The 55,753-nt window shown below is 65.3% G+C and carries 54 protein-coding genes, 1 tRNA gene and 1 pseudogene (1 of these 56 cut by a window edge); 39 read left to right on the top strand and 17 right to left on the bottom strand.

All coding sequences use genetic code 11. The features are described from left to right. The 6 genes from dnaA to gyrB all read left to right on the top strand — a co-directional run bounded on the left by dnaA (position 1) and on the right by gyrB (position 7,457). The gene (gene dnaA, locus V5734_RS00855; protein WP_347311650.1) at positions 1 to 1,368 is read left to right on the top strand and encodes a chromosomal replication initiator protein DnaA; all 1,368 of its coding nucleotides are present in this window, start codon (positions 1 to 3) and stop codon (positions 1,366 to 1,368) included. Positions 1,369 to 1,482: 114 nt separating this feature from the next. Continuing rightward, the gene (dnaN, locus tag V5734_RS00860) at positions 1,483 to 2,601 is read left to right on the top strand and encodes a DNA polymerase III subunit beta (RefSeq protein WP_347311651.1); all 1,119 of its coding nucleotides are present in this window, start codon (positions 1,483 to 1,485) and stop codon (positions 2,599 to 2,601) included. 61 nt (positions 2,602 to 2,662) lie between these two features. Next, positions 2,663 to 3,775 (top strand): DNA replication/repair protein RecF, encoded by a 1,113-nt coding sequence (gene recF, locus V5734_RS00865; RefSeq protein ID WP_347311652.1) that lies wholly within the window; start codon positions 2,663 to 2,665, stop codon positions 3,773 to 3,775. After that, the gene (locus V5734_RS00870) at positions 3,775 to 4,209 is read left to right on the top strand and encodes a VOC family protein (RefSeq protein ID WP_347311653.1); all 435 of its coding nucleotides are present in this window, start codon (positions 3,775 to 3,777) and stop codon (positions 4,207 to 4,209) included. The genes recF and V5734_RS00870 overlap by 1 nt, the downstream gene beginning before the upstream one ends. Positions 4,210 to 4,264: 55 nt before the next feature. Then, positions 4,265 to 4,891, top strand: coding sequence for a LysE family translocator (locus V5734_RS00875; RefSeq protein ID WP_347311654.1), 627 nt, complete (start codon positions 4,265 to 4,267; stop codon positions 4,889 to 4,891). A 127-nt stretch (positions 4,892 to 5,018) separates the two neighbouring features. After that, the gene (gyrB, locus tag V5734_RS00880; protein WP_347311655.1) at positions 5,019 to 7,457 is read left to right on the top strand and encodes a DNA topoisomerase (ATP-hydrolyzing) subunit B; all 2,439 of its coding nucleotides are present in this window, start codon (positions 5,019 to 5,021) and stop codon (positions 7,455 to 7,457) included. A gap of 168 nt (positions 7,458 to 7,625) precedes the next feature. On the opposite strand, the gene V5734_RS00885 is transcribed toward gyrB, so the two are convergent. From V5734_RS00885 to V5734_RS00895, 3 genes are all read right to left on the bottom strand, one after another. Further along, positions 7,626 to 8,807, bottom strand: coding sequence for a GreA/GreB family elongation factor (locus V5734_RS00885; RefSeq protein WP_347311656.1), 1,182 nt, complete (start codon positions 8,805 to 8,807; stop codon positions 7,626 to 7,628). 272 nt (positions 8,808 to 9,079) lie between these two features. After that, a complete protein-coding gene (locus V5734_RS00890; RefSeq protein WP_347311657.1) occupies positions 9,080 to 10,231 on the bottom strand; it encodes a HipA domain-containing protein in 1,152 nt (383 codons plus the stop codon). After that, positions 10,231 to 10,515 carry a helix-turn-helix domain-containing protein gene (locus V5734_RS00895; RefSeq protein ID WP_347311658.1) on the bottom strand — a complete coding sequence of 95 codons (285 nt, stop codon included), beginning with the start codon at positions 10,513 to 10,515 and terminating at the stop codon, positions 10,231 to 10,233. The genes V5734_RS00890 and V5734_RS00895 overlap by 1 nt, the downstream gene beginning before the upstream one ends. A 366-nt stretch (positions 10,516 to 10,881) precedes the next feature. Between V5734_RS00895 and V5734_RS00900 the strand changes: the two genes are divergently transcribed. Next, complete coding sequence (locus V5734_RS00900; RefSeq protein WP_432759653.1) at positions 10,882 to 11,217, top strand: hypothetical protein; 336 nt, start codon at positions 10,882 to 10,884, stop codon at positions 11,215 to 11,217. A 56-nt stretch (positions 11,218 to 11,273) separates the two neighbouring features. Here V5734_RS00900 and V5734_RS00905 read toward each other — a convergent pair whose 3' ends face one another. Together V5734_RS00905 and V5734_RS00910 are read right to left on the bottom strand one after the other, a co-directional pair. Next, positions 11,274 to 11,408 carry a hypothetical protein gene (locus V5734_RS00905; RefSeq protein ID WP_347311659.1) on the bottom strand — a complete coding sequence of 45 codons (135 nt, stop codon included), beginning with the start codon at positions 11,406 to 11,408 and terminating at the stop codon, positions 11,274 to 11,276. A gap of 402 nt (positions 11,409 to 11,810) precedes the next feature. Further along, positions 11,811 to 12,443 (bottom strand): TetR/AcrR family transcriptional regulator, encoded by a 633-nt coding sequence (locus V5734_RS00910; RefSeq protein WP_347311660.1) that lies wholly within the window; start codon positions 12,441 to 12,443, stop codon positions 11,811 to 11,813. 201 nt (positions 12,444 to 12,644) lie between these two features. Between V5734_RS00910 and V5734_RS00915 the strand changes: the two genes are divergently transcribed. The 7 genes from V5734_RS00915 to V5734_RS00945 all read left to right on the top strand — a co-directional run bounded on the left by V5734_RS00915 (position 12,645) and on the right by V5734_RS00945 (position 17,605). Further along, complete coding sequence (locus V5734_RS00915) at positions 12,645 to 13,190, top strand: YgjV family protein (protein WP_347311661.1); 546 nt, start codon at positions 12,645 to 12,647, stop codon at positions 13,188 to 13,190. Between the two features lie 65 nt (positions 13,191 to 13,255). After that, positions 13,256 to 13,627: a DsrE family protein gene (locus tag V5734_RS00920; RefSeq protein ID WP_347311662.1), complete on the top strand. Its 372-nt coding sequence runs from the start codon at positions 13,256 to 13,258 to the stop codon at positions 13,625 to 13,627. Positions 13,628 to 13,655: 28 nt separating this feature from the next. Next, positions 13,656 to 14,021, top strand: a complete 366-nt coding sequence (locus V5734_RS00925; protein WP_347311663.1) for a rhodanese-like domain-containing protein — start codon at positions 13,656 to 13,658, stop codon at positions 14,019 to 14,021. Between the two features lie 205 nt (positions 14,022 to 14,226). Next, a complete protein-coding gene (locus tag V5734_RS00930; RefSeq protein ID WP_347311664.1) occupies positions 14,227 to 14,808 on the top strand; it encodes an OsmC family protein in 582 nt (193 codons plus the stop codon). 63 nt (positions 14,809 to 14,871) lie between these two features. Then, on the top strand, positions 14,872 to 15,030 hold the full coding sequence (locus V5734_RS00935; RefSeq protein ID WP_347311665.1) for a hypothetical protein: 159 nt from the start codon (positions 14,872 to 14,874) through the stop codon (positions 15,028 to 15,030). 164 nt (positions 15,031 to 15,194) lie between these two features. Next, positions 15,195 to 16,436 (top strand): flavin-containing monooxygenase, encoded by a 1,242-nt coding sequence (locus V5734_RS00940; RefSeq protein WP_347311666.1) that lies wholly within the window; start codon positions 15,195 to 15,197, stop codon positions 16,434 to 16,436. Between the two features lie 11 nt (positions 16,437 to 16,447). Beyond that, a complete protein-coding gene (locus V5734_RS00945) occupies positions 16,448 to 17,605 on the top strand; it encodes an NAD(P)/FAD-dependent oxidoreductase (RefSeq protein WP_347311667.1) in 1,158 nt (385 codons plus the stop codon). A 153-nt stretch (positions 17,606 to 17,758) separates the two neighbouring features. On the opposite strand, the gene V5734_RS00950 is transcribed toward V5734_RS00945, so the two are convergent. Further along, on the bottom strand, positions 17,759 to 17,908 hold the full coding sequence (locus tag V5734_RS00950) for a hypothetical protein (protein WP_347311668.1): 150 nt from the start codon (positions 17,906 to 17,908) through the stop codon (positions 17,759 to 17,761). Between the two features lie 294 nt (positions 17,909 to 18,202). Here V5734_RS00950 and V5734_RS00955 point away from each other — a divergent pair, with 294 nt between their 5' ends. The 11 genes and pseudogenes from V5734_RS00955 (at position 18,203) to V5734_RS01005 (ending at position 29,959) form a co-directional block, all read left to right on the top strand. Further along, on the top strand, positions 18,203 to 18,559 hold the full coding sequence (locus V5734_RS00955; protein WP_347311669.1) for a group I truncated hemoglobin: 357 nt from the start codon (positions 18,203 to 18,205) through the stop codon (positions 18,557 to 18,559). 4 nt (positions 18,560 to 18,563) lie between these two features. Next, positions 18,564 to 19,613 (top strand): adenylate/guanylate cyclase domain-containing protein, encoded by a 1,050-nt coding sequence (locus tag V5734_RS00960; protein ID WP_347311670.1) that lies wholly within the window; start codon positions 18,564 to 18,566, stop codon positions 19,611 to 19,613. Positions 19,614 to 19,615: 2 nt separating this feature from the next. Next, positions 19,616 to 21,535, top strand: coding sequence for a hybrid sensor histidine kinase/response regulator (locus tag V5734_RS00965; protein WP_347311671.1), 1,920 nt, complete (start codon positions 19,616 to 19,618; stop codon positions 21,533 to 21,535). Continuing rightward, entirely contained in the window at positions 21,532 to 22,230 is a 699-nt protein-coding gene (locus V5734_RS00970) for a response regulator (RefSeq protein WP_347311672.1), read from the top strand. Before V5734_RS00965 ends, V5734_RS00970 begins: the two co-directional genes overlap by 4 nt. A 92-nt stretch (positions 22,231 to 22,322) precedes the next feature. Next, positions 22,323 to 22,757, top strand: a complete 435-nt coding sequence (locus V5734_RS00975) for a globin domain-containing protein (RefSeq protein ID WP_347311673.1) — start codon at positions 22,323 to 22,325, stop codon at positions 22,755 to 22,757. 24 nt (positions 22,758 to 22,781) lie between these two features. Then, on the top strand, positions 22,782 to 22,958 hold the full coding sequence (locus tag V5734_RS00980; RefSeq protein WP_347311674.1) for a hypothetical protein: 177 nt from the start codon (positions 22,782 to 22,784) through the stop codon (positions 22,956 to 22,958). Between the two features lie 12 nt (positions 22,959 to 22,970). Next, positions 22,971 to 24,008: pseudogene (cysK, locus tag V5734_RS00985) on the top strand (cysteine synthase A); the annotation flags it as partial. Between the two features lie 48 nt (positions 24,009 to 24,056). Further along, positions 24,057 to 24,470, top strand: coding sequence for a glutaredoxin domain-containing protein (locus V5734_RS00990; RefSeq protein WP_347313691.1), 414 nt, complete (start codon positions 24,057 to 24,059; stop codon positions 24,468 to 24,470). A 27-nt stretch (positions 24,471 to 24,497) separates the two neighbouring features. Next, on the top strand, positions 24,498 to 25,736 hold the full coding sequence (locus tag V5734_RS00995) for an MFS transporter (protein ID WP_347311675.1): 1,239 nt from the start codon (positions 24,498 to 24,500) through the stop codon (positions 25,734 to 25,736). A 91-nt stretch (positions 25,737 to 25,827) separates the two neighbouring features. Continuing rightward, the gene (locus tag V5734_RS01000) at positions 25,828 to 26,934 is read left to right on the top strand and encodes an efflux RND transporter periplasmic adaptor subunit (RefSeq protein ID WP_347311676.1); all 1,107 of its coding nucleotides are present in this window, start codon (positions 25,828 to 25,830) and stop codon (positions 26,932 to 26,934) included. Between the two features lie 4 nt (positions 26,935 to 26,938). After that, the gene (locus V5734_RS01005) at positions 26,939 to 29,959 is read left to right on the top strand and encodes an efflux RND transporter permease subunit (protein ID WP_347311677.1); all 3,021 of its coding nucleotides are present in this window, start codon (positions 26,939 to 26,941) and stop codon (positions 29,957 to 29,959) included. 382 nt (positions 29,960 to 30,341) lie between these two features. Here V5734_RS01005 and V5734_RS01010 read toward each other — a convergent pair. The 4 genes from V5734_RS01010 to V5734_RS01025 form a co-directional block, all read right to left on the bottom strand. Continuing rightward, positions 30,342 to 30,417, bottom strand: a tRNA-Thr gene (locus V5734_RS01010). 141 nt (positions 30,418 to 30,558) lie between these two features. After that, complete coding sequence (locus tag V5734_RS01015; protein ID WP_347311678.1) at positions 30,559 to 32,040, bottom strand: heme biosynthesis protein HemY; 1,482 nt, start codon at positions 32,038 to 32,040, stop codon at positions 30,559 to 30,561. 7 nt (positions 32,041 to 32,047) lie between these two features. After that, complete coding sequence (locus V5734_RS01020) at positions 32,048 to 33,352, bottom strand: COG4223 family protein (protein ID WP_347311679.1); 1,305 nt, start codon at positions 33,350 to 33,352, stop codon at positions 32,048 to 32,050. 79 nt (positions 33,353 to 33,431) lie between these two features. Then, a complete protein-coding gene (locus V5734_RS01025) occupies positions 33,432 to 34,154 on the bottom strand; it encodes a uroporphyrinogen-III synthase (RefSeq protein ID WP_347311680.1) in 723 nt (240 codons plus the stop codon). Positions 34,155 to 34,226: 72 nt separating this feature from the next. On the opposite strand from V5734_RS01025, the gene tsaD reads away from it, so the two are divergent. The 5 genes from tsaD to V5734_RS01050 are packed head-to-tail and all read left to right on the top strand — an operon-like array spanning position 34,227 to position 37,415. Beyond that, positions 34,227 to 35,321: a tRNA (adenosine(37)-N6)-threonylcarbamoyltransferase complex transferase subunit TsaD gene (tsaD, locus tag V5734_RS01030; protein WP_347311681.1), complete on the top strand. Its 1,095-nt coding sequence runs from the start codon at positions 34,227 to 34,229 to the stop codon at positions 35,319 to 35,321. Continuing rightward, a complete protein-coding gene (locus V5734_RS01035) occupies positions 35,318 to 36,283 on the top strand; it encodes an NAD(P)H-dependent glycerol-3-phosphate dehydrogenase (protein ID WP_347311682.1) in 966 nt (321 codons plus the stop codon). Before tsaD ends, V5734_RS01035 begins: the two co-directional genes overlap by 4 nt. Positions 36,284 to 36,285: 2 nt before the next feature. Then, positions 36,286 to 36,555 carry a YciI family protein gene (locus V5734_RS01040; RefSeq protein ID WP_347311683.1) on the top strand — a complete coding sequence of 90 codons (270 nt, stop codon included), beginning with the start codon at positions 36,286 to 36,288 and terminating at the stop codon, positions 36,553 to 36,555. Beyond that, positions 36,555 to 36,968 carry an EVE domain-containing protein gene (locus V5734_RS01045; protein WP_347311684.1) on the top strand — a complete coding sequence of 138 codons (414 nt, stop codon included), beginning with the start codon at positions 36,555 to 36,557 and terminating at the stop codon, positions 36,966 to 36,968. Before V5734_RS01040 ends, V5734_RS01045 begins: the two co-directional genes overlap by 1 nt. Before the next feature lie 54 nt (positions 36,969 to 37,022). Continuing rightward, positions 37,023 to 37,415 carry a DUF1761 domain-containing protein gene (locus V5734_RS01050; protein ID WP_347311685.1) on the top strand — a complete coding sequence of 131 codons (393 nt, stop codon included), beginning with the start codon at positions 37,023 to 37,025 and terminating at the stop codon, positions 37,413 to 37,415. Positions 37,416 to 37,669: 254 nt separating this feature from the next. On the opposite strand, the gene V5734_RS01055 is transcribed toward V5734_RS01050, so the two are convergent. The 3 genes from V5734_RS01055 to V5734_RS01065 form a co-directional block, all read right to left on the bottom strand. Next, positions 37,670 to 38,011, bottom strand: coding sequence for a DUF2853 family protein (locus tag V5734_RS01055; protein ID WP_347311686.1), 342 nt, complete (start codon positions 38,009 to 38,011; stop codon positions 37,670 to 37,672). 216 nt (positions 38,012 to 38,227) lie between these two features. Further along, positions 38,228 to 39,622, bottom strand: coding sequence for an adenosylhomocysteinase (gene ahcY / locus V5734_RS01060; RefSeq protein WP_347311687.1), 1,395 nt, complete (start codon positions 39,620 to 39,622; stop codon positions 38,228 to 38,230). A 63-nt stretch (positions 39,623 to 39,685) separates the two neighbouring features. Then, positions 39,686 to 40,762 carry an acyltransferase family protein gene (locus tag V5734_RS01065; RefSeq protein WP_347311688.1) on the bottom strand — a complete coding sequence of 359 codons (1,077 nt, stop codon included), beginning with the start codon at positions 40,760 to 40,762 and terminating at the stop codon, positions 39,686 to 39,688. A 275-nt stretch (positions 40,763 to 41,037) separates the two neighbouring features. Here V5734_RS01065 and V5734_RS01070 point away from each other — a divergent pair, with 275 nt between their 5' ends. Then, complete coding sequence (locus V5734_RS01070) at positions 41,038 to 41,637, top strand: HD family hydrolase (RefSeq protein WP_347311689.1); 600 nt, start codon at positions 41,038 to 41,040, stop codon at positions 41,635 to 41,637. Here V5734_RS01070 and V5734_RS01075 read toward each other — a convergent pair. Further along, complete coding sequence (locus tag V5734_RS01075; protein ID WP_347311690.1) at positions 41,634 to 41,771, bottom strand: hypothetical protein; 138 nt, start codon at positions 41,769 to 41,771, stop codon at positions 41,634 to 41,636. The two genes, V5734_RS01070 and V5734_RS01075, sit on opposite strands and share 4 nt — an antisense overlap. Positions 41,772 to 41,869: 98 nt before the next feature. On the opposite strand from V5734_RS01075, the gene V5734_RS01080 reads away from it, so the two are divergent. Next, entirely contained in the window at positions 41,870 to 42,751 is an 882-nt protein-coding gene (locus V5734_RS01080; RefSeq protein ID WP_347311691.1) for a LysR family transcriptional regulator, read from the top strand. Here the strand turns inward: V5734_RS01080 and V5734_RS01085 are convergent. From V5734_RS01085 to V5734_RS01095, 3 genes are all read right to left on the bottom strand, one after another. Beyond that, positions 42,748 to 43,062, bottom strand: a complete 315-nt coding sequence (locus V5734_RS01085; protein ID WP_347311692.1) for an H-NS histone family protein — start codon at positions 43,060 to 43,062, stop codon at positions 42,748 to 42,750. The genes V5734_RS01080 and V5734_RS01085 overlap by 4 nt on opposite strands. A gap of 109 nt (positions 43,063 to 43,171) precedes the next feature. After that, the gene (locus V5734_RS01090; protein WP_347311693.1) at positions 43,172 to 43,726 is read right to left on the bottom strand and encodes an ActR/PrrA/RegA family redox response regulator transcription factor; all 555 of its coding nucleotides are present in this window, start codon (positions 43,724 to 43,726) and stop codon (positions 43,172 to 43,174) included. A gap of 60 nt (positions 43,727 to 43,786) precedes the next feature. Continuing rightward, complete coding sequence (locus V5734_RS01095; RefSeq protein WP_347311694.1) at positions 43,787 to 44,419, bottom strand: SCO family protein; 633 nt, start codon at positions 44,417 to 44,419, stop codon at positions 43,787 to 43,789. 92 nt (positions 44,420 to 44,511) lie between these two features. Here V5734_RS01095 and regB point away from each other — a divergent pair, with 92 nt between their 5' ends. The 7 genes from regB to addA form a co-directional block, all read left to right on the top strand. Continuing rightward, complete coding sequence (regB, locus tag V5734_RS01100) at positions 44,512 to 45,921, top strand: sensor histidine kinase RegB (RefSeq protein ID WP_347311695.1); 1,410 nt, start codon at positions 44,512 to 44,514, stop codon at positions 45,919 to 45,921. Positions 45,922 to 46,029: 108 nt separating this feature from the next. Next, the gene (locus tag V5734_RS01105) at positions 46,030 to 47,640 is read left to right on the top strand and encodes a PAS-domain containing protein (protein ID WP_347311696.1); all 1,611 of its coding nucleotides are present in this window, start codon (positions 46,030 to 46,032) and stop codon (positions 47,638 to 47,640) included. A gap of 54 nt (positions 47,641 to 47,694) precedes the next feature. After that, positions 47,695 to 48,213 carry a tRNA (adenosine(37)-N6)-threonylcarbamoyltransferase complex ATPase subunit type 1 TsaE gene (gene tsaE, locus V5734_RS01110; protein WP_347311697.1) on the top strand — a complete coding sequence of 173 codons (519 nt, stop codon included), beginning with the start codon at positions 47,695 to 47,697 and terminating at the stop codon, positions 48,211 to 48,213. Further along, positions 48,206 to 49,225, top strand: coding sequence for an aminoglycoside phosphotransferase family protein (locus tag V5734_RS01115; protein ID WP_347311698.1), 1,020 nt, complete (start codon positions 48,206 to 48,208; stop codon positions 49,223 to 49,225). The genes tsaE and V5734_RS01115 overlap by 8 nt, the downstream gene beginning before the upstream one ends. Continuing rightward, positions 49,201 to 49,899, top strand: coding sequence for a nucleotidyltransferase family protein (locus tag V5734_RS01120; RefSeq protein WP_347311699.1), 699 nt, complete (start codon positions 49,201 to 49,203; stop codon positions 49,897 to 49,899). Before V5734_RS01115 ends, V5734_RS01120 begins: the two co-directional genes overlap by 25 nt. Then, entirely contained in the window at positions 49,892 to 52,837 is a 2,946-nt protein-coding gene (gene addB / locus V5734_RS01125; RefSeq protein WP_347311700.1) for a double-strand break repair protein AddB, read from the top strand. Before V5734_RS01120 ends, addB begins: the two co-directional genes overlap by 8 nt. Then, positions 52,834 to 55,753: the 5' portion of a double-strand break repair helicase AddA gene (gene addA / locus V5734_RS01130; protein WP_347311701.1), read on the top strand. 446 nt of this gene lie beyond the right edge of the window; 2,920 of the gene's 3,366 nt are visible here — the first part of the coding sequence; it begins with the start codon at positions 52,834 to 52,836; the stop codon falls past the right edge of the window. The genes addB and addA overlap by 4 nt, the downstream gene beginning before the upstream one ends.

Below are 55,753 nucleotides of genomic sequence, written 5' to 3' on the forward strand. Positions count from 1 at the left end.
ATGACAGAAGACTCCTGGGGGCGGGTACGAAATGAACTTCTCAAGACACTTGGCAAGAATAACTTCACAACCTGGATCGAGCCTCTGACGCTTGACCGTCTTCAGGACGGGATCGCGCGGTTCGAGGCACCGACGAGGTTCATGCGCGACTGGGTGTCGCGCAACTTCGCCGAGCAGATTCGCCAACATCTGGCCAAGGCTGGGCATGAGGTTGAGCGGGTCGAATTCCACGTCGCCGCGCCGCGTCCGAACCCGATCGAGAAAGTCGCGGGCCCGCGCACGAAATCCGCCGCTCGGCCTGCGCCGCGCAGGGGCGACGAGGCAGAGCTTCCCGGGGCGCCCCTCGACGCGCGCTTCACCTTTGACACGTTCGTTGTCGGCAAGCCGAACGAGCTTGCCCACGCCGCCGCGCGCCGCGTCGCCGAAGGCGGGCCGGTCACGTTCAACCCACTCTTCCTCTATGGCGGCGTCGGCCTCGGCAAGACCCACCTCATGCACGCGATTGCGCATGAGCTTCAGACCCGCAGCCCGGATCTTCGGGTGCTTTATCTCTCGGCCGAGCAGTTCATGTACCGGTTCGTGCAGGCGCTCCGCGAGAAGGAGATCATGGGATTCAAGGAGATGTTCCGCTCCGTCGACGTCCTCATGGTCGATGACGTCCAGTTCATCGCCGGCAAGGATTCGACGCAGGAAGAATTCTTCCACACGTTCAACGCGCTCGTCGATCAGAACAAGCAGATCGTGATCTCCGCCGACCGCGCGCCGGGCGAGATCAAGGATCTGGAGGATCGGATCAAGAGCCGCCTGCAATGCGGGCTGGTCGTCGATCTGCATCCGACCGACTACGAACTGCGCCTTGGCATCCTTCAGCAGAAGGCCGAGCACTACCGCGGCCAATATCCCGGCCTGAAGCTGGCGAATGGCGTTCTGGAATTCCTCGCCCACCGGATCACCACCAACGTCCGCGTCCTCGAAGGCGCGCTGACACGGCTCTTCGCGTTCGCCTCGCTCGTCGGCCGCGAGATCACGCTCGATCTGGCGCAGGATTGCCTCGCCGACATTCTCCGCGCCTCGGACCGCAAGGTCACGATCGAGGAGATCCAGCGCAAGGTGTCGGAGCACTACAACATCCGCCTGTCGGACATGATCGGGCCGAAGCGGGTCCGCACCATCGCCCGGCCACGTCAGGTGGCGATGTATCTGGCGAAGTCGATGACCACACGGTCGCTGCCCGAGATCGGTCGCCGTTTCGGTGGCCGCGATCACACGACGATCATGCACGGCATCCGCAAGGTCGAGGAACTGAAGGCGACCGACAGCCAGTTGGCCGAGGATATCGACCTTCTTCGTCGGCTTCTGGAGGCCTAAACCCGCGCGAGCGGCCTTGACCCTCTGTCCAATCCATTGGACATTCCCGAAAATTCTTGAGCCTGAGGGGAAAGTTGCTAACTTTCCCCTCCCGGCGATCTCAAGGGGACGGATATGAAGATCAGCATCGAGCGCGCGACGCTTCTTAAGGCGGTGGGTCAGGCCCAGTCGGTCGTGGAGCGGCGCAACACGATCCCGATCCTCGCCAACGTGCTGATCGAGGCGGACGGCAACACCGTCAGCTTCCGCGCCACCGACCTCGATATCGAGGTGGTGGACAAAGCCCCCGCCCAGGTCGAGCGTGCCGGCGCCACGACCGTTTCGGCGGTGATGCTGCACGAGATCGTGCGCAAACTGCCCGACGGGGCACTGGTCCAGCTGTCGGACGACAGCGCCGCCGGCCGGTTGACCGTGCAGGCCGGGCGGTCGATGTTTTCGCTCGCGACGCTGCCGAAAGAAGATTTCCCGGTCATGGCGTCGTCGGAATACACCGCGAACTTCTCGGCCCCCGCCCCGGTCCTGCGCCGGCTTTTCGACAAGTCCAAGTTCGCGATCTCGACGGAGGAGACGCGGTACTACCTGAACGGCGTCTACATGCATGTCGCCCAGTCGGAGGATGGTCCGGTCCTGCGCTGCGTGGCGACCGACGGCCACCGGCTGGCGCGGATTGACGCGCCGTTGCCGGACGGGGCCTCGAGCATGCCGGGCGTGATCGTTCCCCGCAAGACCGTGGGCGAGTTGCGCAAACTTCTCGACGATGACGAGATGCAGATCGCGGTCTCGGTTTCGGAGACCAAGGTTCGCTTCGCGACCCCGGCGATCACGCTGACGTCCAAGGTCATCGACGGCACCTTCCCGGACTACACCCGGGTGATCCCGGTCGGAAACAGCAAGCGGCTCGAGGTCGATGCCTCTGAATTCGCCAAGGCTGTGGACCGGGTGGCGACGGTGTCGTCAGAGCGGTCGCGGGCGGTGAAGCTGCAGCTTGACGAGGACCGTCTGGTCCTGTCGGTCAACGCCCCGGATGCGGGCGCGGCCGAGGAAGAACTGGCCGTGGCTTATGGCGACGAGCGGCTGGAGATCGGGTTCAACGCCAAGTACCTCCTGGAGATCGCCAGCCAGGTCGATCGCGAGAACGCCGTTTTCCTCTTCAATTCCTCGGGCGATCCGACCTTGATGCGCGAGGGTAACGACACCTCCGCCGTCTATGTCGTGATGCCGATGCGGGTCTGATCCGGCTTCGCCGGCGCCTCCGGCGAAGGTATTTTTCGGCAAGATGAAGGGCTAACGGGTCTTGCCAGCGCTTGCCGTCACATCGCTTCTCTTGTCGCATTTCCGTTCTCACCGGCGGACGGAAATGGCGTTCGACGGACGGCCCGTAGCGATCTTCGGCCCGAATGGGGCGGGCAAGACCAACATTCTCGAAGCCGTTTCGCTGTTTTCGCCCGGGCGCGGGTTACGACGCGCAGGCCCCGACGAGATCGGGCGCCAGCCTGAGGCACTTGGCTGGAAACTGAAGGCCGGGATCCTCAGTCTGCACCAAATGCATGAGGTGGAGACCTTTGCCGAGCCGGGCGCGCCGCGCAGCGTGACCATCGACGGGAAACCGGCGCCGCAGGCGGCCCTGGGACGCATCGCGCGGATGCTCTGGCTGGTGCCGGCGATGGACCGGCTCTGGATCGAGGCGGCCGAAGGGCGGCGGCGGTTTCTCGACCGGATGACGCTGAGCTTCGAGCCCGGCCATGCCGAGGCGGTCCTGACCTACGAGAAGGCGATGCGGGAGCGTAACCGGCTGTTGCGCGACGAGGTTCGCGATCCGGGCTGGTATGGCGCGCTGGAGGCGCAGATGGCCGGGGCCGGTGCGGTGATTCAGGCCAACCGGATGGCGGCGGTCGCACGGGTCGTGGCGGCGCAGGCCGGGGCCGAGACGGCGTTCCCGGTAGCGGATCTGACGATCCTCGGGCCGGAGGGAGAGATGGCGCCGGAGGGCGCGGAGGCGCTGGCATCGGCCTTCGCGGCGGGCCGGGGTCGCGACATGGCGGCAGGGCGGACGCTGGCGGGGCCGCACCGCGCCGATCTGGGCGCGGCCTATGCGGCGAAGGGGGTTCCGGCCGCGCAGGCCTCGACGGGCGAGCAGAAGGCGCTGCTGATCTCGCTCATTCTCGCCAACGGCCGGGCGCTGGCCGAGGATTTCGGCGCGCCGCCAATCCTCCTCCTCGACGAGGTTGCCGCCCATCTTGACGCCGGCCGGCGCGCGGCGCTTTATGACGAGATCTGCGCGCTCGGGGCGCAGGCCTTCATGACCGGGACCGGCGCGGAGTTGTTCGACACGCTCGGCTCCCGGACCCAGGCCTTCGAAGTAACTGAAAAGGAAGGACTTTCCGTCGTGAGCGAAAGGACCGGATGATGACTCCGCAACGCGTGACCCTGATCACCCTTGGCGTGGCGGATATCGGTCGGGCGCGGGCCTTTTACGAAGCCCTTGGCTGGGTGCCGACACAGACGATGGAGGAGGTCGTCTTCTATCAGATGAATGGCGCCGTGCTGGGGCTTTTCGGCAAAGATGCGCTGGCTGCGGACCAGGGTCGGGCGGGGGCCGTTCTTGGAACCGGGGCGATGACGCTTGCGCAGAATTTCACCACGGAGGCGGAGGTCGACGCGGCGTGGGAGGTGGCGGTCGCGGCCGGCGCCGAGCCGCTGAAGAAGCCGGAGAAGGTCTTCTGGGGCGGTTATTCGGGATATTACGCCGATCCGGACGGGCATGTCTGGGAGGTCGCGATGAACCCGTTCTGGCCGCTCGGGCAGGACGGGAGCCTGACCTTGCCAGTAGCGGACGCGTAGGGACGGCGTCGGACATGCGTATGTTTTGCGTAGCTACAGATGTAGATACACGGCCGTGACCGTCACCCCGCTTTCATTGGCGCTTTATGCCGGTGCGCTCGGACTGCTGTGGCTGACGCCCGGCCCGGTCTGGGTCGCGCTCACGGCGCGTGCGCTTTCCGGCGGGTTCGCGAGCGCCTGGCCGCTGGCGCTCGGGGTGACGCTGGGCGATCTGATCTGGCCGCTGGTCGCGATTTTCGGGCTGAGCTGGATCGTCGACCAGTGGGGCGCGTTCATGACCGTGATGCGCTATATGGCCGCGGCGATCTTCATCCTGATGGGGTGGCTGCTGATCCGCCATGCCGGGCAGCCGGTCGCGACCGACGGACGGCTGACGCGGCCAGGCCGCTGGGCGGGCCTTTCGGCCGGGATCGCGGCGATCCTCGGCAATCCGAAGGCGATCCTGTTCTACATGGGGGTTCTGCCGGGCTTCTTCGACCTCAGGCAGGTGACCGCGCCCGATATCGCGTTGATCGCCGCCGCCTCGATGACGGTGCCGCTGGTCGGCAACCTTTTCCTTGCCGCTCTGGTGGCCCAGGCGCGCGGGCTGCTGAAATCGCCACGGGCGCTCTGGCGCATCAATGTCGGGGCCGGGGGGCTGCTGATCGCTGTCGGGGCCCTGATCGCGATGGTCGAGATCTGAGGCCGCCGCGACGGCGGCGACCGGCCGCGGCGCGGACCATCCACCAGCCACCAAATCTTGTGTCTTCGGCGTGACAATCCCCGCCCGAGGGACTATAAAATGCGCGTAAGAACAAGGACAGGCTTGCATGACCGACGACGCGCAGCAACCGGCCGAATACGGCGCGGATTCCATCAAGGTTCTCAAAGGCTTGGAGGCCGTCCGCAAGCGGCCGGGCATGTATATCGGCGACACCGATGACGGCTCGGGCCTGCACCACATGGTCTACGAGGTCGTCGACAACGGCATCGACGAGGCGCTGGCGGGCCATGCCGACTTCGTGCGGGTGCGGATTCACGCCGACAACTCGGTCTCGGTCCGCGATAACGGGCGCGGAATCCCGACCGATATCCATCCCGAGGAGGGTGTTTCCGCCGCCGAGGTCATCATGACCCAGCTTCATGCCGGCGGGAAGTTCGACCAGAACAGCTACAAGGTGTCCGGCGGTCTGCACGGGGTCGGGGTTTCGGTCGTCAACGCGCTGTCGGACTGGCTGGAACTGCGCGTCTGGCGGGGTGGCAAGGAGCATTTCGCCCGGTTCGAGCATGGCGACACGGTCGAGCACCTGCGCGTCGTCGGCGACGCCGCGCCCGGCGAAAAGGGCACCGAGGTGCGGTTCCTCGCCTCGTCGAAGACCAATCACCCGGATGGCACTTTCTCCAACCTCGAATACGTCTTCAAGACGCTCGAGGCGCGGTTGCGGGAACTGGCCTTCCTGAATTCCGGGGTGAAGATCATCCTGGAGGACAATCGCGGCGCGGAGCTGCAGCGCACCGAGCTGTTCTACGACGGCGGCGTGCGCGAATTCGTCAAGTATCTTGACCGCCACAAGACCTCGGCCCTGCCCGATCCGATCTTCATCACCGGCGAGCGCGGCGGCATCGGCGTGGAAGTGGCGATGTGGTGGAACGACAGCTACCACGAGACGGTCCTGCCCTTCACCAACAACATCCCGCAGCGCGACGGCGGCACCCATCTGGCGGGCTTCCGCGGCGCGCTGACGCGGACGATCAATGCCTATGCGCAATCCTCCGGCATCGCGAAGAAGGAAAAGGTCGACTTCACCGGCGACGACGCCCGCGAGGGTCTGACCTGTGTCCTCTCGGTCAAGGTTCCCGATCCGAAATTCTCGTCGCAGACCAAGGACAAGCTGGTCAGTTCCGAAGTGCGCCCGGCGGTCGAGAGCCTCGTCAACGAGAAGCTCGGCGAGTGGTTCGAGGAGAACCCGGCCCATGCCAAGGTCATCGTCGGCAAGATCATCGAGGCAGCCCTGGCGCGCGAGGCGGCGCGCAAGGCGCGCGAGCTGACACGGCGCAAGACGGCGATGGATGTCGCCTCGCTGCCCGGCAAGCTGGCGGACTGCCAGGAGAAGGATCCGGCGCTGTCGGAACTGTTCCTCGTCGAGGGGGACAGCGCCGGCGGGTCGGCCAAGCAGGGCCGCGAGCGGAAGAACCAGGCGGTGCTGCCCTTGCGCGGCAAGATCCTGAACGTGGAGCGCGCGCGCTTCGACCGGATGCTGTCCTCGGACCAGATCGGCACGCTGATCACCGCGCTCGGCACCGGGATCGGGCGCGACGAGTTCAACCTCGACAAGCTGCGCTACCACAAGATCATCATCATGACCGATGCCGACGTGGACGGCGCGCATATCCGGACACTGCTTCTGACCTTCTTCTTCCGGCAGATGCCGGACCTGATCGAGGCCGGGCATCTCTTCATCGCCGAGCCGCCGCTCTACAAGGTCGCGCGCGGCAAGTCGGAGGTCTACCTCAAGGATCAGGCCGCGCTGGAGGATTACCTGATCCAGCAGGGCATCGAGGGGGCGATCCTGCGGCTTGGCAGCGGCGAGGAGATCACCGGCGCCGATCTTGCCCGCGTCGTCGAGGAGGCGCGCGTCGTGCGCCGCAGCCTGATGGCCTTCCCGACGCATTACCCGACCCGGATCCTCGAACAGTCGGCGATTGCCGGCGCTCTCGTCCCCGGCCGGGTCGATGCGGATGCGCAGGGCGTGGCAAACGAGGTCGCGAAGCGTCTTGACGAGGTGGCGGTCGAATACGAGCGCGGCTGGCAGGGTCGTCCGACACAGGATCACGGGCTGCGCTTCTCACGCTCGCTGCGCGGGGTCGAGGAGGTTCGGACGCTCGACGGCGTGGTCCTGCGTTCGGGCGAGGCGCGGCGGCTCGCGACCCATACCGGGAACCTGCAGGAGGTCTACGGATCGCTCGCCAAACTGGTCCGCAAGGACCGGGAGCAGCCGATCCACGGGCCGCTGGAGTTGCTGGAGGCGATCCTTCAGGAGGGCGAGAAGGGGCTGACTCTCCAGCGCTACAAGGGTCTGGGCGAGATGAACCCCGAACAGCTCTGGGAAACGACGCTCGACCCGTCGGCGCGGGTACTCAATCAGGTGAAGGTGGACGATGTGGCGGAAGCCGACGACATCTTCACCAAGCTGATGGGCGACGTCGTGGAGCCGCGCCGCGAGTTCATCCAGCAGAACGCGCTGAACGTCGAGAACCTCGACTTCTGAGGTGATGTAGGATCGCGCAAAACCTTGCGTTCTACCCAAAGGTTTGCGCGAATTGCGCGTAGTGTTGCGCGAGTTCTGAATCCGGGGGCGGAAAAACAGGCCGGAAATTCCGTGCATTTGGATGGGCCGGCTCGCCTCTTTTTCCGGAGTATGGATTACCGAGAAGTATCATCGGCGATCCTTACGGCGCAGTGAGACCTCGGTTGAGGTCAAGTATAGACAGCCGCTTGCCAAGACGTACGCACAGCGCAAAAAAAGTAGTTCAGACCGCACGAAGATGACGAGGCGTCCGTCACCTGATCTCCAAGACCCGGACTTCCTTGATGTGCGACCGACCTGGTACTCGACCTCGTTGCCGATTTGGGCGTCCAGCAAGGCCTGACCGAGCGGCGTATGTATCCCGACCTCGCCCTCGTCAGGTGAATTCCCGCCCTCGACCAACATGAAGGCGAGCCTCTTGGTGTCGGTAACATTCTCGACCTTGACCTTCGAGCCCAGCGATACCGTCGGCTCGGCCGCGATGCGGTTCGCTGCGGTGAAGAGATCGCTGCCGGCCGGCGGTTCGAAAGGCAGGCTCGCCTGCTCCGGTTTTGGTCGGGCCGGCGGCGCGGCTGGGTGAGTCGACTGCGCCGACGATGTCTCGATCTCGGCCGCGGTGTCTTCCGCGAGATGGGTCAGGAGCGCCATTGCGTCGAGGCGCTCCGAATATTTCACGCCCTTCGCCTTGGCATAGCCAAGGGCGGCTTCGATCGCCTCCTTGAGGGTCTCGATCTCCTTCCTCGGGTTACGAAACCAGTCGGTCGACCATATCCGGTGCAGGCGCCAGCCAAGTCCTTCGAACACCTCCTGACGGAGCCGGTCGCGGTCGCGGCTCGACTTCGAGCTGTGGTAGACATCGACGCCGATATTCATGCTGTTGGCCGATCCCCGCCAATTGCCGTGCACGTGGCCAAACAAGTGTAGAGCCCCCTTCCGAGCGTGGTTCCAGGTCATCATCGGATAGTGGCAGAGCGTGACGGGAGTCTCGCTTGCCGGATCCTCCACCTCCGCCAGGAGTGGCACAATGTCCCCCGGCAGTGACCGCGTGAGCGGGCCATCATGACTGCCGATGACAAGATGCCGTCCCCCGGGCAACTGACCGAACAATTTGAGAAGCCAATCGCCGTCCTTCGCTTTCGGCCCAAAGGCGAAGTCTCCCACGATCCAGAGATCGTCGGTCGGTCCAACCTTGTCCCATTGCCGTTCGAGCAACGCGGCTTCCATGTGGTTCGCGTCCCGGAAGGGACGGCCTGTGTTGCGGATGAAGCTATCGTGACCGAAATGCGGATCGGCGACATACCAGTGCGTCATTCACTGTCTCCGGAAGGGTTCAAATACGCGCGGTTGTGGTCCGGGTCGAAGGAGATTCATGTCAAGAAGACGGGGCATGTCGGGGATTGGCCGCCGGTCTGTCAGGCCGTTCCGCCTTCGGCATGGTTCCGGATTGTCTGAAAGCGTTTCCGTGCGCCGGACAGGATCGGATCGAGCACCTTCCCCGGGAAACGTGCGGGCAGGTCGTTGGCAACGCGGTCGAATACGTTCTCCTCGATGTCCAGGATCCGTTTGAACGCCTGAGCCGGGAGCTATTCGCCACCAGCCCGCGCGCCGACCTCGAAGAAGTGCCGGGGGTGGATCTGATCGATCCGGTAGTATCGGCTCTTTCCCGAGACGGCCATCGCGAGCTGCATCTGCTGGTGTCGGATCTGGCCTGTGGAGAATGCCGGCTCGGCGCTCATGATGTCGTAGAGCGGCGTCATCCTGAAGCCGCCGGTATCGAGGAAGATCGAGAAGTTCTTGGCATGTCCGTCGGTCGCGCCGATCATCCAGAAGAAAATCTGAGCTGCGAAGAACGTTGCCCTGTCCGGCATAGGCGTTACCGACCCCTGAAGGAGGTCAAGTGAGGCTGCTATGCCTGGCCCTCCGTCCTGCTCGTTTTTGAGATGGGACGGCACCCCCAGGGCCTGGCAGAAATCCTCCTGGGGGCGTCTCAGCATGCGGCCGTCGCGGGCAAGGGTCCGGTCGAAGCGTTCGATGACAAGGGCATCGGTTTCGCCAAAGCGCTCGATCCAGGCATGATTGACGTCGAAGCCGAAAGCGGCTGCGAGCCTCAGGCAGAGGAACTCGTTTTCGAGGCTCGTCGTCATGTCGATGCTGTGCTGGACGGTCCCCATCCGCTTCTTGAGGATATGGGTGGTGGGCGTCAGGCCATGCGGGATGTGCCAGGCGTCATCGCGCCGCAGGAGTGCGGTCTTTTCCTGGGCACCAGCAATGGAGATGCGGAACGCCTGGTCGGGGTCGAGACCGAGGGGATGTGCCTCGAGATCATTGAGCAACGCCTCGATGGCGCCGTCGTCTATGGGGGCACTGTCGAGCCGGAATGGATCACGCGGATCTTCGCCATCCGGAACGAATTGCATGGCGCCCACACAATCTCGTCCGATGGCGGCCAGGAGCGAATGTGGGTCTGTCCCGTCGGCCGCCATCCTGGCGGCAACGGTTTTTCGGAGCTTGTCGTTGTCCGGCAGGAGATTGTCGAAGACCGCGACGACATGGCTTCCATACTGCCGTTCCGGTCTCAGCGGCAAGGAAAGGGAGACTGGGAATGCGTGATCCCAACTCAACCAATCATCATGATAGGTGAAGGCGATCGCCTCGTCGGGTTCGCGCAGCAGCGTGCCGACGCGGCGTCCGTTCAGGTAGATGGCCAAGGCGACACTCTTTGAACGCCGGCCCATCAGAAGATGTCCTCGATCCCGGGAGGGTTGCCGTGCAGGCTTTGGCCGCGCGGCAGGATGATGCAGTCGAGATCAAGGGCTGCAAGGAGTGCGAAGAGGGTCGGGGCGGTGGGGTTCGTCGCTCCCGTCTCGATCGAGGAAATATGATGGGCCCGGAGACCCGACCGGCGCGCCAGATCGGCCTGGGTGAGCTTTTTGGCCTTGCGGGCGTTGCGCAGGGCGTGACCAAGCTCCTTGACGGAGCGCACCGCGGCCGGGCGGATCGAGGGATGGCTTGGGGTCATTTCTTACATTTTTCTGTACCTGCCCTGGATATACGGCGTAGTGTATAAATATCTTATGTACAGTAGCCTGTATAAAAATTGAAAATACACAGTAATGTATAAAGTGGGCGGATCAGGTGACACCGGTAAGAGTCGGCGGACCGCCGTCAGCCATAGGGTTGCCCGTGCCGACCAAGATTGACGACCGTCCGGCGCCGGGCTACACGTCACCACATGAACAACCCGATGATCATCGCTCAGCGCTGGTGGCTGGCCTGCTAACTCAGGCGATCGGAGTTTTCATTCATCCCGAGGCCGCCGCATGGGCGGCCTGATTTTTCCCGGACCCGATCATGCGGCGCCTCCTCGCTCCCAGAGGACACACCCATGACCAGACCAATCATCCTCACCGGGGATCGCACGACCGGTCCAGTGCACATCGGCCACTATGCAGGCCCGCTTCGAAACCGTTTGCGGTTTCAAGACGATCATGAGCAATTCCTCTTGCTGGCGGACATGCAGGCCCTCACCGACAACGCGCGTGATCCGGCAAAGGTCCGCAGAAATGTGATGGAGGTCGCGCTCGATTACCTGGCCGTAGGCATCGACCCTGAACGTACGACGATCTGCCTGCAATCGCGTCTTCCGGCGTTTGCCGAGTTCTCCATGCTTTATCTGAACTTTCCGTCGGCATCTCGGGGACGAGCCTTGCGTGGTGGGTGATTCAGGATGACCGCGGCGCCGGTTGAAGACTTCGGGAAAGGGTCCGGGACAGTGTTCTAACCGCCGTCACCGTCATAGCGGCCGTACTGGCCCGGTCCCTTGCCTTCCGTGCCGGTGATCGCGGCGTAGATGAAGTAGAGGGTCGTCAGGACCGTGATTAGCCACGGCGCGAAGGTCAGCACGGGGATCATGATCGCGGCGAAGAGCGCGATCTCGACGAAGTCGCCGGATCTCGGATCTGGACGATTTCGTCGAGAACCGACAATTTCGGAAATCCCCCCGAGAAGATTTGTTCGATCTGGTTTTTCCGAAAATGAAAGTCTGGTGTGGTTTTTTTTAATTGGTATCAGTGTGTTGGCACTTCTTAAAGAGCGCAAGATATCGGGTCAATGGCGACATGTTATGCGCAAAATGCGCGCAATGTTTTGAGCTTTGACTGTCCGAAAAGCGAAAGGAAACCGTAGGCAGCCGCGTACGATTACGCGCCCCTACAGGTGATCGGCGCAGTCTAGCGAGCGCGTGACGGAGCCCCGCTTATACACCGGAATGCGGGGCACGCTTCCGGGACCGCGCGCAATTGCGGCTGAACGGAGTTACGCCGGCGACGGCGCCGCGGTTTTCGGGAACAGAAGCTCCAGATAGTCCCTGAACTGCTCCGACTGGCGCGCGGTCATGCCCGGGTTGCTGTAAGCCCGCTGCAGGATCAGCCCGCCCTCGATCACCGAAACGAACAGTTCCGCAAGGCGCTTGGCCGTCACCGGCCGCACGGGCGGGTAGCGGTCGATCACCTCCTGGAACTTGCGGATATACATCGCCGTCCAGGTCTGGAGCGTTTCGGCCACGAAGTCCTTCACGTCATTCTCGAAGTGACCGTCCTCGTAGGTGTAGAGCGCGTACATGCAGCCCTTCGGCGGGTTCTCGGGATCGGCAAGGTAGATTTCGAAGTCGGTCAGGAACTGCACGAGCTGATCCATCGGATCGTCATGCATGGCTTCCGCCCGCGCGAGAATGGTGCGGAACATCCTGATGTCGTTCTCGCCGTACCAGCGCATCAGCTGGTTCGCCAGATCGGCCTTGGACTTGAAGTGGTGGAAGAAGGCGCCCTTCGACACACCGGTTTCGGCGAGGATGTCGTCGACGGACGTGCCGGCAAAGCCCTTCCGCATGACGAGGGCCTTGGCCGCTGTCAGGATCTTCTCTTTCGCCTGCGCGCCTTTTGGGGTCATACCTTTTGCTTTCCGGTTCAATAGGTCTGTTTATCATAGGTGAGGCAGACCACGAGAGCCACCCTGAATCTGCATGTTTCATTCGTGTTTCAGAACAATCCATTCTCTGAAACCATCGAAACCCGGCGGAATCTATCTCAATAACAGACCAAATGGTACGCATTTAACAGACCAAACAGTCTGTAAATGACGGAGCCGACCATGACCTCTCTGTTTGAACATGCCGCCGACATGCCGCTGGCCCCCCTGTTCGCAGCCGCCGGTCTTGCGGCGCAACTGGTCTCGCCGCTGTTCCGCAAGCGCGAGGCGATGCTGAGCGTGCAGCTCGGCGCCTCCTGCTGTTACGCGGCGACCTACGCGCTTCTGGCGCAACAGACGGCGACCGCCATCTGCCTCACCGGAGCGATACAAACGAGTGTCGCGCTTCTGGCCGGCGACCGCCCCTGGCTGCGCAAGATGGGCTATGTGTTCTTGCCGGCCGTGCTGGCGATCGGCGCGCTGACCTATGCGGGCCTGCCCACGATCCTCGCCGTCACGGCCTGCTGCCTGACCATGATCGGCCGGCTGCAATCCGAAACGCTGGCGATGCGGCGCGTCCAACTTGGCGCCACGCCCTTCAACGCGACCCACGACATTCTCATCGGCGCCTGGCCCTGTGTCGCCGGCGCGCTGGTGACGTTCGGCATCGCCGTCTCGGCGCTTCACCGCGAACAGCGCGACGTCCGCGCCGGTGCGAAAGCGCCCTGAACCCGATCCCGGCCGGACCGGGGACTGTCCGGAACCCATCCCATCATCAGCAAAGGAACAGAAAGATGGAAAACCAAACCAAGAAACTCGCGATTGTCGTCTCTCGCGGTCTCGATGACGAACGCGCGACGGTGGCCTTCACCATCGCCAACACGGGCATCGCCTCCGGACAGCAGGTGACGCTGTTCATGGTCAGCGCGGGCGTCGACGTCGTGCGCAAGGGGGCCGCCGACAACGTGCGCATGAACCCCTTCGATCCGCCGCTGAAGGAGCTGATCGACAAGTTCCAGTCGGGCGGCGGCCGGATCCTCGTCTGCCCGCCCTGCGCCAAGGTGCGTGGATACACCGAGGGCGACTTCATCGACGGCGTGCAGGTCGTCGGTTCGCCCGCGCTCCACGCCCTCATCCTCGACGGCGCCGCGACGCTGAGCTTCTGAGACAAACCCGAGACAAGGAGAAACACCCATGACTTCCTGCAGCAACACCGGCGTCGTCGAGAATTCCATCGCGACCGCGATCACCGTTTCCGAGGCGCAAGCCTTCCACGGACGGGCCGGCGTCGAGTTCGTCGATCCGCGCCCGGCCGAAGCCATCGCGGCGACGACGGGCAAGATCCCCGGCGCGCGGGTCATCCCGATCACGGATATCGAGGCGGGCACCCTGCCACCGGCCTTTGCCGACCGCTCGATCCACATCGTGGCATCCTGCCAGGCAGGCCCGATGGCGTCCCGCGCGGCGGCGGCCTTCGCGAAGCTCGGCTTTGCGCGGGTCAGCTGGATCTACGGCGGAACCCAGGCCTGGATCGAAGCCGGGCTGCCGGCCGTCCGCTGACGCCCGGCGTTCGCCCCGAGATACCGGGAAAGCGCCGCCGCGACCGTGGCGGCGCCAAGCCTTCCCCAGTCCCGTTGCCGACCGCGCCCGCCGAAACCATTGAAACAGAGCGCGCAATTCCACTGAAACGCGGCGCCTCTAGACCTCCTGTCCATCGGGCGAACGGATCGCCCGCCAAACCAGAAGACAGACAGGAGATTTAAGAATGACCACCGCTACTCTCGAAAAGCCTGCCAAGGTCGCGATCAACGGCGTCGACGTGCCGACCTTCATCGCCACGCTCGGCGTCGTCGGCCAGCAGCCCGACATCGCCAAGTTCACCTTCCGAGCCAATGGCGAATGGCTTTCGGGCACGCATTCGCGGACCGCGTTCTCCGGCTATTTCGGCGCGATGGCCGAGCAGGAGCACAAGGCGCGCTACACGATCGACGGCGACCACCCGCAGGTGCTTTGCGGAACCGACAACGGCGTCACGCCGGTCGAGATGCTGCTTGCCGGGCTTTCGGCCTGCATCACCGCCGGGATCGGCAACATCGCATCGATCCGCCAGGTGAAGCTGCACTCGGTCGAAACCACCGTCGAGGGCGACATCAACCTCAATGGCATCCTCGGCCTCGACAAGACCGTGCGCAACGGTTTCGCCGGCATCCGTGCGACCTTCAAGATCAAGGGCGACGCGCCGGACGAGGTGCTTGAGCAGATCGTCCAGCAGTCGGTGGCCCGCTCGGCGGTGTTCGACGTGCTGACGAACGGCGTTCCGGTGACCGTCGCCGCCGTGGCGAACTGATCCCCGGTGGCGGGGCATGTCCCCGCCCCCACCCCAGAAACGCACATTCAAAGGAGCAAGACGATGCAACCGACCTCGATGATCAAGACCTTCGGCGACGGTTTCGACCACGTGGGAACCGAAGACGCGTTCCGCAGCTTCATCGCATGGTGGAACGAGAAGAGCCATTTTCCGGTCGACATGGAGCAGGACGAGGACCAGGACGTCCCCCTGGCCGCCTGACACCGGCCACCGGCCCGGATGAACGCCCGCAGCGAAGGCTGCGGGCGTCTTCGTTTCTACGGGACGCGCGGAAACAACTGAAACCACAAGCCCCGCGTCGCGTCGACGGTTTGAAACAGCGTCCCGGCACTCTGCGTCCATGAAATCGGATATCGGAGCACGACATGTCGACGCGTAGGGACGTCATCATCATCGGGGCAGGGCAAGCTGGCCTCGCCATGAGCCGGTCGCTGACCTTGCGTGGCATCGACAACATCGTGCTCGAACGCGGCCGGGTGGGCGAGCGCTGGCTGTCCGAAAGGTGGCCGGGGCTGACCCTTCTGACACCGAACTGGATGAACGCGCTGCCGGGCATGAAACCGGCCGGAGCGGCCGATGCGTTCATGCCGGCCGCAGAGTTCGCCGAGGTCCTCGACCGGTATCGCGCACGGCTCGCGGCACCCGTCGTGACGGATTGCGCGGTGCTCTCCGTCACGCGGGCGGGGCGCGGGTTTCGGGTTCTGTCGACGGCCGGGGAATGGCTCTGCCGTTCGGTGGTGCTGGCGACGGGCGCCTGCGACCGCGCGGCGATCCCGGCCTGGGCGGCGGAGCTGCCCGACCGCGTTCTTCAACTGGCGCCCTCGCAATATCGGGGCCCGCAATCGCTGCCCGCCGGCGGGGTTCTCGTCGTCGGCGCCTCGGCCACGGGCGTTCAGCTCGCCTCGGACATCCAGGCAAGCGGACATCAGGTGACGCTTTCGGCCGGACGGCATGTCCGGGCACCGCGCCGGTATCGCGGTCAGGATCTCTTTCGCTGGCTCGACGGCAGTGGCTTTCTTTACGAGCCGCGCTCTCGCGCTACGGCCCGCCCGGTCGCCCTGCCCTCGCTGCAACTCGTCGGCAGCGCGGACAACGGCGAGATCGGCCTTGCCACGCTTGCCGCGCAAGGCGTCAGGATCGCCGGGCGCGCGCTCGGGACCACCGGCGCAAGTGTGCGGTTTGCCCCCACGCTCGCGATGGAATGCGCGGCCGCAGAGGTGCGGCGGCGCAAGCTCCTTGCCGTGATGGACCGGCACATATCCGCGTCGGACATCGACGCCCCCGGCGACCTGGGCGCGTGGGAGCCGCAGGTGCCGTCCACGGCGAGCTTCGCCGGCACCGAGATGCCGAGGGACGAGATCCGGACGGTGATCTGGGCGACCGGCTTCCGACGCAGCTATCCGTGGCTGCACCTTCCCGTGCTCGATTCATCGGGCGAGATCATCAGCGACGGCGGGCACACGCCCGTGGCCGGGCTCTTCACGCTTGGCCTGCCGTTCATGCGCCATCGCAGTTCCGCCTTCATCTACGGCGCCGGTCGCGACGCCGAGGCGATCGCGTCCTCCGTTTCCCGCCACCTCGACAACAGCGCCGCGCGCGCCGCCTGAAAGGACCTACCATGATCAAGACACTTCAACCCCAATACTATGATGCCGTCATTGTCGGCGCGCGCTGCGCCGGGGCGGCCACCGCCCTGCTGCTGGCCAGGCAGGGGGCGCGTGTTCTCGTCGTCGATCACGACCAGCCGGGATCTGACACGATGTCGACCCATGCGCTGATGCGCGGCGCGGTGATCCAGCTGAAGAAATGGGGCGTTCTCGACACGCTCATCCGCGCGGGAACGCCGGCCATTCGCCGCACCAGTTTTCTCTACGGTGATCAGGTGTTCGACGTCGACATCAAGCCCGAGCATGGCGTCGATGCCCTCTATGCTCCGCGCAGGAGCCTCCTCGATGCGACGCTCGCCGAGGCTGCGGGCGCGACTGGCGCCGAGTTTCGCTACGGGACGGGCTGCACGGGACTTCTGTTCGACGAGGCCCGCCGGGTGCGGGGCGTCACGCTGCGCGCCCCGTCCGGCGCGACCGAGGAGGTCTGCGCGGGGATCGTCATCGGCGCGGACGGCCGCCGTTCCGCCGTCGCGCGGTATGTCGGCGCCACCGTCTCGCGGCAGGCGACGAACAGCATCGCCTGCGTCTATGCCTACATGAGCGGCCTGCCCAATCATGGCTACCGCTGGCATTTCGCGCCCGGCGCGGCTGGCGGGATCATCCCGACGAACGAGGGCCTGTCCTGCGTCTTCGCGGCCGTCGCGCCCGGCGTCCTGGCGGAAGCCCGGACCAATGGCACCGCCTCGCACGAAGCGCTCATCGCGCGTCATCTGCCCGTTCTCGCCGACGAGATCGCCGGTGCCGCCCCTGTCGAGCGGCCGGTCACCTTCCCCGGCAGCTACGGCTATTTCCGGCAATCCGCCGGGCCGGGCTGGGCGCTTGTCGGCGATGCGGGCTACTTCCGCGACCCGCTGACCGCGCACGGGATCACCGACGCGCTCAGGGACGCCGAGGTGCTGGCCGATGCGGTCGTGCGCGGCAATGTGGGCGCCTACCCGACGCTTCGCGATGCGCTGTCTTCGGAGTTCTTCGAGATAACCGACCAGATCGCCGCGCTCGACTGGTCGATGGAAGAGATCCAGCGCCATCATTACAGGCTCAACAAGGTGATGAAGGCCAATCAGGACCGGATCGCGGGAATCGGCGGCGCGCTCCCCCGGGCCGCCTGACCATCCGGCGCGAACACGACAAAGGCCCGCCTGCATGGCGGGCCTTTCGTCGTTGCCCATAGTCGCTTCAGGGTCGGACGTTCGACCAGACGCAAAAAGACCCGCCGGCGAGGGCGGGTCAGTCAGGGAGGGAGGCTGGGAACGTGGCCCCGCTCAGATGCGATGGGCAAGGCGCGTCGCGTGGTCGAGCTGGAGGCCGATATCGCGGGCGTGCCAGGGGTCGAGATGGCGGGTCGCGCGGTAGAGCGTCCGTGCCTCGCGGCGTTCGAGCAGGGAGTTGTGAAGATCGTTCAGGGCTTTCATGTCTTGTCTCCGGGTTTCGGTTGCGATGCCCTGACTATCCACCCCGAGCGTTTCAGCCGAATGTCCGGCGCGGGGCGATCGTGCTTCAATTCCTGCGCCCGGGTGGGGGTGCCTGATACATTTGAAACAGGACGGTGCCCTTTCAGACACAGAGCTGAAACACGCGCGGGAAATGCTTGTGCGGGGAACTGATTGAAAAACTTGCCACATGGGCCGGGTTTGACCATGCTCGACGACACAACAACAGATCGCGTCGGCGACAAGAAGGCTCTCATGGGTCAGGAGGGGGTTCCCATGCAAAAATCACTTTTTGAGAAGTATGGTGGGTTTTCGGTCGTCAGCAGGATCGTCCTCGACCTTTACGACCGGCTCCTCGACGATGACGATGTCGGTCCGTTCTTCGACGAGGTCGAAATGGCCCGCATCGTCGACCACCAGACGAAGTTCGTGTCGTCCCTGATGGGGGGGCCGGCGTCCTATACGGACGACCAGATCGAGAAGATGCATGCGCGTCTCACGATCACGAACGCGCATTTCGACACGTTGCAGGGGATCTTGCGGCAGACGCTCCTCGATCATGGCGTCAGCGAGGAAGATGCCGATGCGATCACCGCTTCGTTCGAGGCGCGCCGCAAGCTGGTAGTGGAGTAGGCCCTTGTCGATTGCCGCGATCAACGAACAGCTCCTGCGCGCCATAGGTGTCGGCGTCGCCCTGATCGACATGGAGACGCTCCGGCTCCGCTTCTACAACGACACGTTCCAGGAATGGTTCGGCGACATCGAGGTCGGCCAGCACCTGACGGACCTTTTCGCTGGCTTCGACCCGGACGCGCTGAAGGCGGCGCTGGCGGAAGAGGGCCGTTTCACGACGGAGACGACCTTCCGTGTCCGCCGCCGGACGATGACCGTCGCGCTTGCGTTCAACCGTGCCCTGGAGAACAGCGAGGCGATCGCCGTTCTCGTCTGCCAGAACATCTCGCGCATCAAGGAACTGGAGTCGATGATCGACTCCTACTCGATGATGGTCGAGCGCAATACGCGGGAGATCAAGCGCGAGAAGGAGCAGGTCGAAAAGCTCCTGCTCAACATGATGCCGCGCTCGGTCTACGAGGAATACAAGACCTTCGGCATCGTGACGCCCCGGCTCTACGATCCTGTCGCGGTTCTCTGCCTCGACTTCATCGGTTTCGCCGAGATGGTGACGGAACATGACCCCGGCGTGATCGTGAGCGAGCTCAATGACATCTACACCGCCTTCGACCGGATCGGCGAACAGTTCGGCTGCGCGCGGATCCGGGCGGTGGGCGATTTCTACATCGCAATGGCCGGGATGCCGGATCCTGTGGACGACTACGCCCAATCGGCCGCCAATGCCGCCGTGCGCTTCATCCGCTACCTCAGGCAACGGAACGAGACGCACCCGATCCAGTGGACCTGCCGCATCGGCATCGCGGCGGGGCCGGTCGTCGGCTCGGTCGTGGGCGTGCAGAAATACATCTACGACGTCTTCGGCGCCGCCGTGATCCATGCGAGCCGGCTGCGCTACTTCGCGAACCCGATGTGCATCGTCGCGAACCGGCTGATGACCGAGCAGCTCGACGATCAGTTCGTCGCGCTTTCGCAGGGAAAGATCGAGCTGACCGATGAGAAGCCGGAAGAGGTCTTCAAGATCGAGGCGGACGTGCACGCGGCCGAGGGGACCTGACGATGGCGGTGCGTTTCGATCCCTCCGTGCCCGACACGCACCATACCGGCAGCCCGGCCGAGCGGTCTTCGGACATTCTCGATGAGGTGATCGACGCCCTGTCCGAAGGGCTCGCGGTCTTCAACGAGGACGCGTACCTGATCCGCCTGAACGCCGGGTTCCGCGCCATGAACCCGCAGATCGCCGACCTTCTGGAGCCCGGTTTGAGCTGGGACATTCTCTTGCGCGAATGGGCGGGGCGGGGCGGACTTCCGGCGACGACCCGCGAAAGGCTCGCCTGGATGGAAGGTCGGCTCGCCAACGGCGAACGCGGCGTGATGCCGATCGAGTTCGAAGCCAACAACCGGGTCTACGACGTGCTGATGCGCGCGACCCTGACCGGCGGCTTCGTGCTTGTGCAGAACGACATCACCGAACGCCTCAACTTCGAGGAAACCGAACGCGAGGCCGACATGCTGCTTCGCCAGGTTCTCGAGGCCTGCCCCGCGAATATCGTGATGACCCGTGTTGGCGACGGCGAGGTGATCTATCGCACGCCGGCCGCGACCCAACTTCTCGGCACCGCGAAGCGCCCGACCGGCATCTTTTCCTCCCGCGAGGAACGGGCGGACTTCATCACCGCGCTGTTGCCGGACGGTCGCATCGACGACATGACCGTGACCGGCGTCAAGGCCGACGGGACGCGGTTCCCCTGCATGATCTCGGCCCGGCTGATCGACTATCGCGGCGAGGATGTGATGGTCTCGACCACCGTCGATATCAGCAAGGAGGTCGAGCTTCGCCGCAGGCTGGCCGAACAGCGCGAACAGATCTTCCAGGCCGAGAAGATGTCTGCGTTGGGGGAGCTTCTTGCCGGGGTGGCGCATGAACTGAACAACCCCCTCTCGGTCGTCGTCGGCCATGCCCTGATGCTGCGCGACGAGAACATCGCGCCCGAAACGCTGCGCCGTGTCGAGAAGATCAGCGAGGCCGCCGAGCGCTGCGCCAAGATTGTGAAATCCTTCCTCGCCATGGCGCGGCAGCAGCCCGCGCGCCTTGTGCCGATCGACGTCACCGATACGCTCGAAATGGCCATCGACGCGTTGCAGAACGGCGCGGACGGGCTGGCGACGCCGATCGAGACCGATTTCGCGCCCGACCTGCCGCCCGTGCGCGGTGACGCGCACCAGATCGCGCAGGTGCTGATCAACCTCGTGACCAACGCCGATCAGGCGATCCGTGAAAGCGGGACCGGCGACCTGATCCGTGTCGTCGCGCGCCAGGACCGGGACGCGATCGAGATCACCGTCGCCGACAACGGCCCCGGCATCCCGGACGAGATCCAGAGCCGTGTCTTCGATCCGCTCTTCACCACCAAGCCCGTGGGGTCGGGCACCGGCATCGGGCTCGCGCTCTGTCACCGGATCGTCACGGCCCATTCCGGGCAGATCAAGGTCATGCCCGACACCGGCACCGGTGCGGTGATCGTGGTCCGTCTGCCGACGACGACCGGTGAGGATGCGGGCGCCGCATCCCTGCCGAGCGATGAGGTTGCCCCGTCGAAAGGCCGGATCCTCGTGGTCGACGACGAAGAGGACGTGTCCGACCTGATCCGCGAGATCCTTGTCCGCGACGGATTCGAGGTCGAGGTCGCGGAGGCCGCCGAAACCGCGCTGGAGATCGTCGAAGAGCGGGATTTCACCCTGATCCTGACCGATCTGAACATGCCCGGAATCGGCGGGCGCGGCCTTTACGAAACCCTGCTTCGCAAGCGCCCGTCGCTGGCGCGGCGCGTCGGTTTCGTCACCGGCGACACGATGAGCCCGCAGGCGCGCGGCTTCCTTGACGGGGCCGGACGGCCCTATCTCGAAAAGCCGATCGCGCCGGCCGAACTGCGCAAGCTCGCCCATTCGATGCTCGGCAAACGGGGGGACTCGACATGAGCGATCACATCCTCATCTGCGACGACGAACCCGAACTGCGCGAGATGCTGGCTGAATATCTCGGCAAGCGCGGCTTCCGCACCAGCCTTGCCGCGAATGCCGACGACCTGCGCGCGAGCCTTGGCAAGGAAAAGCCGGATCTCATCCTTCTCGACATCAACATGCCCGGCGAGGATGGCCTCTCGGTCCTCAGAAGCCTTCAGGGGCCGGATGCGCCCCTCGTCATCATGCTGACGGCGGCGGGCGAGGTGATCGACCGGGTGGTCGGGCTTGAAATGGGGGCGGACGACTATCTGGCCAAGCCCGTGGACCTGCGCGAGCTTGCCTCGCGCATCAAGGCGGTGCTGCGCCGCCGTGGCAGCACCTCGGCGGAGCCCGTCGCAGAGCGCGCCCGGTTCCGTTTCGGCAAGACATGGCTCGATCTCGAGGCGGCGAAGCTCCTCGACGAAGATGGCAACGAACTGCCCCTGACCTCGATGGAGTTCAACCTCCTGAAGCTCTTCGCCAGGAACCGGGGGCGTGTGCTGAACCGCGACCAGATCCTCGAAGGGGCGCACGACCGCCACTGGGATCCGTTCGACCGCTCGATCGACATCCGCATCTCGCGCATCCGCAAGAAGATCGAGAGCAACCCGCAGAAGCCCGAGGTCATCCGCACGGTGCGCGGCGTCGGCTACATCTACGATCCCTCGTGAAACAAATGAAACCCTGACGGGCCGCGCGCGACACCGCGCTGAAACGGCCCGGAGGCAATTTGGCGGCATCACCCCGAACGGAGGATGCCACCATGAGCCTTACCCCTGACCACATTGCCGCCATCCGCCAGAGCTGGGTGGCCCTTTCGATGGACCCCGACACTCTCACGGAGCGCTTCTATGCGAAGCTGTTCCGCATCGCACCGGGCGTGCGGCCCCTGTTCGCCAATTCGGACATGCGCGCCCAGCGCCGCAAGCTCGCATCCGCGATCGCGATGGTGGTCCATCACGCCGACAATCTTTCCGCCATCGCGCCGGCGCTCGAGGATATGGGACGGAGGCATGTCGGCTACGGCGCCACCGACGCGCAGTACGATGCCGTCGGTCGCGCCCTGATCCATGCCATCGCCGGGTTCCACGGCCCCTCGTTCACGCAAGCGATGCGCGACGCCTGGGTGGCGGCCTACGCGGCCGTCGCCGCCGCCATGATGGCGGGCGCGGCGACCGCGTTCCAGAAATCCGCCTGACCCCGAAAAGCAGGGAGAAACCCCATGGCCCGCGCAAACGCCACGCAACCGATGATGGCCCTTCGCAATCCCGAGATCGTCGGCCCCTTCAGCCGCTGGCCGCGCCAGAAGGCCAGGCGCCCTCTTCGCAGCTACGTCGCCCTCGGCACGACCGTCACCGCCGCCGCGGTTTTCGCCCACAGCATTACCCCCCTTCTCTGAGGAACCATCACAATGAACATGTCCCACCCCTCCATCCTCGGCACCGTCGGCAACACGCCGATCGTGCGCATCACCAAGCTCGCCCCCGAAGGGGTGGAGCTTTACGTCAAGCTCGAAGCCTTCAACCCGATGGGTTCGGTCAAGGACCGCCTCGCCCTCGGCATCATCGAGGCGGCCGAACGGGACGGTTCGCTGAAGCCCGGCCAGACGGTGATCGAGGCAACCTCCGGCAATACCGGCATCGGCCTTGCGATGGTCTGCGCCGCCAAGGGCTATCCGCTCGTCGTGACGATGGCAGAGAGCTTCTCGGTCGAGCGGCGCAAGCTGATGCGGTTCCTCGGTGCCAAAGTCGTCCTGACGCCCGCGTCCGAAAAGGGTTCCGGCATGCTCGCTAAGGCAAGGGAACTGGCCGAGAAGCATGGTTGGTTCCTCGCCCGCCAGTTCGAGAACGAGGCAGGGCCGGATATCCATTCCCGCACGACCGCGCGCGAAATCCTCGACGGGTTCGCCGGCGCGCCGCTGGATTACTGGGTGTCGGGCTTCGGCACCGGCGGCACGATGAAGGGCGTCGCCCGCGTTCTCAAGGCGGAAAGCCCCGTGACCCGCGTCATTGCGGCCGAACCCGACAACTCGCCGCTGCTCGGCTCCGGCATCGCGCAGGCCTATGCCGATGACGGCGCGCCTGCGGCAAGCCACCCGGCCTTCCGCCCGCACCTGATGCAGGGCTGGACCCCGGACTTCATCCCGAAGCTGACCGCCGACGTGATCGAGGCCGGCCATATCGACGAGGTCCAGCCCGTGCCCGGCGACGCGGCGCTGAAATGCGCCCGCGACCTCGCGCGGCACGAGGGCATCCTTTGCGGCATCTCGGGCGGCGCGACCTTCGCCGCCGCGCTGGAGGTCGCGCGCCGCGCGCCCAAGGGATCGCGCATCCTCGCGATGCTGCCGGACACCGGCGAGCGCTACCTGTCGACCCCGCTCTTCGCCGACATCGCGGAAGCGATGAGCGACGAGGAGACCGCGATCGCCGCCTCGACCCCGCGCTTTCGCTTCGATGCGCCCAACGCGGCGGCTCCTGCTGCCGTGGCTCCGGCGCCCATGCCGACGGTCGCGGCGCTGGATCATGTCGAGAGCATCCTGTCCGACAAGGATCAGCCCGTCGTGCTCTTCGCGCTCGAATGGTGCGAATTTTCCTGGTCGGTCCGCAAGCTCTTCGCGGCGGCCGGCATCCCCTATCGCTCCGTCGATCTCGACGGTCCGGGCTATCGCGAAAACGACTGGGGCGGTGCCGTGCGCAAGGCGCTGGCGAAGAAGACCGGTGCGGTGACGATCCCGCAGATCTTCGTCGGCGGCCGGCATATCGGCGGCGCGACCGAAACCTTCGACGCCTTCAACAGCGGTGATCTGCACAGGCTCGTTCGGAAGTGCGGCGTCACGCTCGCCGAAGCCGACGTCGCCGATGCCTACGGGTTCCTGCCCGCATGGCTTCACCCCCGCAAACCCGCCGCCTGAAACGAGCCCCGGCAGAGGAGCCATCACATGACCCAGAGATCCGAAACCCCCTCCCGCTATCGCTGGGTCATCGTGGCCGCCGCGGCCGGGATGCTCGCCATCGCGATGGGCCAGCTTGTCAACGGCCTATCGGCCTTCTTCGCCCCGCTCGAACAGGAGTTCGGCTGGGGGCGCGGCGAGATCGCCTTCGTCAACACCGCCGGTCTCATCGGCATCGCACTTGGCGGCATCGTCATGGGCTTCGTCGCCGACCGGCTGAACGTCCGCCACGTCATTCTGGTGGGGGCCGGCGCGACCGCGCTCGGCATGATCGCGGCCTCCCGGGCGAGCGAGCTCTGGCAGCTTTACGCGATCTTCTTCGTCGCAGGCGCCCTGGGCGGCGGCGCGCTGTTCGCGCCCCTTTTCGCCGTCGTTGGCGGCTGGTTCCGCACCGGGGCCGGGCTGGCCATCGGCATCGCCTCGGCCGGACAGGCGATCGGACAGGGCGGGATTCCCTTCGCGAACGCGATCCTGATCGAGGCGCTCGGTTGGAGAGGCGCTCTCCTCGCGCTCGGCCTCTTCTCGCTCGTCGTGCTTGTCCCGCTCGCGCTCCTGATCCGCAGGCCGGAACCGGCGCCCGCCGCGACGGGGCAGACCGCTGCCGAAGCTGCTCCGCCGGTACCCCTGCCGCGTCTCGTCGTGCTGATGGGCGCCGCCGTCCTGTGCTGTTGCAGCCTGATGTCGGTGCCGCTGATGCATCTCGTGCCACTGATCCAGGGTTGCGGGATTCCGGCCCCGCAGGCGGGCAGCGTCGTCTTCGTGATGATGATCACCGCGATCTTCGGGCGGGTGGCCTTCGGACGCCTCGCGGACATGATCGGCGCGGTGCCCGCCTATCTGGCGGCCTCCGCCTGGCAGACCGCGCTCGTCTTCCTCTTCACCCGGATCGACGACCTGAGCCTGTTCTATATTTTCGCACCGATCTACGGCTTCGGCTACGCAGGCGTCATGACCGGAGTCCTGACCACTGTCCGGTCGCTGACCCCCGCCGACCGCCGGGCAAGCGCGACCGGCATCATCCTGGCCTTTGGCTGGGCCGGGCACGGGCTTGGCGGGTATCTCGGCGGTCTCTTCTTCGATCTGACGGGAACCTATGACCTGACGTTCGCCGTCGCGGTCGGGGCGGGCGTCGTGAACCTCTTGCTGGTGACCTCGCTCTTCCTGATGGTCACCAGACGCCGCCGGCCGGGCCTGCCCCCCACCGCCGTGCCCTACCCGGCGGAGTGATCTAAGAATCCCGCGCCGAACGGCCCGAATTATAGACAGCGTGCCTGACATCAGGCACGCTTGCTGCGTGGATTGATCGGAGCCGGAGATGATGCTGCGCTTTCTCCCCATTGTCGTCGCCGTCGCCTTGTTGGCCGGATGTCGGGAAGAGGAAGCCGACACCGATGCGGTCAAGCGCGGCCTCAAGGTTCACGAGATTGCGGAGTTCGAACGATCCCAGACACGGCGGTTTCCGGGAGTGCTGGAGCCCGCCGACCTGACGGTCTTGTCGTTCGAGATCGGCGGGAAGCTGGCGGCATTCAATCTCGATGTCGGTCAGGGCATCGTCGCGGGCGAGGTCGTCGCGCGGCTCGATCCCGAAACGCTTCGGTTGCAGGTCGAAACCGCGGAAGCCGCCGTCGCGCAGGCCGAGGCATCGGCCCGCAATGCCGCCGAGACGCTGGCCCGGCAGGAGGCGTTGCTTGAGCGCGGCACGACCACGCGCGTCGTCGTCGACGATGTCCGCGCGCAGGCCGACGCGGCGGCCGCATCGCTGACGCAGGCGGAAAAGTCGCTCGAGGCAGCAGAGGAGACGCTCGGCAAGGCAGAACTCAGGGCACCGTTCGACGGGATCGTCAACTCAGTCGAGGCCACGTCCTACGCGACGGTCGCCGCCGGCACGCCGATCGCGACCGTCTACTCGACCGAGGCATTCGAGGTGTCGTTCTCGGTCGGCTTCGATGCCGCGAGCGCGCTCGTGGTCGGCACCCCGGCGCAGGTGCGGCTTGCCGACAGGCCGGATATCGCGCTCGCCGCCGTTGTCGGCGAGATCGGCGCGCGGGCCGACGCGGTGTCGAGCTTCCCGATCGTGTTGCGCCTCAAGGATACACATCCGCTGCTCAAGGCCGGCATGGCGGTCGAGGCCGCCATCGACTTCCCCCTGCCCGCCCGCGAAGGCTATCCGGTGCCGCTTTCGGCGATCATAAAGGACGGCCGGAGCGGCAGCCCGGGCGACGCGGAAACCCCGGCGCGCGCGGGCGTTTTCGTGTTCGACGTGACAAGCTCCACCGTCAAGCGGCGCGAAGTGACCGTCGGCGGCATCCGTGAGAACATGATCGTGGTGGTCGAGGGGCTTTCGTCCGGCGATCTCGTCGCGTCGGCCGGCGTGTCCTTCCTCAAGGATGGGCAGGAGGTCCGGCTCCTCGATCCCGGGGAGTGAGGTGATGGAGGCGCTCGCCCGGTTCGGGATCGAGAAATCGCGCTTCACGCTCCTCGTGATGGCGGGCCTCCTGCTAATCGGGGCGTTGAGCTATCTCGCCTTGCCCAAGCGCGAGAACCCGGCGATCACCATCCGCACCGTGATCGTCACCGCCCAGTTCCCCGGCATGGCGCCCGAACGCGTCGAGGATCTGATCGCGGTACCGCTGGAACGCGCCGCCCGCGAGATCGGCGAGGTCGAGGACATCTCGACCCTCGTCACGACGGGACGGGCGCAGCTCAACGTGGCGGTGGGCGACGGCGTTCCGGTCGATGAACTCGACCGCGTGTTCGCGGACATCCGCAGCAAGATGGAGGATACCGCCGACGACCTGCCGGACGGCACGTCGGGGCCCGTCGTCAACACCGATTACGGCGCGGTGGCGATCGCAACGATTGCGGTGACCGGCGACGGGTTCTCCTATGCCGAGATCGAGGACGCGGCGGAGGATCTTCAGACCGGGCTCTATGCCGTTCCCGGCATCACCAAGGTCAGCCTTTCCGGTACGCAGGAAGAGCGCATCTGGCTGGAAATCGACAGCCGCCGGCTCGCCGCGATCGGAATCCAGCTTCCGCAGCTTCTCGACGATCTCAGCGACCAGAACGTGATCCTGCCCGCCGGGCGCATCGACGCCGACGGCACCAACATCGTGCTGGAGGCGAACGGCAACCTCAACACGCTCGACGATGTCGCGTCGGTCCTGACCCGGCTTCCGACCGGGGACATCGTTCGCCTGCGCGACCTGATGACGGTGCGGCGCGGCTATGTCGACCCGGTTCAGCAGCCGGTCTATTTCAACGGCGCCCCGGCCGTGCTGGTCAGCGTCGAAATGTCCGACGACCGGGACATCCAGAAGATCGGGCGGACGCTTCGCCACGAAATCGCGAAGCTCGAACAGGCCCAGCCCATCGGCATCGCCTTCAACCTATCCACCTTCCAGGAGACGAACGTCACCCGGTCGATCAACGGCGCCCTGTCGAACGTCGCCCAGACATTCGGCGTCGTGCTCGTGGTCATGATGATATTCCTGGGGCTGCGGGCTGCCCTCATCATCGCCAGCATCGTGCCCTTCACCGTGACCTTCGCGCTTCTCGGCATGGCGCAATGGGGGATCGACCTCGAACAGATCTCGATCGCCGCGGTGATCATCTCGCTCGGCCTTCTGGTGGACAACGGCCTTGTCGTCGTCGAGGACATCGACCGGCGGATCAAGGAAGGCGCCGCCCCGCCCGAGGCCGCGATCGGGGCCGGACGACAGTTCTTCGTGCCGCTCGCCGTGGCCTCGATCACCACGGTCTCCGCCTTCCTGCCGATGCTGATCCTGAAGGGCACGACGGGGGAATTCGCCTTTTCGCTCGGCGCGGTGGTGGCGCTGATGCTGGCGGGATCCTGGCTCATCGCGCACTACATCCTGCCCTTCCTTGCCGCCGCGCTCCTGCGTCCGAAGCCGCAGGCAGAGGGGGGCGAGGGCACGCTGGCACGTCTCTACGGCCGGCTGATCCGGCGCTGCCTGCGGCTCGGCCTGCCGATCATGGCCGGGTGCTACCTGCTCGTGTTCCTCGGCATCATGGCCTTCGGATCGCTCAAGTCCGAGATGTTCCCCCTCTCGGAGCGCGCCGAATACCTGATCTATGCGGATCTGCCGAAGGGCAGTTCGATCACTGCGACCCGCGACGAGGCGCTGGCGATCGATGCCTGGCTGCGGGATCCGGCCGCCAATCCCGAAGTCGCGAGCACCACGCTTTTTGTCGGCCACGGCGGCCCGCGCTTCTACCTGGCGCTCGCGCCGGCCGACACCGATCCCGCCAGCGCCTTCTTCGTTGTCAACACGCATACGTTCGAAGGGGCCGTCGCGGCCGCAGAGCGGGCCCGCCGCCACCTGATCGAGAACCACCCGGCAGTGCGGGGGCGGGTGACGCGGCTCTCGATGGGGGGAAGCGAGTCCGGCATCGTCGAGGTTGAGATCACCGGGCCCGATGGCGACACGCTTCTGTCCGCCGCGTCGCGGGTCGAGGCCGCCTTCGACACGGTGCCCGACCTCGTCCTGAATGCCAACGACTGGGGCAACAAGAGCCTCACGGTCGCCATCGACATCCAGCAGGAGAAGGCGCGCGAGCTTGGCGTGACATCGCGCGACATCTCGAATGTGCTTCAGGCCTATTTCTCCGGCGCGGAGTTCTCGGTGTTCCGCGACGGCGCCGACCAGATCCCGATCGTCCTGCGTGCGGACGGGGCGTTCCGGGACAGCCTCGAAGACCTCGCCAACATGACGATTCCCACCGATCGTGGGCTTGTCGCGCTCGACCAGGTGGCCCATTTCCGGCCGAGGCTCGACCTCTCGCAGCTCCGCCGCGAAAACCAGGTCCGCAGGATCACCGTCTCCGGCAAGAGCGGTTCGCTGGCGGCGGCTGAGGTCGAGGCGCGGATCGCGCCGGCGCTCGCGGCGCTGGACCTCGGCCCCGGCTACAACGTGGCGATCGGCGGCGAAAGCGCCGATGCGGCCGAAGCGAATGCGGACCTCCTCGCCGGGATGCCCTACGCGCTCATCGTGATGGTCGCGGCGCTGATGTTCCAGTTCAACTCGGTCCGGCGCGTGGCGATCACCTTCCTGACCATCCCCCTGATCCTGATCGGCGCGCCCCTGGCCTTGCTCGCGACCGGCCAGCCGCTGTCGTTCTTCGCCATCCTCGGGCTGATTTCGCTGATGGGGATCATCATCAACAACGCCATCGTCCTGATCGACCAGATCGACATCGAGCGCGGGGCGATGCCGCTCGACGACGCCATCGTCACGGCGGCGGTAAAACGGCTGAGCCCGGTCCTGCTCACCTCGCTGACGACGGTGCTCGGCCTTGTTCCGATGGCGCTTTTCGGCGGCGCCCTGTTCGAGCCGATGGCGGCCCTGATGATCGGCGGGCTCGTTCTGGCCTCGCCGATCACACTCCTGTTCGTACCACCGCTCTACCGGCTCTTCTTCCGCAGATAGAGACCCGGCTGACAGCTGTCCTTGCCCGCGTCACGCAGGACATTCGGCAACGGCTTAGACCCTACGGGGAAAAGCGCGGGGACAGTGACCATTGGGAACGTGGATGGCCAGCAATAGAGATTGCTCGCCCCTGGCTGGCGGCCTCGGTCTACGGGAACACGTCTCCGACCGGAGTCCCGACTGCCAGTCACGTTCAGCCCTTTTCGGATTCGCCGGTCAAGAACGCGCAACTTGACGCCTGCAATCTGGCTCCCGCGTTTAGACATCAGCTGATCCCTTCGTTCGTGGAGAACAGCAGGCAGCAGATCGAGGCTGGGGTCCACCGTCCGATCTTTGGGCAGATGCTCACTTCTGAAGGATCAAGCGGCTTTTCTTTGAGAAGTGGTGCCGGTGAAGGGACTCGAACCCCCGACCCCATCATTACGAATGACGTGCTCTACCAGCTGAGCTACACCGGCACTTCTCTTCGCATGGCTCCCGCAGGACCCTGCCTGGTAATCCTTGGCCGCGTTGCGTCCGCGGACCCGCGGGTCGGCGTGGTTGCTGCGGCCAAGTGGCGGGCTGATAGCATCAACTCGCGCGGGTGTGTAGCCCAAAATTTAACTGCGCTGGCCGACTTCCTCGTCGAGGATGATCGCTTCCTCCGGCTCGCCGGCCGGCCGGCCGGCCGGCAGATCCATCGCGGGCTCCTGCTCTGCCGCGGCGGCGCTGCCGACGATCAGCGGCAGCATGTCGGCGCCATTGGGCATCGGGGTCGCGCTGTGCGGCGGTTCGCGCCAGACGAGGGTGTCGAAACCGCCGCAATTGTCGCAGGTCGGCGCCCAGTCGGCGTGGACGTTGTGACACTTCTCGCACATCCATTGCGGGCCCCGGCTCGCCGTCAGGGCCCGCGTCAGCCAGCCGCGCACGACGGCGTCGTCGGCGCCCTCGCCGCGTGCAATGGCGGCCATGACCGTCAGGCTTCGCGAGGTCGGATGGGTTTCGGCCAACTCGCCCAGCGCCCGCCGGGCGGCCGGGAAATCCTCGGCCCCGATCTGCAATTCGGCGCGGAGGAGCTTCGACTCCTCGTGACCAGGATTGGCTGACAGCAGGGTGTCGAAGCGCTTCAGCCGGGCCGCGGGCGATTCGTCCGGGGCAATGGACGCGAACGCGGCGGCCAAGTCGGGATGTGGTTGCGCCTCCCATGCCTTCTTCAGGACGCGGGCGGCATATTTCGGTTTCCCCGACTGGATGTAGCCGCGCGCCGCGAGCACCGCCGCGGGGATGAGGTCGGGCGACAGCCGGTTTGCGGCGATGGCCGCCTCGCGCGCCTCGATGGGGGCGTCGTCGGAAAAGACCTCCTTCGCCTCCTGCAAGGCCAGAACCGCATCGCGGCGTTTGAACACGTCGCGCGGCAACAGACCCTGTTTCAGCTTCGCGCCCAGAACGTTGCGCGCGCCCTTCCAGTCGCCCTTCTCGGCCTGGAGCTGGAGGAGCGTGTCCTGAACATCCTGATGCTTCGGCTTCAGCGAGAACGCCTTCTCGGCCAGTTTCAGGGCGGTTTCGGTATCGCCTTCGGCAAGCCTCTGCTTCATCAGCCCGCGCACGCCCACGAACCGGGTCCGGTCATCGGAGAGAAGGCGCTTGTAAACCTCGGTCGCGCGTTTCGTGTCGCCGGCAAGCTCTGCCGCCTGCGCGGCGATCAGGTTCGTCAGCTCCGGCCGGCCGAGATACTTTTCCGCCTTCGCCGCCTGCGACAGCGCCACCCTGCCCTCGCCGGAAGCGATCGCCATCAGGCCGTCCGCCAGCGCCTGGAAGCCCTTGCGTTCGCGGTTGCGGTCAAAATAGCGGCTGAGCGCGGTTTCGTCCCCGTTCAGGAAGCGCATCACCGCGACGATCAGCCCGACGATCTTCAGCAAGAGCCAGAGCACGAGGATCAAGACCAGAACCGCGATGACCATCGGCACCGGGCGGAGGTTGTATTCCATGTTCGCGAGCGAAATCCGGATGCCGCTGCCGGTTTCAGCTAGATAACCCGCCCCGAGGGTCAGCCCCGCGACCACCGCGACGAAAAGAACAATTTTGACGAAGGACCAGATCATAGCTTCCTCACTGAAGTTCCTTCGCGAGCATCGCCGCCGCGTCGGTGGCCGAAATCCGGCGGTTCACCATGTCGACCCATTCGGCCATCCGGGCCTGACCTGCCGGCGGCAGTTTGGCGATCTCCTCGATCGCGGTGGTGAGCGCGCCGGCCGTCAGGGCGGCCTCCGCCCTCGAAAGAACCGCGTCGGGATCGTCGCCGGCCCGCGGACTGAGCGACCGCGCGCCGGACTGGCTGCGCAGGAAAGCCGTGATCCGGTCCCACGTTCCCCCGCCGGCGGTTTCCTTGAGCGAAATCGCCAACGCTTCGCGGGCGGCGGGGGGAAAGGCGGCACGCAGGGCACCCAGACTCGGCACGCCCTGCGCCTGATCCGCGAGGGCCGGAGGGACGTCGACACCAGACGACGCCAGATCGGCGAGCGCGCCTTCGAGCGCACCGCCGGATTCGAGCGCCGCCTGAATGCGGCTGAGGGCCCCACGGGCAGCCCCCCGCCGCGTCACCGCCTCGGCTTCGTCCCTGAGGCGGCTTGCCTCGGCCTCGGCCGCGGTGATCTTTTCAGTCGCCGCAGAGGCCGTTGCGGCGATATCCTGTTGCGCCTGCGCGGCGGCGGCGCGCTGGGCGTCGATCTCGGCCCGGAGATCGGCCATCTCCCGCCCGAACGCTTCGAGCGCGGTGGCAGAGGCCGCCCCCCCTTCGACCGGGCGTTTCTCGATCTCCGACAGGCGGACGTCGAGCGACTCGAATCGCGCGACCGCTTTCTTCAGATCCTCATCCAGCGCCGACACCGATGTGCGAAGCGCGGTGATCTCGCCATCCAGACGCGCGGCCAGCGCCGCCTGCCCTGCCGCCACATCTCCGGCAGTTGTATCCGACTTGATCTTGCCGAGATCGGTATCGAGGCCCGAAATCCGCGCGGCTTGCGCCGCCAGCTCTTCCCGAACACTGGCAAACTCTGCCGCTCGCTGGTCCGGCACCCAGAATCGGGGGAGGACGTAGGCGGCGGCACCGAACCCGAGCCCTGCCGCGATGACGCCGCCGAGAACCATCGGGACGAAACCACCCTTGCGGCCCGCCGCCCGGGGTTCAGGCTGCGGCTCGGCTCCGATGGAATCCTGTTCCGGCGTTTCGGTCGCCGCCGGCTCGGTCAGGATGACAGTCTCGTCACCCTCTGAAACCGCATCTTCGGCCTGTTCCCCTGGTTTCTCGATCTCGACGTCCTGTGGCTGGGTATCGATGAGTTCAGCCGATTCCGAGGGTTCGGTCTCTGCCGGCGTATCCCCCTCTACAGCCTTGTCTTTCTTCGCTCTCGCCACCGGCATTCTCCGTTGCGGCGGCTCCGGACCCGTCCGGATACCGCGGGTAGGTTCAATCTAGGACCAGCCGCCCCATCCCTCAACCCATCTTAGATGCGGCAATAAGCTCGCCAAGCGCGTCGAGCACCGCCTCTGCATCAGGCCGGGACGCGACGATGCGTCTGGCTGCGCGCAGCCCGCGTCCGGCTTCCGCGGTCGCGTTGCTGATGGCGGCGATCCAGAGCGGCGCGGAGCGCGCCTCGAAAGCGTCGGCCGCCAAAGCGGCAGAGCGAGGCGAGAAGAGCGGCAGCAAGACAGGGGTGGGCCCTGCCAGCAGGCGCAACGCGTCGGCGGACGGCGGACGGGCGATCTGGTCGTAAAGCACAACGGAAACCGTCTCTATTCCGGCGAATTCCATCGTTTTCTGGACAGCGCCGGCGGCATGGACCGGGCGTGGATAGAGAAGACGGGTGACGGTGCCCGCGGCGATGATCGCCTTGCAAAGGCCCTCGGCGTCGCCCGGTCCGGTTCGGGTCCGGAAACCCGCTGCCTTTGCCACCGACGCCGTGTGGCCCCCGACGCACCATGCCGTTGCGGACCGATCGGAGGTCAGATGCGCATAGGCCTGCACAACGTTTTCGGAACTGAAGATCAGGTCGGGCCAGTGACCCTCCGGCAATTCCGGAGACAGAAGGGCGATCTCGCTCAGGGGGGAGATCACCACGGGCCAGTCCGCCCCGAAGCGCGCGCGGAAGGAGTCGGCAAAGCGCCGGGATTGCGCTTCTGGCCGGGTCAGGAGCAGGGTCGGACGGTTTGGATCCACGGGTCCCTCGGGATTGTCTGGCGTCGTCCCCGGTGTTACCTGCCGGTGAACCCTAGCGCAATCGGCCGGGACATGAGCGAGACGATCACCCTACTTGGTCTGGAGAGCAGTTGCGACGATACGGCGGCGGCTGTCGTCCGCCTGTCGGAGGAGCGGGGAGAGATTCTTTCCTCCGTCGTCGCGGGCCAGACGGAACTCCACGCCGAGTTTGGTGGTGTCGTTCCGGAAATCGCCGCCCGCGCCCACGTCGAGAAGATCGACCTTTGCGTCGAGACGGCGCTGGAACAGGCGGGGCTGGGATTGAAGAACCTCGACGGAATCGCCGTGACGGCCGGGCCGGGGCTGATCGGCGGCGTTCTGGCGGGCGTCATGTGTGCGAAGGGCCTTTCGGCCGCCACGGGGCTGCCGCTCCTTGGGGTCAATCACCTCGCCGGACACGCGCTGACACCGCGCCTGACCGACGGGCTCGGCTTTCCCTATCTGATGTTGCTGGTGTCGGGCGGGCATTGCCAGTTCCTGATCGCGCATGCACCCGACCGGTTTACCCGCCTCGGCGGCACGATCGACGACGCGCCGGGCGAGGCGTTCGACAAGACGGCTAAACTCCTGGGCCTGCCACAACCCGGCGGGCCGGCAGTGGAGGCCGCCGCTGGGAACGGCGATTCGAAGCGGTTCGCGTTTCCCCGCCCGCTCCTCGACCGGCCGGGCTGCGACATGTCCTTCTCCGGGCTGAAGACTGCCCTTTTGCGCGCCCGCGATCACGTCGTCGCGGAAAAGGGTGGCCTGACCGTTCAGGATCGCGCCGATCTCTGCGCCGGATTTCAGGCGGCCGTGGCTGACGTTCTGGCGGAGAAAGCCCGGCGCGCGATCGCGGATTACCTCGGCCATGCACCCACCGTGCCGGTTCTGGCCGTCGCCGGTGGGGTGGCCGCGAATGCCACGATTCGCGGGGCGCTGGAGCGGGTCTGCGACAGGGCCGGCCTCGGCTTTGTCGCGCCGCCGCTCGCGCTTTGCACCGACAACGCGGCCATGATCGCCTGGGCCGGGATCGAGCGGTTCCGGCTGGGCCTGTTCGACGGCCTCGACCTCGTGGCGCGGCCGCGCTGGCCGCTCGACGTCAGCCAGCCGGCGCTGGTCGGATCGGGGAAGAAGGGGGCGAAGGCATGAAAGTCGCGATCCTCGGCGCCGGGGCGTTCGGCACGGCGCTCGCCGTGACAATGGCGCGCAGCGGTGCGGAAGTCGGGCTCTGGACGCGGGATCCGGGCCACGCGGCGGCGATGCGCAAGGACGGTGCGAATACCCGCCGGTTACCCGGCGTGGATCTGCCTGAATCTGTGTCCGTTTCGGCTGAAATCGGTGATTTCGCGGCCGTTCCGGTCCAGCTTCTGGCGATGCCGATGCAGCAGATGGCGGGCTTCCTTTCGGCCAATGCCGGATCGCTTGACAGCAAGGTACTCGTGGCCTGCGCGAAGGGGATCGACCTGACCACCCGGCGCGGTCCGACGGCGATCATTTCCGAAACCTGCCCTCATTCCACGGCCGCGATTCTAACCGGGCCGAGCTTTGCCGGCGATATCGCGCGCGGTCTGCCGACTGCCCTCACGCTCGCCTGCGCCGACGATGCGCAGGGCGAGTCCTTGCAGGATGCCCTTTCGACGCCCGTGCTTCGGATCTACCGCACGACCGACACGGTTGGCGCGGAGCTTGGCGGCGCGCTGAAGAATGTGATCGCCATCGCCGCCGGTGTCGTCATCGGGGCGCGGCTGGGCGACAGCGCCCGGGCCGCGCTGATGACGCGAGGGTTTGCCGAGATGAACCGGCTGGCGCAGGCGCTCGGCGCCCGACCTGAAACGCTTGCCGGGCTGTCGGGACTTGGCGATCTCGTCTTGACCTGCACGTCGTTGCAGTCGCGCAACTTTCGTTTCGGCCATGCGCTGGGCGCGGATGAGGCTTTTGATCCGTCGATTACGGTCGAAGGAAGCGCGACGGCAAAGGCAGTCTCTGTTCTTGCCAAAAATCACCAGATCGACATGCCGATTGCCAATATGGTCGCAGCGCTCGTCGACCGAAAGATCACCGTCGAGGAGGCGACTGCCGCCCTCCTCGCCCGTCCGCTCAAGAAGGAGTGACCATGCTTTATGTCGTCATCTGCCGGGACAAGCCCGGCCAACTGCAAGTCCGGCTCGATACCCGCGCCGCCCATCTGGCCTATGTCGAGGAAACCGGGATCGTGAGAATGGCGGGACCCTTGATCGAGGATGGCCAGATGTGCGGTTCCCTCATCGTGCTCGACGCCGAGAACCTCAACGCGGCGCAGGATTGGGCTGCCGGCGATCCCTACAAGGCGGCGGGGCTCTTCGAAGGCGTCAGCGTCACCGAATGGAAAAAGGTGATCGGCTGATGGCGTACTGGCTTTTCAAATCCGAGCCCGACGCTTGGTCCTGGGATCAGCAGGTAGCGAAGGGTGAGGCCGGCGAGGAGTGGCACGGCGTGCGCAACTATCAGGCGCGCAACAACATGCGGGCGATGAAGATCGGCGATCTGGGGTTCTTCTACCACTCGAACGTGGGCAAGGAGATCGTCGGGATCGTCGAGGTCTGCGCGACAAGTCATCCGGACAGCACGACCGACGATCCGCGCTGGGACTGCGTGGACATCAAGGCCGTGAAACCGCTGAAACGGCCGGTCACGCTGGAAGACGCGAAGGCCGATCCGCGGCTGGCCGAAATGGCCCTGGTCAAGAACACGCGGCTTTCGGTCCAGCCGGTGACCGAGGACGAGTGGAAGGTGGTCTGCACGCTCGGCGGGCTGTAGACCGGCCGCGCGTTTGGCGTAAGGATGGTCTACCCAACAACGCGCGAGGGACAAATGGAACTCATCAACGTGATCGTCGCGGCGGCTGCGGCCTACGGCTTCGGCGCCTTCTGGTACATGACCCTGTCGAAGCAGTGGATCGCGGCATCGGGCGTCGCCTGCGATGCGGACGGCAACCCCGCAAACAAGAGCATCACGCCGTTCATCCTGTCCGGAATTGCGATGCTGGTCGTTGCGGGCATGATGCGGCACATGTTCGGCATGGCCGGCATTGGCACTGTCGGCGCGGGTCTGGTCGCGGGCCTCGGTCTCGGCGCCTTCATCGCCCTGCCGTGGATCGTGATAAACTATGCCTATGCCGACCGGCCGAAAGCGCTGACCTATATCGACGGTGGATATGCGGTGATCGGGTCCACGATCATCGGCACGGTTCTGGCGCTGTTCTGAAATAAAGAAGGGCCCCGGACACCCCGACCGGGACCCTTCACCACCCCACGTGCTCCCTTCGCACCACGCGTGAAACTGACAGGTCTCGGCCGTCCTGGCCTTGTTGAGATGAATCTAGACGCGGCGCCCGAGTCGCGCAAGCATCGTCTTTCGACAATACTGTTCAAAATCAGAAGGTTAATGCAAGATTTGGTTCACCAAGCGCGGCGGGGCCACCCGATGCGAAGCGGGCGGCCCGGCCTGATCCGTCGGGCCTAGCTGTAGACCGCTTCCTTGCCGAAATGCTTGACGAGCATGTAGTAGACGACCGCCCGGTACTTGTTGCGTTCGGACTTGCCGTAGGTTTCGATCACCGAGCTGATCGCCGCCATGAGCTGCGGGCCATCCTTCAGGCCGAGCTTCTTGATCAGGAAATTGTTCTTCACTGTTTCGAGCTCGGATTCCTGGCTGCCGGCGACGGTCGAGGCATCGGCATCATAGATCGACGGGCCGCAGCCGATCGTGACCTTGGTCAGAAGCGCCATGTCCGGCGTCATTCCGCACTTGTTTTTCAGATCGTCGGCATATTTTGCGATCAGCTCGTCACGTTTGCCCATGGGTTTCTCCAACTATCCCTGTCTTGCTACAACATACGGACAGTTTCGCCCTGCCCGTCGCGGGCGAAAGGTAACGTCGAAATGCACCCGCGGGCAAAGGAAATCACCTTTTGCGGTGCCGGTTCGAGGGGAAATATCCGGAAATCAGCGCATATTTGAATGCTGGATCCATCACGGGGAAATCGAATGGGGCCGCTCTGGCGGCCCCGGTTGATTTCAGTACCGGTAGTGATCCGATTTGTACGGCCCGGCAACGGTCACGCCGATATAGTCGGCCTGATCCTTGCGAAGCTCCGTCAGCTTCACGCCGATCTTTGCAAGATGCAGCCGCGCGACCTTCTCGTCGAGATGCTTGGGAAGGATGTAGACGCCCGGCTTGTATTCACTTCCTTTGGCCCAAAGCTCGATCTGCGCCAGAACCTGATTGGTGAACGACGCCGACATGACGAAGGACGGGTGGCCGGTGGCGTTGCCAAGGTTCAGAAGCCGGCCTTCGGACAGAAGGATGATCCGGGCGCCCGACGGCATCTCGATCATATCCACCTGGTCCTTGATGTTGGTCCATTTGTGGTTGCGCAAGGACGCCACCTGGATCTCGTTGTCAAAGTGGCCGATATTGCCGACGATCGCCATGTCCTTCATCTCGCGCATATGCTCGATGCGGATCACGTCCTTGTTGCCGGTGGTGGTGATGAAGATGTCGGCGCTGTCGACCACGTCCTCAAGCACGACGACCTCGTAGCCGTCCATTGCCGCCTGAAGCGCGCAGATCGGGTCGATCTCGGTCACCTTGACACGGGCACCGGCGCCGCGAAGGGACGCGGCGGAGCCCTTGCCGACATCGCCATAACCGCAGACGACAGCGACCTTGCCCGCCATCATCGTATCGGTGGCGCGGCGGATACCGTCGACGAGCGATTCCTTGCAGCCGTATTTGTTGTCGAATTTCGACTTGGTGACGCTGTCGTTCACGTTGATCGCCGGGAAGGGCAACAGGCCCTTCTTGTGCAGGTCGTAGAGGCGGTGGACGCCGGTCGTGGTTTCCTCGGAAACCCCCTTGATCGCGTCGCGCTGCCGGGTGAACCAGCCGGGGCTTTCCTTCAGGCGCTTCTTGATCTGGTTGAAGAGGCAGACCTCCTCGTCCGAGGTCGGTGTCTCGATCAGATCCGTCTCGCCCGCTTCGACCCGCGCGCCGTAGAGAATGTAAAGCGTCGCATCCCCGCCATCGTCGAGGATCATGTTGCATGTGCCTTCCTCGAACTGGAAGATCTTGTCGGTGTAGGCCCAATAATCCTCCAGCGTCTCGCCCTTGATCGCGAAGACGGGCACGCCGCTTTCGGCGATCGCCGCGGCCGCGTGATCCTGGGTGGAGAAAATGTTGCATGACGCCCAGCGTACATCGGCACCGAGCGCGGTCAGGGTCTCGATCAGGACGGCGGTCTGGATCGTCATGTGGAGGCTGCCGGCGACCCGGGCGCCTTTCAGCGGCTTTGAGGTCCCGAACTCTTCCCGCAGCGCCATCAGGCCGGGCATTTCCGTTTCGGCGATGTCGAGTTCCTTCCGACCGTAGCCGGCGAGGTTGATATCCTTGACGATGTAATCCTTCGGCATCGGCCGCACTCCCGCGAAAAATTAAGTTTGCGGTCAGATAGCATTGCCGCCCGCCAGCGGCAATCAATCCGGCGAATTGTATCTTTTGGGGGAACCAACCTTGCCGCGGAGCAGCAACTGGACCGCCGGCGGCGCCCTGTCCAGGGCCCGCCCCAACCAGCTGGCGAGCATGAAGACCACGACGGGCGCGCCGAGATAGAAGAATACATAACTTTGCTGATCGCCGTCGCCCACGACCTCGACCCAGGCCGCCCAGAGGATCCCCATCGTCGGGACATGCATGAGATAGGCAAGAAAGGCGTGCCGCCCCAGTTTGGCGATATTGGTTCTCGGAAAGAGCGCAAGGAAGGCGGCCGAGTAGGCCAGCAGCAGAAAGCCGATCCCGGCGCGGCGCAATAGCAGGGGCAAGTGCAGAAACTGAAGTTGGGGAATGCCGGGATCAGTGATGGCCGCGAATCCCGCCACCGTCATCAGGTAGCCAAGCGACAGCGCGACAAGCGGTCGCGAGATCCCGGCAATCGTGTAGCCGAGGCGGGCCGCAATCGCCCCGAAGAACATGAACTGCAGAATGCTCGACCGGAAGACGATCGGTGCGAGAGCGTCGTTCGACGCCAGAACCAGCGCCGCCAGCGCCGCGATTGCCGGAACGCGTTCGACCAGCGGCACGGTGGCCCGCAGAATCAGCGTCGAGACGAACAGGTCGCGCAAGAAGAACAACGACTGGTTCGCGGTCGGTCCTGTCAATCCGCTCCACGCGACGAAGAGCGTCCAGGGGCGCAACTCAACCTCCGCGACGGCATGCGCTCCGTCTCCGGTGACAGCTTTCTTCGTGTAGGCGAGCGCGAGAAAGATCGCGCTCCAGACCAGAATGGGGACGATCACCGCACGAAACCTGCGCAACGTGATGCTGCCGAAACTGTCCCGACGAAGCGACGCCCAGATCAGATAGCCGCTGATGAAGCTCAGGAGCGAAACGCTGATCCGGCCAAGTGTGTTGCCGAAGACGGTGCCGATCAGCTGGTATTCGCCCGTTGAGACGATGGTCGGAGTCGAAAGGCCCGGGTTGACGTGGACCCACATCATCGACGTGATGCAGAGGACACGAAGAAGTTCGATCTGGCGGCCTTCGTCCTGCGGCATTCTCATTCGTTCTGGCTTTCCAACCTCGGCTGCAGAATGGGCCCTGACCTTAGGACGGGCCAGAAATTCGTGCCGTATCGCGTGCTTTTTATATCGGACGTCGCGGCGACACATCGACGAATCTCGGGGCCGGACGCTCCGGCGCGGGTGGCAGCAAGGCTGCATTTTCCTTGCGGTCGGATATCGGCTATGAGGCTTTCGGGAACGGGCGCCTGGCGTGTGCGTTCGGCAATGGCCCCGCACGGGGCGGGTTTCAATCAGGGATTCGCGCCACGATGGCACCGAGACAGAAAAGGGCCTGGCAGAGGATGCTTTCGGGACGGCGGCTCGATCTTCTCGACCCGACGCCCTTGGATATCGAGATCGAGGACATCGCCCATGGCCTCGCCTTCGTGGCGCGCTGGAATGGCCAGACCATCGGCGATTTTCCGTTCTCGGTGGCCGAGCATTCGCTGCTGGTCGAAGAGATTTTCAGCCGGGCCAATCCGGGCATTCCCGCCCGCTGGCGTTTGGCGGCACTTCTGCATGACGCGCCGGAATACGTGATTGGCGACATGATCAGCCCGGTGAAGGCGGCGGTCGGTCCCGGATACGGGGCACTTGATGAACGTCTTACGGCGGCGATCCACCTTCGCTTTGGGCTTCCCGGGCAGTTGCCCGCGCCGATCAAGAAGGAGATCAAGCGCGCCGACCACCTGTCTGCCTGGCTGGAAGCGGTGCAGATCGCGGGCTTCACACGAAGCGAGGCGGACCGGTTCTTCGGCGCCCCGGACGAGGCGATGGTGCGGGGCCTCCGGATTCGCCTGCGCGCGCCGGTCGAGGTACGCGCAGACTTCGTGTTCCGGCATCATACGCTTCTCGCGGCATCATCCTAAAGGTGCATGCCGGCGATCCAGTGCCAGCCACGGCGCTTGCGCTCCTGCTCACGGGATCCGGAACGGTGCGGCGGTTTCGGCACCGGGCCCTGGAAGGTGGCGATGCGGAACGTGTCTGCAAGTACGGATAACATCTTGTTTTCCTCCAACTTGGGTTCATGCTGGAAATATCGGTTTTTTTGGCTAGAATTCCGAGTCAGAATGATTTTCTGATTGTAAGTCAGGCTAACATATGGCTGGAATCGACTGGCTCCATTTTCCGCCACTTCACGCGCTGCGCGCGTTCGAGGCGACGGTGCGCGAAGGCGGCTTCAGCGCCGCGGCGCGGGCGCTCAATGTCACCCATGCCGCCGTGGCGCAGCAGGTGCGGGCACTCGAGGCCCATCTCAGTCTTTCTCTCGTCCATCGTGACGGACGGGCCTTGGCCATTACGCCTGAAGGCGAGGTACTGGCGGCGGCCCTCTCTGACGGATTCGGCGGGATCCAGTCGGCACTTGATGGCCTGCGCGAGGGTCACGAGGACCGCCCGGTCACCATCACCCTTACGCCGACCTTCGCCACCAACTGGCTGATGCCGCGCCTCGGCCGGTTCTGGGCAAAACATCCAGAGATCGCCGTGTCGCTGCGCCCCGACCCGCGCGTCCTCGACCTTCGCCGCGAGAGGATCGATTTCGGTATCCGTTTCGGTGAGGGTGACTGGCCGGGGGTGGAAAGCAGCTATCTGACCTCGGCGCGCTATGTCGTGGTCGGGGCGCCAAAGCTGTTCGGAGGAAAGTCGGAGTTGAGCCGGGAGGAGATGCTTGCCCTGCCCTGGGTTCTGGAGCCTGATTGGCCGGAACAGCGGCGCTGGATCGCCTGCTGCACCGGCCTCGATCCCGAGACGCTGAAGATCACCGAGTTCGCGACAGACGAACTGGCCCTGACGGCGGCGCGGCAGGGGTTCGGACTCCATATATCAAGCGCAGCAGTTGTCGAGGCGGATCTTGAAAGCGGGGCCCTGCGTGTCGCCGTCGACACGGATCAAGACAATCCCGGCTACTACATCGTGACACCGCCCGGGCCGCTGCGTCACCCGGCCCGGACCTTCCTTCGCTGGCTCAAGACCGCGATCTAGATCGCGAGGTCTTCCATGGTCTTGCCGGACTTGAGCGCGGCTTCCACCCAACGCGGCTTGCGGCCACGACCGGTCCAGGTTTCGGACTTGTTCGCCGGGTTGGCGTATTTCGGCTGTGCGGGCTTTCTTTTCCGCGCAGCACTGGCGCCGACAAGCTCCGTCAGCGAATAGCCCAACGTCTTTGCTTGTTCTTCCAAGGCCGTCAGAGCTTCACGCTTCTTTCGCTCTTCATACCCCTCGATCTTTTTTGCCACCTGAGATTGAAGTGTTTTAAGCTCTTTCAACGTCAAAGCGTCGAGATCGGTTTTCACTTTCGTTTTTCCTTTATTTGTTGCCCCATCCCCAATCGCAATTAATCCCGACATGGCGGAATTGGCAAGTGCATGGCCGCGAATTGGATGTGTTTTAAGGATGCTTTCCCTATTTGGGGCTGCGCTTAGCCAAAATCCGCTGAAGTGTGCGCCGGTGCATGCTGAGACGACGCGCGGTTTCCGAGATGTTGCGGTCGCACAATTCATAAACCCGCTGGATATGTTCCCAGCGTACACGGTCGGCGGACATCGGGTTTTCCGGCGGCGGTGGAAGCAGATCGCCGCGCGACAAAAGAGCGTTCGTGACGTCGTCGGCGTCCGCGGGTTTCGACAGGTAGTCCACCGCGCCGATCTTGACCGCGGCGACGGCCGTCGCGATCGCCCCGTATCCCGTCAGGATCACCACCCGGCAATCCGGTCTCCGCTCGCGGAGCACCTCGACGACGTCAAGGCCGTTGCCGTCGCCCAAACGCAGGTCCACGACGGCGTAGGCCGGTGGACGCGACTGCGCGGCCGCCTTCCCGGCGGCGACACTTTCCGCGGTCTGCGGAAGGAATCCGCGCTTCTCCATGGCACGCGCCAGACGGGTGACGAAGGGACCGTCATCGTCCACGAGAAGGAGGGTCCTGTCCGGCCCGAGGTCGGCAAACTCGTCTTCAGCCATGGTGAATCCCTGTATCCGCGCGTTCACCGGTTTTAGGTCGTCAGGACGCCGCGGTCAATTTCACTTCATGGCGTCAATGAAACAGGCCGCGCGGTTGGCGATATCCTCGGGCGTATCCTCGCGCGAGAAGAACTCGACGAAACCGTATTCGGGGAGCATCAGGTAGGTCTGCGTCATGTGGTCGACGGTGTAATATTCGTCGGTCGGGTTCTCCGGCGCCTTGTAATATGTCCGGTAGGCTTTCGCGACGGATGCGATCTGCTCCGGTGTGCCAGTCAGGCCGATCATTTTCGGGTGGATGAAATCAGTCCATTCCTTCAACACGTCCGGCGTGTCGCGGTCGGGGTCGACGGTAATGAAGACCGGGGTGACGTCATATCCCTTGTCTTCAAGCGCATCGATGGCTTCGGCATTGCGCGCGGTATCGGTGGGACAGACATCCGGGCAGAACGTATATCCGAAGTAAACGAGGCTCGGTCCCGACAAGACGTCCTTGTCCGTCACTTGACGGCCGTTTTCATCGGTCAGGGTGAAAGGCCCCCCGATCGCGCCGGGACCGCCCGCGATGGCGCTGCTCCGGCAGGGTGCGAACCGGTCGTCACCGCCATTGCGTGTGTATTGATAGACCGCGATCATGAAGATCGCCGCGACCGATACCGCCGCGACGGCATAACTCTTCGTGGATACAGCCATCTTTGACCCCCTATTCCTTGCGGCGCCATTGATCGCTCATCGCGCGCCGACTATCAATTCGGAAGCGCCGGAATGCGACAACAGGACCCGTGATGAGCCAGCCGGCCCCCGATCCCCAGCCTCATTTCCCGCACCGTGCCCTCGCCGCGCGGATCGGACATGGCGACTGGGTGCGCTTGCGCACCCTGATCCTGTTGCGCTGGACGGCGATTTTCGGCCAAGCGACCGCGATCCTCGTGGCCTGGAAGTACTACGACATCCGCCTCGACCTCGTCCTGTGTCTTCTTGTCGTCGGTGCCGCGGTTCTCGCGAACGTGATCGCGATCTTCGCCTTTCCGGTGAATACGCGACTGAGCGAGAGGGGCGCGATGCTGACGCTGCTGTTCGACACGCTTCAGCTTTCGCTTCTTCTGTTTCTCACCGGCGGGCTCAACAATCCCTTCGCGCTTCTGATCCTTGCGCCGGCGACAATAGCCGCGACGGCGCTGCAAACCCGTTCCACGGTTTTCGTGGGTCTGCTGACCATCGCGCTCGTGACGCTTGTCACCTTTTTCCATGTTCCGCTCAAGACGCTGGACGCAACGTCGATCACCGTGCCGGCGTTGTTCGAGTTCGGCTTCTGGCTCGCCATCGTCATTGGCGTGGTGTTTCTGGGTCTTTATGCCCGGCGTGTCGCGTCCGAGATCCATGTCATGGGCGACGCGCTCCTTGCGACGCAGATGGCGCTCGCGCGAGAGCAGAAGCTGACCGATCTCGGCGGTGTGGTCGCGGCGGCGGCACATGAACTCGGGACGCCGCTGGCGACAATCAAACTGACCAGCCGCGAACTTGCCCGGGATCTTGCGGACCATCCTGAACTGCGGGCCGATGCGGAATTGATTCTTGAACAGGCCGATCGCTGCCGCGACATCCTTCGCTCGATGGGGCGTGCCGGAAAGCAGGATCTGCATTTGCGCTCCGCCCCGGTTTCCGCCGTGATCCGGGAGGCGGCCGAGCCGCATATGGGCCGCGGGAAAGACCTGCATTTCGATCTTGACGACACGCCAGGCTCCGGCCGCCAGCCCGAGATCCTTCGTCAGCCCGAGATCATTCACGGGTTGCGGAATCTCATCCAGAATGCAGTCGATTTCGCCCGCTCCGAGGTCTGGGTCGATACCGAATGGAGCGAGCGGGCATTAACGGTAACGATCGCCGACGATGGAGAGGGGTATCCGCCGCATCTGATCGGCCGGATCGGCGACCCGTTCCTGCCGCGCCGGCGCGACGACGATCCGGCGAGGCGCCCCGACTACGACGGAATGGGTCTTGGCCTTTTCATTGCCAAGACACTTCTGGAACGCACCGGCGCCCAGTTGCGCTTCACCAACGGCTCGGATCCGTTCCTGACCGAGGAAGAGCGCCCGGAACGGTCCGGTGCGGTGGTCGAAGTCATCTGGCCGCGTGCGACGATCGAAGCCGAAGCTACCGGCGGTCTGGGTGAGAACCGGCAGATCCTTTCGTGATAATTGCCATTAATTCACCAAAAGGTTGCAACATTAACGCCGCGTTAACCCAATAGATGAACCGTGCGGGTAAGAGGCACAGACCTCATTGGGAAGAACGGATTTGACATGGTTACACCGCTGATGCTTTCGGCGGTCGTCGTTACAACGTCGATCGCTGCTGCGCTCGTTGCCCTCTTGCTTCTGTCGGCTGTACCGCAGAGACGCGGAACCAAGGCTGACTTGCCGCAGCTTTCCGCGCCATTCGAACAGGCGATCTTCCTTTTCGATGACCGCGAACTCGTCGATGCCACCAGTACCGGACGCGCCCTTCTCGGCGCCATTCCCGGCCCCGGTTCGGAATGGAGCCGGCTCGCCGGTTACCTCTCGCTGCGTCTTCGCGGCTTCGAGGCCGAGATGAGCAGTCTCGCCGAACGCGGTGAGCTTGAGATGCGCGGACAGGATGACGACGGATTTCGCGTCAAGGCCGAATGGCTCGGGCAGATGGCCCGGCTGACGGTCAGCGATCTTTCGGTCGAGGGGCAAGGCATACTCGTCGACGGGCTGAGCCAGCGGGCGCAGGAGGCAGAACTGGCCTCGCTACGCGAAACCGTCGCCACCGCACCTTTCCCGGTCTGGCGGACAGACGGCGACAACACGATCGTCTGGGCCAATCATGCCTATCTCGACCGCGTCGCGGAACGACAGGACGGCGAAGAGGACGACATGACCTGGCCGGTCCCGGCGCTCTTCCTTGATTGTGGGCGAAACCCGATCGGGAAGTCTCTGCGCAAGAAGCTCTCATCGCCTGACGGCGGGGCCGGGCACTGGTATGACTGCTACTCCTATCCCGCGGCCGAAGGACAGCTTCACTTCGCGTTGCCCGCCGACACGGTGGTCAAGGCGGAAACGTCGCTGCGCGAGTTCGTCCAGACCCTGACCAAGACTTTCGCCCATCTGCCGATCGGCCTCGCGATCTTCGACAGGCAGCGGCAACTCGCCCTGTTCAACCCCGCCCTTGTGGACCTCACCTCGGCCGGGGCGGAGTTCCTGTCCGCAAGACCGACGCTCTTCGCCTTTCTCGACCGCCTGCGCGAAGCCCATGTGATCCCCGAGCCGAAAGATTACGGCAGCTGGCGCCAACAGATGCTCGACCTCGAAAAGGCAGCGGCGAGCGGGCTATATGAAGAGACCTGGACCCTGCCGTCGGGCCAGACCTATCATGTCACCGGCCGACCGCATCCCGATGGCGCCGTCGCCTTCCTGATCGAGGATATCACCGCCGAAATCGCGCTGACCCGCCGCTTCCGGTCCGAAATCGAGCTGGGCCAGTCCGTGGTCGACACGTTGGACGAAGCGATCGCGGTGTTCTCGCCGGCAGGGGAGTTGATCCTGTCGAACAGCGCTTACGAGGATCTCTGGGGCGTGGAGCCGGGCCGGACGCTCGGCACCATGACGATCATGGATTCGCTCAAGCACTGGCAGGAACAGACACGGCCGAACCCGACACTGGGCGACATCCGCGATTTCGTGACGACACTGGATGAACGCGCCGAGTGGACGGCCGAACTCCCCCTCACGGCGGGCGGCGCCCTTTCATGCCGGATCGTGCCGCTCCTCGGGGGGGCAACGCTGGTCGGATTCGAGCGGGTCGCGCCGGACCGTCCGCTGGTGCGCCGTATCCGCCGGAACCGCTACGCCACGGCGCCCGGCTCGCAAGGCGAAACCGTCCAGGCCTGAACCGCCTGACGCAATCGCCTTGCGGGCCGGGCCGAGGGCGGTCAGAATCGCGCCATGAACGACGCGACACTGCTCCCCCTATCCGTCCGGCTCGACCTGCCGACGCCCGAGGCTACGGCCGAATTGGCGCGGTGGCTCGCGCCGCGCCTGCACGCGGGCGACGTCATCCTCCTCGACGGCCCCATCGGTGCCGGGAAATCGCATTTCTGCCGCAGCCTGATCCAGGCCCGGCTCAAGGCCCTCGACCGGATGGAGGATGTGCCGTCGCCGACCTACACGCTCGTGCAGATCTACGAGCTTGACGGCGTCGACATCTGGCATGCCGACCTCTACCGGCTGACGGCTGCCGACGAAGCGGCCGAACTCGGCCTCGAAGAGGCGTTCGACCAGGCGATCTGCCTTGTCGAGTGGCCAGACAGGTTGGGGGAGATGGCGCCGGGTTCCGCGCTCAGGGTGGATCTGGACCCTGGCGCCGGACCAACAGATCGAAGCGCGCGCCTTTCGGCGCGCGATCCCCGCTGGCGACCGGTTCTCGATATTCTTCAGACGGTTGATTGGCATCGGCATGAGTGACCGGACGATCCTCGCTGCCCGCTTCCTGACCGGGGCCGGTTGGGACACGGCCAGCCACGCGCCGCTCGCCGGGGACGCGTCGGCCCGAAGCTACCAGAGACTGACGATCAACGGTCGGGCGGCGGTGCTGATGGATGCCGCGCCGGCGCAGGGCGAAAGCACGGAACGTTTCGCCCGCATGGCCCGTTGGCTGGCGGACCACGGCTATTCGCCACCGGCTCTTCTTGCCGCAGACCACGCGCATGGTTTTCTTCTCCTCGAAGACCTCGGCGACGACCTGTTCGCGCGGCTGCTCGCCGCCGACCCGTCGCGCGAGGCGGAGCTTTACGCCGCCGCAACCGATTTCCTGAGCGACCTGCACCGCCACCCGGCCCCCGACTTCGTCGCGCCGCTTGACGCATCCGGGCTCGCCGAGCTCACCATGCTCGTGCCGAAGTGGTATTTGCCCGGGATCGGCGAACCGGCAAACCCCACCGCAGAGGTGCTGCCGGACCTGATCGGCGCGGAGTTCGCGCGCCTCGGCGATGGCGCCGTCGTCACCTCGCTCCGCGATTTCCATGCGGAGAACCTGATCTGGCTACCCGAGCGGTCGGGCCATGCCCGCCTCGGTCTCCTCGATTTTCAGGATGCCGTTGCGACCCATCCGGCTTACGATCTCGTCTCGCTCCTGCAAGATGCTCGTCGGGACGTGTCCGAGATGACGGAGGCCGCGATGATCGCGCGGTACGTCCGGGCCAACGGTCTGGATCCTGCCGGTTTCGGCGCCGTATACGCGCTGCTCGGCGCACAGCGTGCGCTGCGCATCGCCGGCATCTTCGCGCGTCTCACCCTGCGTGACGGCAAACCGCACTACCTCGCCTACCTGCCGCGGGTCTGGCGGCATCTCGACCGCAATCTCGCCCATCCCGCGCTTGGCGATCTCGCCCGTGCGGTGCATGAAAGCCTGCCGGCACCGACGCCGGAGCGGGTTCAAAGGATCAAGGACCAATGCGGACGACACCCGACGCTTTGATGCTCTTCACCGCCGGCCTCGGCACCCGGATGGGCGCGCTGACCGCGAATAGGCCGAAACCGCTGATCGAGGTCGGAGGGCGGGCGCTGATAGATCACGCCCTGGCGCAGGTGGAGGGAGCGGGGATCGGCTGGGTCGTGGCCAACCTCCACTACCTGCCCGAACAGATCATCGCGCATTTGTCGCTGTACAGGGATATCCGGTTTTCCGCCGAGACAGAGACGCTTCTGGAAACCGGCGGCGGCCTGCGGAAAGCGCTACCGCTCCTTGGCGACGGTCCTGTCTTCACGCTCAACACCGATGCGGTCTGGACCGGCGCCAACCCGCTGACGGAGCTGCGTGACGCCTGGGACGCGGATCGCATGGACGGCCTCATGCTTCTCGTCCCCACCGCCCGCGCAAGCGGCCATTCCGGCCCCGGTGATTTCGACCGCGATGCCGATGGCCGGCTGACCCGGGGGCGGAGCTTTGTCTATACCGGCGCCCAGATCGTCGCCACCACCGGCCTCGCCGCGATCCCCGCGCAGGTCTTCTCGCTCAACCTCCTTTGGGACCGGATGCTCGCCGATGGGCGGCTTTTCGGCCTCGTCCATGACGGCGGATGGTGCGATGTCGGAAGGCCTGAGTCGATCCCCGTTGCCGAGGCCCTTCTGCGCGAGGCTGCCGGTGTTTGACCCTTCGCCGATGCCCCGCCTTTTCGGCCTGCCCCCGGGCGCGAACTTTCCGCAAGATCTTGCCGACGGGCTGATCGCGCGCATGGCCGGCGCACCGCCGGAAGCGATGGCGCGGGTGACGCTCTACCTCAACACCGCACGGATGCAGCGTTCGGTGCGGGCGGCCTTCGACGGTCACGGCGCCCGCTTCCTGCCGCGCTTGCGATTGATCACCGATCTCGGCCGCGACCCGTTGCCGGGTCTTCCCCCTGCTGTTCCCCCGTTGCGGCGGCGGCTCGATCTCGCCCGGCTGGTGGCGGAACGGATGCGGCAGGACCACGACTTCGCGGCCCGTTCCGCTATCTTCGATCTTGCCGACAGCCTCGCCCGGCTGATGGACGAGATGCAGGGCGAAGGCGTCGCGCTCAGTGCTCTGGAAGCGGCTGATCTGGCCGAGGACCATGCCGCCCACTGGGAACGCAGCCTTGCCTTCATCCGGATCATCGCCCGCTATTTCGAAGCCGACAGCGCGCCGGACCCCGAAGCACGGCAGCGCCGGGTGGTGGAGGCGATGACCGCCCGATGGCAGGATGCGCCGCCGTCGGATCCCGTTATCGTCGCCGGCTCCACCGGATCGCGCGGTGCGACACAGATGCTGATGCAGGCCGTGGCACGCCTGCCGCAAGGCGCGATCGTGCTGCCCGGGTTCGACTTCGACATGCCGGATCGCGCGTGGAACAGTCTCTCAACCGGCCCAATTCCGTCGGAAGACCATCCGCAATACCGCTTTCTGCACCTCTGCCGCACCCTTGAGGTTCCGCCCGGATCGGTCGGCCGGTGGTCGGATGTCGCGGCGCCGGCACCGGAGCGAAACCGGCTCCTGTCGCTCGCTTTGCGCCCGGCGCCGGTGACGGATCAATGGATGACAGACGGGGCGGGGCTTGGCCCGCTCGGCCCGGCCACGGAAGGTCTGACCCTGATCGAAGCCCCATCGCTGCGGTCCGAGGCGCTGGCGATCGCGCTCCTCCTTCGGAAAGCCGTCGAGGATGGGAAACGCGCCGCCCTGATCACGCCGGACCGGATGCTCACCCGCCGGGTAACTGCGGCGCTCGACCGGTGGGGGATCGTGCCGGACGACAGCGCGGGGCTGCCGCTGGTGCAATCGGCGCCCGGGCGGTTCCTTCGCCATGTCGCGGCACTGATCGGCCAAGCGCTGACGGCGGAGTCCCTTCTGATCGTCCTGAAGCACCCGCTGACCGCGACCGGGGCCGACGACCGCGGCAACCATTTGAGGTTCACCCGCGATCTGGAATTGTCGCTCCGCCGGTCCGGCCCGCCCTTTCCAACCGGCGCCGACCTGCGCGCCTGGGCCGAGAAGGCTGGCGGCGGCGAGCGGGCTGTGTGGGCGGAGTGGATCGCGAACAGCCTCGCTGGCAGCGCCGATTTCGGGGAGCAGCCGCTTTCGGCCATTGCAAACACGCATTTGAAGATAACCAGCGCCCTTGCGGCCGGGCCGGGGGGGCAGGTCGAGGCAAGCGAGCTTTGGCGCGAGGAGGCCGGCCGGCTTGCCTTACGCACGATGGCCGAACTGGTCGCCGAAGCCCCGAACGGAGGCACGTTCAGGCCGGCCGACTATACCGACCTCGTGACCTCGCTTCTGTCCCAGGGAAGCGTCCGGCAAGCCGCCGCGTCGCATCCCCTGATCGCGATCCAAGGCACGCTGGAAGCGCGGGCGGGCGGCGCCGACCTTGCCATCCTTGCCGGGCTGAACGAGGGGATCTGGCCCGCGAGCCCCGCGCCCGATCCGTGGCTCTCTCGGCAGATGCGGCTGAAAGCCGGTCTTCTGTTGCCCGAACGTCAGATCGGCCTCTCCGCGCATGACTTCCAGCAAGCGGCGGGCGCGGCAGAAGTCGTCCTGTCGCGCGCGATCCGGGATGAGGCGGCGGCGACTGTCGCCTCCCGCTGGCTGGCCCGGATGACGAACCTTCTTCAGGGCCTCCCCGAGCAGGGTGGGCCCGAGGCCCTGCGTGCGATGCGTGCGCGCGGCAACGAATGGCTGGACTTAACGTTGGCGCTGGAAACACCGGAACCGACAGGAGCCGCGCGGCGTCCCGCTCCTCGCCCACCTGTCGAAGCGCGCCCACGCGAGCTTCCGGTGACCGGCATCCGCATGCTCATCCGCGATCCCTATGAGATCTACGCCCGCCGCATCCTGCGCCTTTACCCGCTCGACCCCCTCCGGGCCGAGCCGGATGCCCGGAAGCGCGGGACCGTCCTGCACCGGATCATGGAGCGCTTCATCCTCGATCGTCCCGATGGCGAATCCCAGGCGGAAGCGGCCCGGCGACTGCTGGCACTGGCCGAAACGAAGCTGGCCGAGGATATTCCCTGGCCCGCCGCGCAACGCATCTGGCTGTCGCGGCTTGGCCGCATCGCCGAGGGTTTCGCGGCGGCCGAGGCCGAACGCGCCCGGCTTGGGCGACCGGTGGTTCTGGAAGAAAAAGGCACTGTTCTGCTGGAATCGAGCGCCTTTCGCCTGACGGCCCGGCCCGACAGGATCGACCTTCTGGAGGATGGCCGGGTTCATATTTACGATTACAAGACCGGAAATCCGCCTTCCAAAAAGCAGGAAGAAGCGTTCGACAAGCAGCTTCTTCTGGAAGCGGCAATGGCGGAACGCGGGGGCTTTCCGCCACTTGGAAAACGGGAGGTCGCGGGCGCGACCTATATCCGAATTGGCGGCGTGGGCGAAGAACGGCCCGTGACGATCGACGACGCGACCCTCGCCCAGACCTGGGATGGTCTCCAGCGTCTCATAGAATCGTACGACCGCCGCGCCACTGGCTACCCCTCCCGCCGGGCGGTCTTCGCCGCGCGGATGGAGGGGGATTACGACCACCTCGCCCGCTTCGGCGAATGGCAGATGGGCGACAAACCCGAACCGGAGGATGTCGGATGATCCGGTCGGCAGCGAGCGAGCGGCAGGTTCAGGCGGCCGATCCGGTGCAATCCACCTGGCTTTCGGCGAATGCCGGGTCGGGCAAGACGCGTGTCCTGATCGACCGGGTCGCGCGGCTTCTCCTTGGCGGGACGGAACCGCAACGCATCCTGTGCCTCACCTATACCAAGGCGGCGGCAAGCGAGATGCAGAACCGGCTGTTCGACCGGCTCGGCAAATGGGCGATGCTGCCGGAGCCGAAGCTTCGCGACGCCCTGCGGGAACTGGGCATCGAAGGCGGGATCGACGCCGAAACGCTGGCCCGCGCCCGCCGCCTCTTCGCGCGCGCGATCGAGACGCCGGGCGGGCTCAAGATCCAGACGATCCATTCCTTCTGCGCCGCGCTCCTGCGCCGTTTTCCGCTTGAGGCCGGCATTTCGCCGGACTTCACCGAGATGGACGACCGTGCGGCGAAACTGATGCGGGACGAGATCGTCGAAGAGCTTGCCGCAGGCGCCGACGTGGCTGCGGTTGACGCCATCTCCGGGATCTTTTCTGGGGAGGATCTGTCCGGGCTTCTGGGCACTTTGTGCCGGATGAGTGACGCTTTTTCCGAACCGCTCGACAGGGCGGGGGCACTCGGGCTTTTCGGGCTTCCGGCGGAATTCGATGCCGCCGCCGCCATCGCGACCGCCTTTGATGGCTCGGAGGCCGCGTTGATTTCCAGCGTCGTCCCGATCCTTCGACTTCAAAGCAAGACGGTGGTCGATCTGGCCAATCTGCTCGCCGGCGTCGACACGGTGAACCGCCCGGTCGAGGCCTTCGACTCGCTTTGTTCGGCGTTCCTCTATCGCCAGAGCGGCGGCGGATACCGGGCTGAGGCAAAGACCGGCAGCGTGCCGACCAAGAACGCGCAAAAGGCGCTTGGCCCGCTTCTTGACGCGTTTCACGCGCTCATGAACCGGGTGGCGGATGCCTTCAGCCTCCTCCAGACGCTCGCAGCAGCCGAAAAGACCCTTGCCCTGCACCGCTTCGCCACCGCCTTCCTACCCCGATACGAAACACGCAAGGCGGCGCACGGCTGGCTCGATTTCGACGATCTCATCGTCCGATCCGCCCGGCTTCTGTCCGATCCCGGCGTCGCGGCATGGGTTCTCTTCCGGCTTGACGGCGGCATCGACCACATTCTCGTGGACGAGGCGCAGGACACCAGCCCCAGCCAGTGGACAGTGGTCGAACGCCTGGCGGACGACTTCACCGCGGGCGAAAGCGCGCGGGGGGCGGTACGCACGGTCTTCGTCGTCGGAGACAAGAAGCAGTCGATCTATTCCTTCCAGGGCGCCGATCTGGTCGCTTTCGACCGCATGCAGGACCATTTCGCCACGAAATACGCAGAGGTCGGCATCGGTTTCCAGCGGCTGGAACTGGAGCATTCCTTCCGCTCGTCCGACGCGATCCTGCGGGTGGTCGACCTGACCTTCGCCGAACGGGTCAATCGCGGCCTCGGCGGCTATCCGAAGCATGTCGCCTTCCACACCGACCTGCCGGGGCGGGTGGATATCTGGCCCGCGATCCCCAAGACCGAGAACCCCGAGGCGGAAAACTGGTACGACCCGACAGACATCCTGCCCGAGGAACACGAGACCATCGTCTTGGCCCGCCGCATCGCCGCTGAGATCAAACGCATGATCGACGCAGGCGCGTGCATCGCGACGAAAGACGGGCCGAAGCCGGTTGACGAGGGTGATTTCCTGATCCTCGTCCAGCGCCGCTCCGACCTCTTTCACGAGATCATCCGGGCCTGCAAGTCGGCCGGGCTCGACATCGCCGGCGCCGACCGGCTGAAGATCGGCGGCGAACTCGCGGTCAAGGATCTCGGCGCGCTCCTGCGGTTCCTCGCCACGCCCGAAGACGACCTGTCGCTCGCCGCCGCATTGCGCTCGCCGCTCTTCGGCTGGTCCGAGGGCGCGCTTTACAACCTCGCCCACGGACGGGGCGACGCCTATCTTTGGGCTGCTCTGCGGGACAAGGCCGCGGCGCATCCCGAAACGCTGGCAGTTTTGAACGACCTCCGCGATCAGGCGGATTTCCTGCGGCCCTATGACCTTATCGAGCGGATGCTGACCCGGCATGGCGGCCGCGACCGGCTGATCGCCCGTCTCGGACCGGAGGCAGAGGACGGGATCGACGCGCTTCTCGGTCAGGCATTGGCCTTCGAACGGTCGGACGTGCCGAGCCTTACGGGTTTCCTCGTCTGGATGGAAACCGATGATGTGGAGATCAAGAGAAGGCTCGATTCCGCCTCGAAATCCATCCGAGTGATGACCGTCCACGGAGCAAAGGGGCTGGAAGCCCCGATCGTGATCCTGCCAGACACGGCCAAGCGGCGCGACGATCCGAAAGACGAGATCTACCTGCTTGACGGCCACCCGGTGTGGAAAACGAAGGCCAATGAAAGCCCGGCGCGTATCGCGGCTTTGCGCACCGATCTTCAGGACCGGCAGCGCGAGGAGCGCATGCGGCTTCTCTACGTCGCGATGACGCGGGCCGAGGTCTGGCTGATCGTCTGCGGCGCGGGCGACGTGGGGCAGGGCGCGGACAGCTGGTATTCGCTGACCGCCGAGGCCGTCGAGAAGGCGGGCGCGATCGACCTCTCAACCGGGGGGGGGCCGGGACGTCGGCACGAATGCGGGACCTGGCCGGCCGATATGCCGCGCGGACTGGTGACGGCCGGACCGGGGGTGATCCTGCCCGGCTGGGCAGGCGTTGACGCTCCAGCCCAAGCCGGATCGGATCAGCCTTTGTCGCCCTCGGGACTTGGGGGGGAAAAGGCATTGCCGGGCGAGGAGGGGCTGGACGAGGACAGCGCAAAGCGTCGCGGTACGTGGCTGCACCTTTTGCTCGAACACCTGCCGCTCTGGCCAGAGAAGGACTGGC

It is taken from the genome of Defluviimonas sp. SAOS-178_SWC, from assembly GCF_039830135.1.
Taxonomy (GTDB): Bacteria; Pseudomonadota; Alphaproteobacteria; order Rhodobacterales; family Rhodobacteraceae; genus Albidovulum.

What these genes read in the sequence shown, in the direction of transcription:
- dnaA (WP_347311650.1), top strand. Translation starts at nt 1, where the DNA reads ATGACAGAAGACTCCTGGGGGCGGGTACGAAATGAACTTCTCAAGACA.
- dnaN (WP_347311651.1), top strand. Translation starts at nt 1,483, where the DNA reads ATGAAGATCAGCATCGAGCGCGCGACGCTTCTTAAGGCGGTGGGTCAG.
- V5734_RS00870 (WP_347311653.1), top strand. Translation starts at nt 3,775, where the DNA reads ATGACTCCGCAACGCGTGACCCTGATCACCCTTGGCGTGGCGGATATC.
- gyrB (WP_347311655.1), top strand. Translation starts at nt 5,019, where the DNA reads ATGACCGACGACGCGCAGCAACCGGCCGAATACGGCGCGGATTCCATC.
- V5734_RS00885 (WP_347311656.1), bottom strand. Translation starts at nt 8,807, where the DNA reads ATGACGCACTGGTATGTCGCCGATCCGCATTTCGGTCACGATAGCTTC.
- V5734_RS00890 (WP_347311657.1), bottom strand. Translation starts at nt 10,231, where the DNA reads ATGGGCCGGCGTTCAAAGAGTGTCGCCTTGGCCATCTACCTGAACGGA.
- V5734_RS00895 (WP_347311658.1), bottom strand. Translation starts at nt 10,515, where the DNA reads ATGACCCCAAGCCATCCCTCGATCCGCCCGGCCGCGGTGCGCTCCGTC.
- V5734_RS00900 (WP_432759653.1), top strand. Translation starts at nt 10,882, where the DNA reads ATGACCAGACCAATCATCCTCACCGGGGATCGCACGACCGGTCCAGTG.
- V5734_RS00905 (WP_347311659.1), bottom strand. Translation starts at nt 11,408, where the DNA reads ATGATCCCCGTGCTGACCTTCGCGCCGTGGCTAATCACGGTCCTGACG.
- V5734_RS00910 (WP_347311660.1), bottom strand. Translation starts at nt 12,443, where the DNA reads ATGACCCCAAAAGGCGCGCAGGCGAAAGAGAAGATCCTGACAGCGGCC.
- V5734_RS00915 (WP_347311661.1), top strand. Translation starts at nt 12,645, where the DNA reads ATGACCTCTCTGTTTGAACATGCCGCCGACATGCCGCTGGCCCCCCTG.
- V5734_RS00920 (WP_347311662.1), top strand. Translation starts at nt 13,256, where the DNA reads ATGGAAAACCAAACCAAGAAACTCGCGATTGTCGTCTCTCGCGGTCTC.
- V5734_RS00925 (WP_347311663.1), top strand. Translation starts at nt 13,656, where the DNA reads ATGACTTCCTGCAGCAACACCGGCGTCGTCGAGAATTCCATCGCGACC.
- V5734_RS00930 (WP_347311664.1), top strand. Translation starts at nt 14,227, where the DNA reads ATGACCACCGCTACTCTCGAAAAGCCTGCCAAGGTCGCGATCAACGGC.
- V5734_RS00935 (WP_347311665.1), top strand. Translation starts at nt 14,872, where the DNA reads ATGCAACCGACCTCGATGATCAAGACCTTCGGCGACGGTTTCGACCAC.
- V5734_RS00940 (WP_347311666.1), top strand. Translation starts at nt 15,195, where the DNA reads ATGTCGACGCGTAGGGACGTCATCATCATCGGGGCAGGGCAAGCTGGC.
- V5734_RS00945 (WP_347311667.1), top strand. Translation starts at nt 16,448, where the DNA reads ATGATCAAGACACTTCAACCCCAATACTATGATGCCGTCATTGTCGGC.
- V5734_RS00950 (WP_347311668.1), bottom strand. Translation starts at nt 17,908, where the DNA reads ATGAAAGCCCTGAACGATCTTCACAACTCCCTGCTCGAACGCCGCGAG.
- V5734_RS00955 (WP_347311669.1), top strand. Translation starts at nt 18,203, where the DNA reads ATGCAAAAATCACTTTTTGAGAAGTATGGTGGGTTTTCGGTCGTCAGC.
- V5734_RS00965 (WP_347311671.1), top strand. Translation starts at nt 19,616, where the DNA reads ATGGCGGTGCGTTTCGATCCCTCCGTGCCCGACACGCACCATACCGGC.
- V5734_RS00970 (WP_347311672.1), top strand. Translation starts at nt 21,532, where the DNA reads ATGAGCGATCACATCCTCATCTGCGACGACGAACCCGAACTGCGCGAG.
- V5734_RS00975 (WP_347311673.1), top strand. Translation starts at nt 22,323, where the DNA reads ATGAGCCTTACCCCTGACCACATTGCCGCCATCCGCCAGAGCTGGGTG.
- V5734_RS00980 (WP_347311674.1), top strand. Translation starts at nt 22,782, where the DNA reads ATGGCCCGCGCAAACGCCACGCAACCGATGATGGCCCTTCGCAATCCC.
- V5734_RS00990 (WP_347313691.1), top strand. Translation starts at nt 24,057, where the DNA reads ATGCCGACGGTCGCGGCGCTGGATCATGTCGAGAGCATCCTGTCCGAC.
- V5734_RS00995 (WP_347311675.1), top strand. Translation starts at nt 24,498, where the DNA reads ATGACCCAGAGATCCGAAACCCCCTCCCGCTATCGCTGGGTCATCGTG.
- V5734_RS01000 (WP_347311676.1), top strand. Translation starts at nt 25,828, where the DNA reads ATGCTGCGCTTTCTCCCCATTGTCGTCGCCGTCGCCTTGTTGGCCGGA.
- V5734_RS01005 (WP_347311677.1), top strand. Translation starts at nt 26,939, where the DNA reads ATGGAGGCGCTCGCCCGGTTCGGGATCGAGAAATCGCGCTTCACGCTC.
- V5734_RS01015 (WP_347311678.1), bottom strand. Translation starts at nt 32,040, where the DNA reads ATGATCTGGTCCTTCGTCAAAATTGTTCTTTTCGTCGCGGTGGTCGCG.
- tsaD (WP_347311681.1), top strand. Translation starts at nt 34,227, where the DNA reads ATGAGCGAGACGATCACCCTACTTGGTCTGGAGAGCAGTTGCGACGAT.
- V5734_RS01035 (WP_347311682.1), top strand. Translation starts at nt 35,318, where the DNA reads ATGAAAGTCGCGATCCTCGGCGCCGGGGCGTTCGGCACGGCGCTCGCC.
- V5734_RS01040 (WP_347311683.1), top strand. Translation starts at nt 36,286, where the DNA reads ATGCTTTATGTCGTCATCTGCCGGGACAAGCCCGGCCAACTGCAAGTC.
- V5734_RS01045 (WP_347311684.1), top strand. Translation starts at nt 36,555, where the DNA reads ATGGCGTACTGGCTTTTCAAATCCGAGCCCGACGCTTGGTCCTGGGAT.
- V5734_RS01050 (WP_347311685.1), top strand. Translation starts at nt 37,023, where the DNA reads ATGGAACTCATCAACGTGATCGTCGCGGCGGCTGCGGCCTACGGCTTC.
- V5734_RS01055 (WP_347311686.1), bottom strand. Translation starts at nt 38,011, where the DNA reads ATGGGCAAACGTGACGAGCTGATCGCAAAATATGCCGACGATCTGAAA.
- ahcY (WP_347311687.1), bottom strand. Translation starts at nt 39,622, where the DNA reads ATGCCGAAGGATTACATCGTCAAGGATATCAACCTCGCCGGCTACGGT.
- V5734_RS01065 (WP_347311688.1), bottom strand. Translation starts at nt 40,762, where the DNA reads ATGCCGCAGGACGAAGGCCGCCAGATCGAACTTCTTCGTGTCCTCTGC.
- V5734_RS01070 (WP_347311689.1), top strand. Translation starts at nt 41,038, where the DNA reads ATGGCACCGAGACAGAAAAGGGCCTGGCAGAGGATGCTTTCGGGACGG.
- V5734_RS01075 (WP_347311690.1), bottom strand. Translation starts at nt 41,771, where the DNA reads ATGTTATCCGTACTTGCAGACACGTTCCGCATCGCCACCTTCCAGGGC.
- V5734_RS01080 (WP_347311691.1), top strand. Translation starts at nt 41,870, where the DNA reads ATGGCTGGAATCGACTGGCTCCATTTTCCGCCACTTCACGCGCTGCGC.
- V5734_RS01090 (WP_347311693.1), bottom strand. Translation starts at nt 43,726, where the DNA reads ATGGCTGAAGACGAGTTTGCCGACCTCGGGCCGGACAGGACCCTCCTT.
- V5734_RS01095 (WP_347311694.1), bottom strand. Translation starts at nt 44,419, where the DNA reads ATGGCTGTATCCACGAAGAGTTATGCCGTCGCGGCGGTATCGGTCGCG.
- regB (WP_347311695.1), top strand. Translation starts at nt 44,512, where the DNA reads ATGAGCCAGCCGGCCCCCGATCCCCAGCCTCATTTCCCGCACCGTGCC.
- V5734_RS01105 (WP_347311696.1), top strand. Translation starts at nt 46,030, where the DNA reads ATGGTTACACCGCTGATGCTTTCGGCGGTCGTCGTTACAACGTCGATC.
- tsaE (WP_347311697.1), top strand. Translation starts at nt 47,695, where the DNA reads ATGAACGACGCGACACTGCTCCCCCTATCCGTCCGGCTCGACCTGCCG.
- V5734_RS01115 (WP_347311698.1), top strand. Translation starts at nt 48,206, where the DNA reads ATGAGTGACCGGACGATCCTCGCTGCCCGCTTCCTGACCGGGGCCGGT.
- V5734_RS01120 (WP_347311699.1), top strand. Translation starts at nt 49,201, where the DNA reads ATGCGGACGACACCCGACGCTTTGATGCTCTTCACCGCCGGCCTCGGC.